The following is a 57671-nucleotide window of genomic DNA, read 5'->3' as shown; positions in this document are numbered from 1 at the left end:
AGCACGTCGTCACGGGCGATCGCAACGCCTACGACCGGTGCATCTTCCATGTCCTCGACCACGAGGGCCGCGCGCTCCTCGTCGCGGGCCTGGGCGTCTACCCCAACGCCGGGATCATCGACGCCCACGCCACCGTCCGCATCGGCGACCAGCTGCACGCCGTACGGGCGTCCGACGCGCTCGGCGACGACCGGATGCGCCTGTCGGTCGGACCGCTGCACATCACGGTCGACGAACCGCTGCGGCGGATCCGGCTGCGCTGCGAGGCCGATCCCGGCGACCCCGGGTCGTTCTCGTACGACATCGTCTGGCAGGCCGACTTCCCGGCCGTATGGGAACCCCACCACGTCCAGCGGCGCGGCGAGCGGCTGATCCTCGAAGGACGCCGCTTCGTGCAGGCCGGTCACTGCACCGGCACGATCCGGGCGGGCGGCGAGGAGTTCACCGTGACGGCGGGGGAGTGGACCGGCACGCGCGACCGCAGCTGGGGGGTGCGGCCCATACCCGGCGAAGAGCCGGGCCGCGCCGACGAGTTCCGCCCGGAGGGCTTCCACTGGCTCTGGGTGCCCGTCCGCTTCGACGACCGCTTCCTGATGGTCATCGCCCAGGAGGACGCCGACGGCCACCGCACCCTCAACGAGGCCGTGCTCGTACGCGCCGGCGCGCGCGACGTCCAGCTCGGCTGGCCCCACACCGACATCACCTACCGGCCTGGCACACGCCACCCCGAGCGTGCGGTCATCCATCTGACCGACCCGGCCCGCAAGCCTCTGGAGCTGGGTGTGGAGACCCTCTGCTCGTCCCCGCTCGCCGTCGGCGCCGGCTACCCGCCCGCCGGCGACTGGCAGCACGGCACGTGGCGGGGCCGCGACTGGACCGACCGCCGGACGTACCACCTCTCGGACCCCGCGGCCCACTCCATGGCCGCCTACGGGGTCACCGACCATGCCGCGCGCTTCACCCTCGAAGGCCGCACCGGCTACGGGATCTTCGAGCACGGCACCTTCGGCCGCCACGACCCGAGCGGCTTCACGGGCTACGACTCGGTCGCGTAGGGGGTGTGCGGTGAGGGCGACGCCCACCCGTGCCCCAGCCCGAACAACCCACCCACCACCCCGCGAGGAGCATCCGCCATGCCCACGGCACCCCGCCCCCGCACCACCACCCGTGACCCGCAGTCGCTCGCTCTCCGGCTGACCGCCTGGCTGGACGCCCGGCTGCCCGGGGCCAAGGTCGCGAACATCCGCGTACCCGAGTCCAACGGCATGTCCAGCGAGACGCTGCTCTTCGACATCGACCACCCTGAACCGCCCCTGCGCGCCTGCGCGTTGCGTCTCGCCGCCGACCCGGACGCGTACACGATCTTCCCCGTCTACGACCTGCGCGCGCAGTACGAGATCATGCGCGGCGTCGCCCGGCACACCGATGTGCCCGTGCCGCGCGTGCTGTGGCTGGAGGAGGATCCGGTGCCGCTGGGCGCACCGTTCTTCGTCATGGAGCGGGTCGACGGCCGCGTGCCGCCGGACGTCATGCCCTATACATACGAGGGCAATTGGCTGCACGCGGCGACCGACGCCGAACGCGCCGACTTGGAGGAGGCCACCGTCTCCCTCATCGCCCGGCTCCACGACCAGTACCCGGTCGCGGCCACGGCCACCGAGGGCAGCGCCCTGAGACGCCACGTGGACGTCCAACGCGACTACTACGGCTGGGTCGTGGACGGGCTGCCGCGCTCACCGCTCATCGAGCGGGCCTTCGACCGGCTGGAGGCGCTCTGGCCCGCCGACGAGGGCCCCGCCGTACAGAACTGGGGCGACGCGCGCATCGGCAACATCATCTACGACGGCTTCGTCCCCGCCGCGGTCCTCGACTGGGAGATGGCCGCGCTCGCCCCGCGCGAGGTCGACCTCGGCTGGACGGTCTACCTGCACCGCTTCTTCCAGGATCTGACCGTCGGCTTCGGCCAGGCCGGACTGCCGGACTTCCTGCGCCGCGACCGCATCGAGCGGCGCTACGCCGAACTCACCGGCCACACACCGCGCGACATGGACTTCTACACCCTCTACGCCGCCCTGCGGCACGCCGTCGTGATGCTGCGCGTGGCGTACCGCCAGGTGCACTTCAAGGAGGTGGAGGTGCCGGAGAACCCGGACCGGATGATCCTGCACCACGACAGCCTCGCCGCCATGGTGCAGGGCACGTACGGGTAGAGCGGACCGGCGGGTGGACCTCAGGCGGCCCGCCGCATCCGGGGCACCTTCATGGGGCGCGAGCCCGGACCGCCGACGTGCGAGAAGGGCTGCGTCCGCCAGTCGAGCCCCTGGGGGAGCGTCAACAGGAGCGCGGTGTCCTGCTCCTGGACCTCGAGGGACTCGTCGGCGGGCCGTGCGTCGACGGACGGCCGGCCGGTCCCGGCACACACCGACAGTACGAACGGATTCCACGGCGTCGGGCACAGTGCGTGCTCCGGCAGCGCGTCCTCGTCGGCGAGCAGCGCGATCGGCTGCGCGCAGTCCGGGCAGATCACCCGGTACATCTCGAACGTGTCGTAGGCGTCGAGCTCGTCGTCCTCGTGGGATGCGACGGATTCAAGAGGCTCCGGTTCGGTACGTCCGGTGCGCTTCACACTCTGCATGGAGATTCTCCCCCTCGGGTGGGCCGACCAGGCACTTGCGGCCTCGACCACACCAAGCACTTCCCTCCGGGCCCCTCGGGTAACCGTGAGGTCTCGACGGACACGGCCCTCGGCCTGTGGTGTTCGTCACATGCCTGCCGCAGGTGCCCGTCCACGACGCATCCGACTGTGCCGGAAGCGACCTGGGGCAATAGGTTGATCCGCATGGAGGAGCTGGATCGTCAGATCGTCGAGTTGCTCGTCAAGGACGGGCGCATGAGCTACACCGACCTGGGCAAGGCCACGGGCCTGTCCACCTCGGCGGTGCATCAGCGCGTCCGGCGGCTCGAGCAGCGCGGCGTCATCCGCGGGTACGCCGCCGTCGTGGACTCGGAGGGGGTCGGGCTGCCGCTCACCGCGTTCATCTCGGTGAAACCCTTCGACCCCAGCGCCCCCGACGACATCGCCGAGCGGCTCGCCGGCGTGCCCGAGATCGAGGCCTGCCACAGCGTCGCCGGCGACGAGAACTACATCCTCAAGGTCCGCGTCGCCACTCCGCTGGAGCTGGAGGAGCTACTGGGGCAGATCCGCTCGCTGGCCGGCGTGTCCACCCGTACGACCGTGGTGCTCTCCACCCCGTACGAGGCACGGCCGCCGCGAATCTAGGCTGTTCCCCATGAGTGAGAGCGCGCCCCCGGCCGAACACCGCACCGTACTGCTGCGCGGTGGTGACGTACACAGCCCCGCCGATCCCTTCGCCACCGCCATGGTCGTGGAGCGCGGGCACATCGCCTGGGTGGGCTCCGAGGGGGCGGCGGACGCCTTCGCGTCCGGCGTCGACGAGGTCATCGACCTGGAGGGCGCCCTCGTCACCCCCGCGTTCGTGGACGCACACGTGCACACCACGGCCACCGGGCTCTCGCTCACCGGCCTCGACCTGTCCGGCGCCGCCTCGCTCGCCGAGTCCGCGGACCGCATCCGCGCGTACGCGGCGGCGCGGCCCACCGACCGCATCCTCATCGGGCACGGCTGGGACGCCTCGCGCTGGCCCGAGCGGCGGCCGCCCCGGCGCGACGAGCTGGACGAGCTCACCGGCGGCCGCCCGCTCTATCTCACCCGTATCGACGTCCATTCGGCCGTCGTCACCACCGCACTGCTGGACCTGGTGCCGGGGGTCCGGAGCATGCCGGGCTTCCGTGACGGTGAGCCGCTGACCGGGGACGCCCACCACGCCGTGCGCTCCGCCGCGTACGCCGCCGTCTCCCCCGAGCAGCGGGCAGCGGCCCAGCGTGCCGCGCTCCGGCACGCCGCATCCCTGGGCATCGGCACCGTCCACGAGTGCGCGGGGCCGGACATCTCGTCCGAGGACGACTTCGTCGGCCTCCTCAAGGCGGCCTCCGACGAGCCGGGTCCGCGCGTCGTCGGCTACTGGGCCGACACGGACGTGGAGCGGGCGCGCGCCCTCGGGGCCGTCGGCGCGGCCGGCGACCTCTTCGCCGACGGCTCGCTCGGCTCGCACACGGCCTGCCTCCACGAGCCCTACGCCGACGCCCCGCACTCCGGAGTCGCCCATCTCGACGCGGCGGCCGTCGCCGCCCATGTCACGGCCTGCACCGAGGCGGGGATCCAGGCCGGCTTCCACGCCATCGGCGACCATGCGATCAGCAATGTCGTCGAGGGAATGCGGGCGGCCGCGGACGCCCTGGGCCTCGCCCGGATCCGGGCCGCCAGGCACCGCGTCGAGCACGCCGAGATGCTCACCCCCGAGACCGTCGCCGCCTTCGCCGAGTACGGACTGACCGCCTCCGTGCAGCCCGCCTTCGACGCGGCCTGGGGCGGTGACACGGGAATGTACGCCCAGCGCCTGGGCATCGAGCGCGCCCGCACCCTCAACCCGTACGCCGCGCTGCTACGCGCCGGTGTCCCGCTCGCCTTCGGCTCGGACAGCCCGGTGACCCCGCTCGACCCCTGGGGCACGGTCCGCGCCGCGGCCTTCCACCGCACGCCCGAGCACCGGATCTCCGTGCGCGCCGCGTTCACCGCCCACACCCGGGGCGGCTGGCGGGCGATCGGCCGGGACGACGCGGGCACCCTGGTGCCCGGCGCGCCCGCCGACTACGCGATCTGGCGCACCGGCGAACTCGTCGTCCAGGCCCCCGACGACCGGGTCGCCCGCTGGTCGACGGACCCCCGTTCCGGCACCCCTGGCCTGCCCGATCTCACCCCCGGCACGGCGCTCCCGGTCTGCCTGCGAACCGTGGTCTTCGGACAAACGGTCTACGTACGACCGAACGAGTGACATCGGGATATTTCGCACCGTCGATCGACGCGCCGAAGGTTCGGTCGCGACCTGCGGATCTTCGTCACTGACCAGCCGATTCGGTCAATCGCCGCAGATCACACGACTGTTGACAGACCGCGGCCGGGGGCCGGTAGGTTCGGCCGAGTCCACCACAGGACGTCCGACCGGTCGAACCTCCACGCAGTCGTCGAACGCCGCTGGGTCATGGGGTGGTGCGCCGCACCGGCGCCCCACCACTGGGAGCCAGGTTCAGCGCTCGCGCCTCGGGGGCGAGGGAAGGTTCCGGCCGGTGGGGGTCCCCCCTGCTCCGCAGGAGCTCGGGGGAAGGTGCGACCCGGGTGGGGCCCGGCGTTCAGTAGACAACGGCTCTCGGTCGACCCGCAGCCAGCGGGTCCCAGGCCGGCCCGAAGGACGCCGGGCCCCGATCCGAAGGACGCCGGACCCGGACCCTGACCCGTTCTCCCATTCGTCCGTGCCGCTTCGTCCGTGCCGCCGTGGTGTCACCACCGGCGCTCGCTATGGTGGGGCTCTGCGTACGGACGTTAGGGGCAGCAGTGAACGACGGTGGTCAGAGGCGGTACGGCCCGCTCGGCAGAGCCTTGGTGATCATCCCCACCTACAACGAGGCGGAGAACATCGAGCCGATCGTCTCGCGGGTGCGCGCAGCGGTGCCGGAGGCCGACATCCTGGTCGCCGACGACAACAGCCCCGACGGCACCGGCAAGATCGCCGACGAGATCGCCGGCGAGGATGCACAGGTGCACGTCCTGCACCGCAAGGGCAAGGAAGGGCTCGGCGCCGCCTATCTCGCGGGGTTCCGCTGGGGCATCGAGCACGGCTACGGCGTCCTCGTCGAGATGGACGCCGACGGCTCCCACCAGCCCGAGGAGCTGCCCCGGCTGCTCACCGCGCTCAAGGGCGCCGACCTCGTCCTCGGTTCCCGCTGGGTCCCCGGCGGCCGGATCGTCAACTGGCCCAAGTCCCGCGAGTTCATCTCCCGGGGCGGCAGCCTCTACTCCCGCGTCCTCCTTGACGTCCCCATCCGCGATGTCACCGGAGGCTTCCGCGCCTTCCGCAAGGAGACCCTGGAAGGCCTCGGCCTGGACGACGTGGCCTCCGCGGGCTACTGCTTCCAGGTCGATCTGGCCCGCCGCGCCGTCGGCGCCGGCTTCCACGTCGTGGAGGTCCCGATCACGTTCGTCGAGCGGGAGCGGGGCGACTCCAAGATGAGCAAGGACATCCTCGTCGAGGCGCTGTGGCGGGTCACCGCCTGGGGCATCGGCTCGCGGGCCAACCGCCTGCTGGGCCGGGGCTCGTCCAAGCGCCCGTCCTGATCTCACCTTTACGCCACTCCGGCCGGCGCCCAGGCACACTGGGGGGCATGACGACCGGCGCACCCACACCGACCGCCCCCAGGCGCTCACGCGCCCGTACCCTCCTTCCCCTCGGCATCGCCGCCTGGCTGGTGCTGGAGATCTGGCTGCTGACGGTCGTGGCCGGAGCGGCCGGCGGGCTCACCGTGTTCGCCCTGCTCGTGGGCGGCGCAGTGCTCGGGGCCGTGGTCATCAAGCGGGCCGGCCGCCGCGCCTTCCGCAATCTCACGGAGACCCTTCAGCGGCAGCAGCCGGGCGTCGCGCCCGCGGCCGCCCCTGGGGACCGCCCGAGCAGCGGCAACGGTCTGCTGATGCTGGGCGGGCTGCTGCTGATGCTGCCCGGTCTGATCTCCGACGCCGTGGGACTGCTGCTGCTCGTGCCGCCGGTCCGTGCGGCTCTGGGGCGTTACGCTGAGAAGTCGCTGGAACGCAGGATGCGGCAGGCCACTCCCGGTTCCCTCGGCGATGCCTTCCGGCAGGCCCGCATTCACCGCCCGGACGGAAAGATCGTGCAGGGTGAGGTCATCCGCGAGGACGTGCCGCCCACGCCGCGCCGCCAGGACGAGAGCACCCGCCCTCCACTGACCCCGTAGTCCGGCCGGTGCGGTGCCGCCTCCCCCGTATCGCACAGGCGGCACCGTGCCGCGCACGCGTACCCGGCGGCGCGTCCGAGGTGCCGCGGGACGTCCGTGCCGAGACGAGAAAAGCCGCGGGCTGCGGCACACCTTCCGTGTGCGGCAGCCCGCGGCTCTTTGTTCTCTATGGGTGGTGCCTCGTTACGCGGACTTCCGGCTGTCGCGCGGGTGCACCGCAATGTTCATGGCGCCGGAGCGCAGGACCGCCAGCCGCTCGGCCAGCACTTCCTCCAGCTCCTCGCGGGTGCGCCGCTCCATGAGCATGTCCCAGTGCGTACGCGCGGGCTTGCCCTTCTTCTCCTCGGGGCCGTCCCCGTCCACCAGGAGTGCCTGGGCGCCGCACGCCTTGCACTCCCACTCCGGCGGAATCTCCGCCTCTACCGAGAACGGCATCTCGAAACGATGTCCGTTCTGGCATGCGTACTCCACCGCCTGGCGCGGGGCCAGATCGATGCCGCGGTCGGTCTCGTAGCTGGTCACCACGAGGCGCGTGCCGCGAAGAGCTCGCTCACTCATGAATCGTGCCTCCCGGGCTTGTCGCCCACAGGACAGGTGTCGCTGTCGTCGTCATCCGGTCAACGTCCGGTCGGCGGTAAAGATTCCCGTTGCATTCCCGTTGCGGGTCATGCGTCGTTGCCCGTCGTGCCGCCCCTTGTTGTACCCACCAGTGCCCGGTTTGTCACATCTGGCAGAAAGTGTCACCCAGCGTTTTGACGTTTTCAGCACGCAGTAACGGTCCGCCTGGCAGGCCAAAGGCGTACACTACCGGCCTTTCACTTCAACGTCTAAATCCGTTCCGGTACGGGGTTCCCCGCAGCCGCCACCGCACGCCGCACCGGGACCCGCGCGAGCAGCACGAATCCCAGTCCGAAGAAGATCACCAACGAGATGATGGCATCCCGGTAGCTTCCCGTCAGCTGGAATGCCAGACCGAACACCAGTGGGCCCAGCCAGCTCAGCCCGCGGTCGCTCATCTCGTACGCGGAGAAGTACTCGGCCTCCTTGCCGCGCGGCACCAGATGCGAGAACAGCGACCGCGACAGCGCCTGGCTGCCGCCGAGCACCAGCCCGATCGCGCCGGCGAGTGCGTAGAACCACACCGGCGTCCGCGCCGGCAGGAAGTACCCGGCCGCCAGGATGAGCGTCCACACCGCGAGCGAGCCGAGGATCGTCCGCTTCGCGCCGTACACCCCGGCCAGCCGTCCCATCCCCAGCGCACCGACCACCGCCAGCACCTGCACCAGCAGCACCGCCGTGATCAGCGTCGTCTGATCCAGCCCCAGCTCCTCCGAGCCGTACACCGACGCCTGCGAAATCACCGTCTGCACCCCGTCGTTGTAGACCAGGTACGCGAGCAGGAACGACAGCGTCAGCGGATACCGGCGCATGTCCCGCAGCGTCGCGACGAGCTGCCGCCAGCCCGCCCCGACCGCACCCTCGCCCGGCGGGAGCCCGTCGCCCGCCGCCAGGCGCCGGTCGCGCAGCCGCCGCAGCGGTACGAGCGTGAACGCACCCCACCACACTCCGGCCGACGCGAGACAGATGCGCACCGCCTCCGACTCGGACAGCCCGAAGGACTCGTGCCCCGTGTACAGCACCAGGTCGAGCACGAGCACGAACGCCCCAGACGTGTAGCCGAAGGCCCAGCCCCGAGAGGACACCGCGTCCCGCTCGTCGGGCTCGGCGATCTGCGGCAGGTACGCGTTGTAGAGCACCATCGATACGGACAGCGACGCGTTCGCGACGATCAGCAGGAACGCGCCCAGCAGATAGCGGTCGCCGTCCAGGAAGAACATGCCCGCCGTGGCGGTGGCCCCCAGATACGCCGAGAGGGCGAGCAGCGGCTTCTTCCGGCCCGTGCGGTCCGCCACGGCGCCCGCGAGCGGCATCACCAGCACCGCCAGCACCACCGAGACGGACACCGCGTACGCGAAGACCGAACCGGCCCGGACCGGGACGCCGAGCGGATGGACGAAGCCCTCCGCGTCCGCCGCGGCCTTGGCGACCGACGTCAGATAGGGACCGAGGAAGACGGTGAGCACGCTCGTGGAATACACGGAGCAGGCAAAGTCGTAGAAGTACCACCCGCGTTGCTGCCCCCGGCGTTCGCCGTCGTCCGGCTCGGCGGTCCGGTCCGCGGTCTCAGCGGTCATGCGGCGCCCCCTCGATCGTCCCCATGGAGAAGAGGCGCGGCGCCCGGACCGTACGGACCGCTCAGACCCAGACTCCCCGGTCGGTCAGTACCGTGCGCAGCGTCTCCAGATGATCGGTCATGATGCCATCGACTCCCAGGTCCAGGAGGGTGGCCATCCGATCCGCGTCGTTCACCGTCCACACGTGCACCTGGAGACCGCGGGCGTGGGCCTCCCGCACGAAGCGCCGGTCCACGACCTTGATGCCACTCTGCGACTCGGGGACCTGCGCGCAGACCGCGCCCGCACGCAGCGCCGCCGGAATGCCGAAGGAGCGCAGCCGCAGCCCCAGCACCCCGCGCACGCCGAACGAGGTCGCCAGCCGCGGGCCCGCGAGCCGGTGCGCCCGCGACACCCGGCTCTCCGAGAACGAGCCGATGCACACCCGGTCCCAGGCCGCCGTGCGCCGCACCAGGTCGACGAGCGGCTCGATCGCGCCCTCGGCCTTGATGTCCACGTTCCAGCGGGCCTCGGGGAACTCCTCCAGCAGCTCCTCGAAGAGCGGCAGCGGCTCCTTGCCCGCGACCCTGGCCCGGCTCACCTCGCTCCACGGCAGGTCCGCGATCCGGCCGCGGGCGTCCGTGACCCGGTCCAGCGTCGAGTCGTGGAAGGCGACCAGCTGCCCGTCGGCTGTGGTGTGCACATCCGTCTCGAAGTAGCGGTAGCCGGTCGCCGCCGCGCGACGGAAGGCGGCGGCCGTGTTCTCCAGCCCGTCGGCCGTGCCGCCGCGGTGCGCGAACGGTATGGGGGAGGGGTGGTCGAGATACGGATGCCGGGGGGGCGATTCGCGGGTCACTTCGGAAGTATGACTCGCTCCGGTGACGCCCCGGCGACCACCCGGCTTCCTTCGTCCGCAGACGGGATGGCGAAAACGCGCAGGAAGAGCTGGGCCAGCGGGCCGATGGACAGGGCGTACACCACCGTGCCGACGCCGACCGATCCGCCCAGGACGAAACCGGTGGCCACGACCGCGACCTCGATCGCAGTGCGGACCAGGCGGATCGAGCGGCCCGTGAGGCGGTGGAGGCCCGTCATCAGGCCGTCGCGCGGGCCCGGGCCGAAGCGGGCGGAGATGTAGAGGCCCGTCGCCACGCCGTTGAGGAGGATCCCGGCGGCCATCACCGGGATCTGGGCGGCGAGACCGTGCGCGTCGGGCACCAGCGCGAGGGTGGCGTCCATCGCGACACCGATGACGAAGACGTTGGAGACCGTGCCGAGGCCCGGCTTCTGGCGGATCGGGATCCACAGGAGCAGGACGGCCGCGCCGACGATGATCGAGACCACGCCGATGGTCAGTCCGGTCCGCTCGGCGAGGCCCTGGTGCAGCACGCCCCACGGTTCGAGGCCGAGCCCGCCACGGACGAGGAGGGCGGAGCTCGCGCCGTACAGCGCGAGGCCGAGATAGAGCTGCAGCAGCCGACGGAACAGCGTGGACAAAATTCTGCCCCCCAGTGGTGAGAGTGGACTGATGCGTGACACTCTGTGGCTGGGAAAGACATGTCAACCATGGCCAATCCGAGGAAGGTGGACTGACTTCCATGGCGCAGTGGACTTCAGCGGTGGGGGCAGCCCAGCTCGCTCGCCAGCTCAACGGGCAGCAACCCCGCCCGGCCGGCCCCGGCACACGCAAGCCGCCCGCCTACCGCGCGCTCGCCGATGGCATCCGGCTCCTCGTCCTCGAGGGCCGGGTGCCGGTCGCCGCGCGGCTGCCCGCCGAGCGCGAACTCGCCGTGGCCCTCGCCGTGAGCCGTACGACGGTGGCGGCGGCGTACGAGGCCCTGCGCGCGGAAGGGTTCCTCGAGTCGCGCAGGGGCGCGGGCAGCTGGACCGCGGTCCCCGCCGGGAACCCCCTGCCCGCGCGAGGTCTGGAGCCCCTGCCGCCGGAGTCGCTCGGCTCCATGATCGACCTCGGCTGCGCGGCCCTGCCGGCCCCCGAGCCGTGGCTGACCCGCGGTGTCCAGGGTGCGCTGGAGGAGCTGCCGCCTTACGCGCACACCCACGGCGACTACCCGGCGGGCCTGCCAGCGCTGCGCCAGATGCTCGCGGACCGGTACACCGAGCGCGGGATCCCGACGATGCCCGAGCAGATCATGGTCACCACGGGTGCGATGGGCGCGATGGACGCGATCTGCCATCTCTTCGCGGGGCGCGGTGAACGCATAGCGGTCGAGTCGCCCTCGTACGCGAACATCCTCCAGCTCATGCGGGAGGCCGGGGCCAGGCTCGTGCCCGTGGCCATGGCCGAGGGGCTCGCGGGCTGGGACCTGCCGCGCTGGCGCCAGGTCCTGCGCGACGCTGCGCCCCGTCTCGCGTACGTGGTCGCCGATTTCCACAACCCCACCGGCGCGCTGGCCGACGAGGAGCAGCGCCGGTCGCTCGTGGACGCCGCGCGGTCGGCGGGGACCGTGCTCGTCGTCGACGAGACGATGTCCGAACTCTGCCTCGATCCGGACCTGGAGATGCCCCGGCCCGTCTGTTCCTTCGACGCGGCGGGCTCGACCGTCATCACGGTCGGCTCGGCCAGCAAGGCGTTCTGGGCGGGCATGCGCATCGGCTGGGTCCGGGCCGCCCCGGACGTCATCCGCTCGCTGGTCGCGGCCCGTGCGTACGCCGACCTCGGCACCCCGGTCCTGGAGCAGTTGGCCGTCAATTGGCTGATGAGCACGGGCGGCTGGGAGAAGGCGGTCGCGGTCCGCCGGGCCCAGGCCCGCGAGAACCGCGACGCCCTGGTCGCGGCCGTCCGCCGGGAACTGCCCGACTGGGAGTTCGACGTCCCGCAGGGCGGCCTGACCCTCTGGGTCCGCGCCGGCGGTCTGTCGGGCTCCCGCCTCGCCGAGGTGGGCGAACGCGTCGGCGTCCGCGTCCCCTCGGGCCCGCGCTTCGGGGTCGACGGGGCGTTCGAGGGTTACGTCCGCCTTCCCTTCACGGTCGGTGGCCCGGTCGCCGAGGAGGCTGCGGTGCGGCTTGCGGCGGCGGCGCGGCTGGTGGAGACGGGGGCGACGACGGGCACGGAGGCGCCGAGGACGTTCGTGGCCTGACGGCCCCGCCGTCCGCGGCGCGGGTGGTTGGGGGTGCGGGGGGCATGGGGCGTGCCCGGTGGCGGAGAGTGAGGGCCGCCCGGAGTGACTGGGCTGCCGGGCGTGCCCGGTGCCGTGGGTGCGGGTCCGGGGCCCTCCGGGCTCGACTCCTCGGGGGCGGCGGCACACAGGTCGCACGGCTTGTTGCCCGGTACTCGCCGCCGCCCCCTGCGGGGCCGACCCTGCACGGCCCCTCCTCGGCCCGGGGGGCGGGTGGTGCCGGTCCGTCGTCGCGGTGCGCGCCACTGCGCGTCGCGACCGCCGTCAGCCCTCGGCCGGGACCGGGGTTCCCGTGGCTTCGGGGGCCGGGGTCGGGTCCGGGATGTCCTCGGCGGACGGAGCCGAGCGTTCCGGGAGGAGGGCGAGGACCGCCTGGCGGTGGGGCTCGCTCGTGGTCTCGTCGTACGGGTCCGGGGTCGCCGGGACCTGGAGGCGCAGGACCGCGGCGGTGCCGAGGCGCACGTACCCGCGGCCCGGCGGGACGTCGGACGTCGGAGTCGTGTGCGGCGGAACGCCCAGCACCGTCTCGACCTGGCCGAGGGTGCTCGGGCCCAGGACGACGCGGGCACGCGTGTGGGTCCGTACCGTCTCGGACAGGAACTCCAGGCTGTCGTACTGGTCGGTCACGACCACCGTCACCGACGCCGCCCGCCCGTGCCTCAGCGGGACCTGGAGCAGTTGCTGCGGGTCGGTGCGCCCGTCCGCCGCGGCGAGGTGGCTGAACACACTGGGCCGGTCGACGAGGATCCACAGCGGACGGCGGGTGTCCTCAGGCGCGGGGTGCCCCGCCTGCCGGGCCCGGTTCGCCGCGATGAGCCGCCGCTCCGTCTCGTGCGCCGCCCACTCCAGGCTCGCCAGTGCCCCGGCGAGCCCGCACTCGACGGCCAGTACGCCCGTCCGCCCCGTCAGGCACGCGTACTCACCGGTGCCGCTGCCCTCCACGATCAGCACATCGCCGTGCGCCAGCGCCTGGAGGGCGATCGAGCGCAGCAGCGTGGTCGTACCGCTCCCGGGCTGGCCGACCGCCAGCAGATGCGGCTCCGTCGAGCGGGGACCGGTGCGCCACACCACCGGCGGGGCGTCCTTGGTCTCGCCGCCGATGACGACCGGCACGGTCCGCTGCACGGCGCCCGCGTCGGTGAAGCCCAGCACCGTCTCCCCGGGAGCGGTGACGAACGGCTGGGCGGCGATCGTGGTGGGGAGCGCGGGCAGCACGCTCATGACCAGCTCGTTGCTCTCCTCGTCCCAGTCGAAGCGGTACTCGCGGCCCCGCCCCGACTTCGCGTGCAGCAGCTGCTCGATGCGGGCGCGCGCGTCGGCCTCGCCGTCGGTGAAGTACGCCGGGTAGCGCACCCGCAGCCGCGTCAGCCGGCCGGAGCCGTCGAACTGGTGGTCGCTGAACGCCTTCGCCCACTCCCCACCGTGGGCGAACAGCGGACTCGGGTCCTCCGGTACGGAGAAGTACGGCACGAGTGCCTCGTAGAGCGCCTTCAGCCGCGCCACCTCCGCCTCGTTGGGCCCGGTCCGCACAGGCGTACGCTCCCGCCCCATCCACCCCGCCAGTCCCATCGTCGCGATCAGGCCGAGCAGCGGCCCGTACGGGACGAGCGTGACCACCAGCACGCAGGCCGCCGCCAGGAAGAGCGTGGGGCCACGTCGGTCCTTCGGCGTGTCGGCCCATTTGCGCCGTCCGGCGGCGGCCAGCAGCCGCAGTCCGCGGCTGATCGTGATGAGTGGTTGGAGGACGTCCGTGGCGTTGTCGGCGGCTGTCCGCGCGAGCTCTCGGCTGCGGGCGATCCGTTCGGTGCCGTTGCTCAGAATGCGGGGGAGTGGTCGCCGGGCCACGTGGTTCTCCTGCTCCTTGAGTTGTGGAAGGGGTGGTGCGGGGGCGTCAGAACTTGATCCCGCCCAGCAGGCTGGCGAGGCTGGCGCCGCCTGCTGTGATGCTCGGGGCGATGGCCGTGCCGGCGAGGTAGAAGCCGAAGAGGGCGCTGACCAGGGCGTGCGACGCCTTCAGCCCGTCCTTCTTGAAGAACAGGAAGACGATGATTCCCAGCAGCACGACGCCTGAGATGGACAGGATCATGAGTTGTTCTCCTGGTTGAGGGGACAGTCACCATGAGTACTTCCAGCCTCACAGGAAGTATCTATGCGATAAAAGGTGCAAACGGGTGAATATCAGCACTTTTCACTCGGATGGCGCACGCCGGTTGGTTGCCTGGGGCGCGTTGATCTTTGCCGTGGACGGGCGCGGTCATGTCGCGCCACGGGCAGTACCCTGTCGATTCACTCGTACGTGCTGCCCGACCGCACTCGGCACCCGTACCCAGACCACCCAGCACCAGGTCAACGCAGCGGAAGGTAGTCCGTCCCATGAGTGAAACCCCGGACCCCGAGGTGATCGAGCTCGCGTCCAGGATTTTCGACCTGGCGCGTCAGGGCGACGCCGAGGCGCTCGCCGCCTACGTCGACGCCGGTGTGCCGGCGAACCTCACCAATGACAAGGGCGACTCGCTGGTCATGCTCGCCGCCTACCACGGCCACGACCGGGCGGTACGGGCCCTCCTCGACCGAGGAGCCGACGCGGACCGGGCCAACGACCGGGGCCAGACCCCGCTCGCCGGTGCCGTCTTCAAGGGCGAGGACGCCGTGATCCGCACCCTCCTCGACGGCGGAGCGGATCCGGAAGCAGGAACTCCGTCCGCGGTGGATACCGCGCGGATGTTTGGGAAGACAGAGCTCCTGGAGCTGTTCGGCAAGCAGTGAACGGGTGTTGAACGCCAGGTGAGAGCGGCGCCGTAAATGTGGTCGCGGCGACGAAACGGCTGGGTCATCATGACGTCGGGCCCGCAACGGGCCACCGACGAGAGGCAGAGGAAGATGGTTTACACCAAGCGGAAGACGACGGGCAGCCGATCATGTTGCTGCGCGGCCTAGGCGAACACACCCCCGGTTGCGTCGACAGCTTGATGTGAGGCATTTTCCATGTTCGAACCAGTCATAGCGCCGAGCGGCACCTTGCTCGGCCTGCTGCAGAGGGGCCGCGGCGACGGCACGCTCCACGCGCTCGCCGCGCCCCGCGCCGAAGCCCTCGCGGCCCTCAACCACTGCGTGCTGAGCGACCCCCGCCACGACTGGCAGGTGGAGAACCGCTCCCTCTACTACGCACGCCTCTACCTGGATCTCCACGGTGGGCTCGACGAGATCGAGGCCCATCTCTTCGGGGCCGACGACCACATCGACACGGACGAGACGAGGACCGGGCTCGCGCTCGCGGTGCTCGGGCACCTCGCCTCGTACGGACGCGACGACGCCCTCTCCCTGCTGCGGCGCTACGCCGCGTCCGGAGCCAACTGGGCCTGGGCCCTCGACGAACTCGCCCTGCGCGACGACGACAGCGGGCTGCGCCTGCTCGCCGGACCCGTACTCGCCCGCTTCCCGGCCACCCCGGAGGGCGACGCCGAGCTGGCCGCCGCCGTACGGGACGCCTTCGAGCCGCGGCCGTGGCGGCTGTGGGCCGAGGACCAGCGGGAAGCGGTGGGCGCGCGGGTGCGGGCCGCCCGGGAACGCGGCTCCTTCGACCGGTGGCAGCGACAGCTGCGGCCCAGCGGGCCCCGGCCGGGCTGGAGCGTGCAGGCCGTCTTCGAGTGGGCCCAGCAGGGGCACGAGCGCGGCAGCGTGCTGCATGTGCCGGCCGCCCGCTGTCTCACCGCCGTCGCCGGACCCGACGACCGAATGACGATCATCGAGGCGGCGCGCAGCGGACCCGACGGTGCCAGGTGCGCAGCCCTGCACTACCTGGCCCAGTCACAGGACCCCGCCGCGCCGGACCTCATCGAGGCCGCCCTGCTCGACGGGTCCCGCGTGGTCGCCGATGCCGCCGTGTCGGCCTTCGAGCGGATGTGCGGCGAGGCCGCCGTCGACCGGGCCCGCGGCTGGGTCCACCGGCCCGACGCCCTCGGCGCCTCCGCCGCCGGCGTCCTCGCCTGCCGAGGCGGTGCCCAGGACACCCAGCTGGTCCTCGGCGCCCTCCGCGAGACCGTCCGTGCGGACGGGCCCGACGCCCCGCTCCTGTGGACCCTCGTCGACGGCGCGGGCAGGCTCGGCATCGAGAACGCGGCGCCCGTGCTGCGCCACATCTACCGCGAGACCGCGTCCTCGCACCTGCGGGGCCGCACGGCACGCGCCCTCGCCGCGACCGACCCCTCCTTCGCCACGGGCTTCGCCGTCGAATGCCTGTGGGACTGCGAGGAGACCACGAGAGAAGTCGCCGCGCTCCACGCCGAAACCGGCGACGCGCGCGTCGCCGATCGCCTCCGCCGCCTCGCCGCCGACCCGGCCGAGGAGGCCGAGGTCCAGACGGCGGCCCACAGCCGCATCGGCCCGGACGCGCCTCCACATTGATCCGCAGCAGCATCGATCTGCTGCGCGGCGGTCGCGCGAGCGCTTGAGCCCGGCCGTGCGGGCGGGCGCGCTCCTGACCCGTCCCGCGTTTGAGGACGGACAGGTCGCATTCAGCCTGTCCGGCGTATAACGGACACACGGGTCCACTCGCTGGTGGGGGCGCTGCGGGCGCGCATCGTGCCCGCCCGCCGGTGACGGGCGTCAGTGGTCGGGGGGCTGCCCCCAGTCGCCCCCCGGCGCGGCCGAAACGCCGTCGGTGCATGGCCGAAACGGGCAGGGTAGGACATCGTGGGGCAGGCCCGGGCCGGAAAAGACGTCCAAGCGGGGGCGTGGGTCAAACGCTCATAGGACGTTCCCCGCACGGAAAGATCCACGTTGGCCGCACCACCCCCGGCACGACGACAACACCCCTATGCGTGTCGTCATCGTCACCGAATCCTTCCCGCCAGACGTCAATGGTGTGGCGCACTGCGCCCTGCAGACCGCCCGGCACCTCGCCGACCGCGGTCATGATCCGCTGGTCATCGCCCCGGCCGTCGCCGGGCCCGACATCGAAGCGCCGTGCCCCGTGGTGCGCGTGCCGTCCCTTCCGCTGCCCGGCTATCCGCAGGTCCGCGTGGCCCTGCCCAGCCGGCGGCTGGCCGCCGCGCTCACCGCGCACCGGGCGGACGTCGTCCACCTCGCCAGCCCCTTCGTGCTCGGGGTGCGCGGGATGGGCGTGGCGGCGAAGCTCGGGCTGCCCGCCGTCGCCGTCTACCAGACCGACCTCGCCGGTTACGCCCGTACGTACATGGGCGCCGGCGAGGGCACGGCGTGGCGCCGCATCCGTACCGTGCACACCGCGGCCGACCGGACCCTCGCTCCGTCCAGCGCAGCGCTGCGCGACCTCGAGGAGCACGGAGTGCCCCGGGTGCGGCTGTGGCCGCGTGGCGTGGACACCGTGCGGTTCCGGCCCGAGCTGCGGGACGAGGCGCTGCGCCGCGAACTCGCCCCGAACGGCGAGACGATCGTCGGATACGTCGGCCGCCTCGCCCCGGAGAAGTGTGTCGAACTGCTCGCCGGCGCCTGCGGGCTGCCGGGGGTGAAGGTCGTGGTCGTCGGGGACGGGCCGAGCGGAGCGTCCCTGCGCGACGCGCTGCCCGGTGCCGTGTTCATGGGCCGCCGCACCGGCGACGACCTCGCGCGGATCTTCGCCTCGCTCGACGTGTTCGCGCACACGGGCCCGTACGAAACCTTCTGCCAGACCGTGCAGGAGGCCATGGCCAGCGGCGTACCCGTGATCGCACCGGCCGCCGGCGGGCCGCTGGACCTCGTCGACCACGGGCGCACGGGACTGCTCGTCCCACCCCGAGACACCGCGGCCGTGACGCAGGCGGTCGCTGCCCTCGTCGCGGACCCCGCGCGCCGGGAGGCGTACGGGCACGCAGGGCGCGAAACGGTCGAGGGCCGCACGTGGGCCGCGGTCGGCGACCAGCTCCTCGGGCACTACGCCGAGGTGCTGCGGGAGCGGACGGCGGTGGCGGCATGACCGGTACGAACGGTACTCGCGGAACGAGCGGCACCAACGGGCTGCGCATCGTCCGGCTCGCGAACTTCGTGACACCCGCGTCGGGCGGGCTGCGGACCGCGCTCCGCGAGCTGGGCCGCGGCTACCTCGCGGCCGGGCACGAGCCGGTTCTGGTCATGCCCGGAGACACGGAGACCGACACCATGACCCCCCAGGGGAGGGTCATCATCCTTCCCGGCCCCGAACTGCCCGGCACCGGCGGCTACCGCGTCCTCGCCGGCCGCACGCGGCTGCGGCAGGTCCTGGAGGAGCTCGCCCCCGACCGGCTCGAGGTCTCCGACCGCACCACGCTGCGCTGGACGGGCGAGTGGGCACGGCGGCACCGGATACCGTCCGTGATGGTCTCCCACGAGACGGCGGACGGCGTACTGCGCACGTGGGGCGTGCCGAGCGCGTTCGCCGAACGCACCGCGGACCGGCTCAACCGGCGCAGCGCCTGGTCGTACTCGCGGATCGTGTGCACCACGGAGTGGGCGGAACGGGAGTTCATCCGGATAGGCGCGAGCAACGTGGTCCGCGCGCCACTGGGTGTGGAGCTGGACCGGTGCCGGCCGGGGCGGCGCAGCAAGGTGCTGCGGGCACGCTACGCCGAGGGCGCCGAGGTCCTGCTGCTGATGTGCTCCCGGCTGTCCGTGGAGAAGCGCCCGGGCATGGCGCTGGACGCGCTCGCCACGCTGCGCGGGGCCGGCGTGCGTGCGGCGCTCGTCGTCGCCGGTGAGGGTCCGCTGCGCAGCGGGCTGACCCGGCGTGCACAGGACGCGCGGCTGCCCGTTCACTTCCTGGGGCACGTCGCCGACCGCGAGGCGCTCGCGGACCTGCAGGCGGCGGCGGACATCTGCCTGGCGCCGGGACCGGCCGAGACCTTCGGGCTGTCCGCACTGGAGGCCCTGGCCTGCGGCACCCCGGTCGTCGCCAGCGCGTCGTCCGCCCTCCCGGAGGTGATCGGCGACGCCGGCATCGCGGCCCCCGACACCCCGGAAGCCTTCGCGGACGCCGTACGGGAGCTCCTTTCGCGCCCCGAATCCGCACGCCGCGAGGCCGCCCGCGCCCGCGCGGAGCTCTTCAGCTGGGACCGCGCGGTCTCCGCCTTCCTCTCCGCCCATGACGCCCCCGCCCGCGTACCCGGCCACCCGGAGGTCGCAGCATGACCACGGACCTGAGCCCGCCGGGCTCCGCGTCCGGCGCGGTTGCCGAACTGGTCGGGCCCGCCTCCCAGCGCACCCCGTGTCGCACCCCGCGGCCCACGGCCGGAGGTCCGGGCCACCCGGGCACCGTGCCGGCCGGGCAGTCCGCATCGACCGGTCCGTCTCCCGCGGGCTCCGCGTCCGGCGCGGTTGCCGAACTGGTCGGGCCCGCCTCCCAGCGCACCCCGTGTCGTACCCCGCGGCCCACGGCCGGAGGTCCGGGCCACCCGGGGGCCGTGCCGGCCGGGCAGTCCGCATCGACCGGTCCGTCTTCCGCGGGCTCCGCGTCCGGTGCGGTGGCAGCGTCCGCCCCGGGCAGCCGCGGACTCCCATCGGATGCCCTGCGGGCGCTGTCCAGGACCCTCGCCGCTGCTCCCGCCGACGGAGCGGGAGGCGGACCGGTCGGCTCCACCGCTGCGGTGGCCCACGTGGAGGCGCCGGCCGCGCCGGCCACCGCCCGGAGCGGCGACCCGTCCGGCGTCGCATCCGGGCAGCCGCCGGAAGCGACCGCCGATCCCGCGCGTATCCGGATCCCGACGGTCTCGGCGTCGAGACCGTCGCCGCCGACTCCGACCGCGCCGACCGCGACGGCATCGCCGGCCTCCGGCGCGCCGTCCGCGGCGGGACCGGCCGGGACCGAGGCCGGAAGCCCCGCCGGCCTCACCGCCCCCGCGCCGGCGCCCGACGCCGTGTCGCGCGCGACCGTGCCCGCGCCGATGCCCGGGGCCCCGGAGCCCGCCGCGCACGGCAGCACGATGGCCGGGCTCGGCGCCGGACCCGCAACCACCGACGCACCCCCGCGCACGCCGCGTCCGTCACGCCCCCTGCGCTTCGCGGCGCTCGGCGACTCCCTCACCGAAGGTGTCGGCGACCGCGTCGACGGAGCCTGGCGCGGCTGGGCCGCGTTGCTCGCACAGGGCCTGGGCGAGCCCGCGCGACCCGCGGAGTTCCGGAACCTCGCCGTCAGCGGGGCGCTCACGCGCGACGTCCACGAGGACCAGACGCCCGAGGCCCTCGCGTACGCCCCAGACATCGCCTCCGTCGTCGTCGGCGTGAACGACACACTGCGCCACACCTTCGACATCCACGACCTCGCCTTCCGGCTCGACAAGGTCTGCGGCGCGCTCAGCGAACAGGGCACCAGGATCCTGACCGCGTGTCTGCCCGACCCGGGCACGATGCTGGCGCTGCCCGTACCGCTCGCCCGCCCGCTCGCCCGTCGGCAGCGGGCCGTCAACGCCGTCGTCCATGCGCTCTCCGCCCGCTACGGGGCCGTCCATCTGCACATCGCCGACGCGACCTGGGTCGAGGACCGCACCATGTGGAGCGCGGACCGGCTCCACCCGGGCGAGCGCGGGCACCGCATGATCGCCCGTCGCTTCCACGAACTGCTCGCCGCGGAGGGCCTCGTCCTCGGAACCGCCCCCGGGGCCGAACCCGAACAGCCCGCGCCGAGCCGTGCCGCCAAGGCGCTCTGGCTGGCCACCGCCGGCACCGCCTGGGTCGCGCGCCGGTGCACCGATCTCCTGCCCCAGCTGGTGGGTCTCGCCGGCGCCGAGGTACGCCACTGGGCCCGCGGCACCAGCGCCCGCCTCGACCACGTCGCAGAAAACGCCCTCTCCTCCGCGCTCGCCTCACTGTCCCTCGACGCCCCCCTTGCCAGAATGGGGGAATGAGCGGGCGCTGGGAATTCTGGATCGACCGTGGCGGGACGTTCACCGACGTCGTCGGGCGACGCCCCGACGGACACCTCGTCACCCGCAAACTGCTCTCCCACAACCCCGAGCACTACCGCGACGCGGCCGTCGCCGGCATCAGGCTGCTCCTCGGGCTCGGGCCCGACGACACCGTCCCGGCGGAGCGGATCGCCGTCGTCAAGATGGGCACGACCGTCGCCACCAACGCCCTCCTGGAGCGGCGCGGTGAGCCGACCGTCCTCGTGATCACCCAGGGCTTCCGGGACGCGCTGCGCATCGCGTACCAGAACCGCCCCCGCCTCTTCGACCGCCACATCGTCCTGCCCGAAGCCGTGTACGACCGCGTCATCGAGGTCCCCGAGCGCGTCGACGCACACGGCGACATCGTCCAGCCGCTCGACCTGGACACGGCCACGCAGCAGCTCGAAGCCGCCCGCCGCGACGGCTTCTCCAGCGCCGCCGTCGTCCTGCTGCACGGCTACCGCCACCCCGCCCACGAGTCGGCCGTCGCCGACGCCGCCCGCGAGCTCGGCTTCACCCAGGTCAGCTGCTCCCACGAGGTCAGCCCGTTGATCAAGGTCGTACCGCGCGGGGACACCACCGTCGTGGACGCGTACCTCTCGCCGATCCTGCGGCGCTACGTCGACGAGGTCGCCGGGGAACTCCGCTCCATCCGCCTGATGTTCATGCAGTCCAACGGCGGTCTGCGGGAAGCCGCCCATTTCCGCGGCAAGGACGCCGTCCTGTCCGGCCCGGCCGGAGGCGTCGTCGGCATGGCCCGCACCTCCGAACAGGCGGGCCACGACCGCGTCATCGGCTTCGACATGGGCGGTACGTCCACCGATGTGTCGCACTACGCGGGGGAGTTCGAGCGCGAGCTCGGCACCCAGGTCGCCGGCGTACGGATGCGCGCGCCGATGATGAACATCCACACCGTCGCAGCCGGCGGCGGCTCGATCCTCCACTTCGACGGTCAGCGCTACCGCGTGGGGCCCGACTCGGCCGGCGCCGTGCCCGGCCCCGCCTGCTACCGGCGCGGCGGCCCGCTCACGGTCACCGACGCCAATGTGATGCTCGGCCGCGTCCAGCCCGCCCACTTCCCCGCCGTCTTCGGGCCGGAGGGCGACCAGCCGCTCGACGCCGACGTCGTACGGGAACGCTTCACCGAGCTCGCCGAGGAGATCCGTAAGGCCACGGGCACCGAACGCAGCCCCGAGGAAGTCGCCGCCGGCTTCCTGGAGATCGCCGTCCTCAACATGGCCAACGCGGTCAAGAAGATCTCCGTCCAGCGCGGCCACGACGTCACCCGCTACGCCTTGACCAGCTTCGGCGGCGCGGGCGGCCAGCACGCCTGCGCCGTGGCCGACGCCCTGGGCGTCGACACCGTCATCGTTCCGCCGCTCGCCGGGGTCCTCTCCGCCTACGGCATCGGCCTCGCCGACGCCACCGCCATGCGTGAGCAGTCCGTCGAGGCCGAGCTGAGCGACAGCACCCTGCGCCGCGTCCAGGACCTGTGCGGCGAACTGGCCGAACGCACCCGCGGGGAACTCCGCGACGACGCCGTCCCCGACGACGCGATCACCACCCGTGCCCGCGTACTGATCCGCTACGCCGGTACGGACGCCGGCCTGCCCGTGGCACTGGACACGCTCGACGGGATGCGGGAGGCGTTCGAGTCGGCGCATCGCGCGCGGTACGCGTTCACGATGGACAAACCGCTGGTCGTGGAGGCGGTGTCGGTCGAAGCGGTGGGGGCGGCAGGACCGCACGGGTCGGTGGTCGTCGAGGAGGCTGCCGAGGGCGCCGGGCTCCGGGTGCGGGCGACGGTGCAGATGTTCGTGGACGGCAGCCCGACGGACACACCGCTCTACCGGCGCGAGGACCTGTCCCCGGGGGACAGCGTCGAAGGCCCGGCGATCATCGCCGAGGCCGACGCGACGACCGTCGTGGAACCGGGCTGGCGGGCGACCGTGGGGGAGGGCGGGCATCTGCTCCTCGCACGCGTCACCCCGCGGCCCGGCCGTGCCGCCGTCGGTACGGACGTCGATCCCGTGCTGCTGGAGGTCTTCAACAACCTCTTCATGGCGATCGCCGAGCAGATGGGCGTGCGCCTGGAGAACACCGCCCACTCCGTCAACATCAAGGAGCGACTGGACTTCTCCTGCGCCCTCTTCGACGCCGAAGGCAATCTCATCGCCAATGCCCCTCACATCCCCGTGCACCTCGGCTCGATGGGGGAGTCCATCAAGGAGGTGCTGCGGCGGAACGCCGGTGATCTGCGACCGGGCGATGTGTACGCCATCAACGACCCCTACCACGGTGGTACGCATCTGCCCGATGTGACCGTCGTGACGCCCGTTTTCGACGAGGGCGGCGGCGAACTGCGTTTCCTGGTGGCCTCACGCGGCCACCACGCCGAGATCGGCGGTATCACCCCCGGCTCCATGCCCGCCTTCAGCCGGACGATCCACGAGGAAGGCGTTCTCTTCGACAACTGGCTGCTCGTACGGGACGGCCGGCTGCGCGAGGCCGAGACCAGGGAGCTCCTCACGGGCGCGCCCCACCCGTCGCGCGATCCCGACACCAATCTGGCCGACCTGCGCGCCCAGATCGCCGCCAACGAGAAAGGCATCAGCGAACTCGGCCGCATGGTGGAGGAGTTCGGCCTCGACGTCGTCCAGGCATACATGCGCCACGTACGGAACAACGCCGAGGAGTCCGTACGCCGCATCCTCACCGACCTGAGTGACGGCTCGTACCGCTACGAGACCGACGGCGGCGCGACCATCGAGGTCGCGCTGAGCGTGGACCGGGAGGCGCGGAGCGCGGTCCTCGACTTCAGCGGTACGTCGCCGCAGCAGCCCGGGAACTTCAACGCCCCCAAGTCGGTGGTGATGGCAGCCGTCCTGTACGTCTTCCGGACGCTCGTCGCCGACGACATCCCCCTGAACAGCGGCTGCCTGGAACCGCTGGAGGTGCGGGTACCGGAAGGGTCGATGCTCGCGCCGACCTACCCGGCCGCGACGGTGGCCGGCAATGTGGAGACCTCGCAGGCCGTCACCGGCGCGCTGTACGCCGCGTTGGGCGTACAGGCCGAGGGCTCGGGCACGATGAACAACGTCACCTTCGGCAACGACCGCGTGCAGTACTACGAGACGGTGGCGAGCGGCTCCGGCGCGGGCGACGGCTTCCACGGCGCCGATGCCGTGCAGACCCATATGACCAACTCGCGGCTGACCGACCCGGAGGTGCTGGAGTGGCGCTATCCGGTGCGGGTGGACGCCTTCTCCGTACGCGACGGCAGCGGGGGCGGGGGAAAGTGGCAGGGCGGGTGCGGCGTGGTGCGGCGGATCCGTTTCCTGGAGCCGATGACCGTGGCCCTGCTCACCGGCCACCGGCGCGTCCAGCCGTACGGGATGGCCGGTGGCGATCCGGGCGCACTGGGCGCGAACGCCGTCGAGCGGGCGGACGGGACCGTCGAGGAACTGCAGGGCGTGGACTCGGTGGACGTCGCCGCCGGTGACGTCCTGGTGGTCCGCACCCCGGGCGGCGGCGGCTACGGCAAGCCGGAGGACTGACCGGGCGCCCCGGCCGGGACGAAGCGCACCGGCGTACCCGGCACCGCCTGCGCCGCCGCTGCGAGGTCCGCCTCCCGGACCACGGCGATCACCGGGTATCCGCCGGTCGTCGGGTGATCGGCGAGGAACACCACGGGCCGCCCGTCCGGCGGAACCTGCACCGCGCCCAGCACCATGCCCTCGCTGGGCAGTTCGGCCCGGACGGCCCGCTCCAGGGGTGGGCCGTCGGTACGCAGGCCGATACGGTTGCCGGCCGCCGACACCCGGTAGGCGTCGGTGGCCAGGGTGCGCAGGGCCGCTGCCGTGAACCAGTCGTCGCGCGGCCCGAACCGCACCCTCAGCACCAGCTCCGACGGCGGGCCCGGCCACGGCGGGCCGTCCACCCGCCCGGGCGGCCCGGCGGGAACACCCAGCGGCACCACCGCGCCGTCGACCAGCGGCGCGGGCCCGAGCCCGGAGAGCAGGTCCGTCGAGCGGCTGCCCAGCACCGGCTCGGCGGCGATGCCCCCGGCGAACGCCACATAGCTCCGGACCCCGCGCACGGTCGCACCCACCTCCAGCAGCGCCCCCGCCCCGACCCGCACCGGCGCCCCCCAGGCCACCGCACGGCCGTCGACGCGCACGGGACACGGCGCCCCGCCGACGGCCACGGTCACCGTGGAACGGGGCCGCACTGCGCACCCGGTGAGCGTGGTCTCCAGCACCGCCGACTGCTCCGGATTGCCGACGAGCCGGTTGACCAGCCGCAGCGCTCGCGGATCGAGGGCTCCGGAGCGCGGCACACCGAGGTGCGCGTGCCCGGGGCGCCCCAGGTCCTGGACCGTGGTCAGCGCCCCCGCCCGCACGACCACAAGGGCCCGGTCGCTCATGCACGCTCTCCCGCGTGCGGCACCAGCGCGTCCGGCACGACCGCGTGCGGTTCGACCGCATGGGACGGGAAGGCCTCGGACGCGAATGCCTCAGGGAGCGCCTCGGGCACGAAGCGCACCCGGACACCTGGCGACAGCAGCGCGGCGGGCTCGCGCACGGGATCCCACAGAGTGGCGTCCGTCGTCCCGATGAGCTGCCAGCCGCCGGGGGAGGAGCGCGGGTACACGCCCGTGTACGGTCCGGCCAGCGCGACCGAGCCCGCCGGCACGGACGTCCGGGGCGTGGCCCTGCGTGGGACCGCGAACCGTTCGCCGAGCCCGGTCAGATAGCCGAACCCGGGCGCGAACCCGCAGAAGGCGACGCGGAATTCGGCCGTCGAGTGGATCCCCGCGACCTCGTCCACCCCGACTCCCCACAGCGCCGCGACGTCCGCCAGATCGGGCCCGTCGTACCGCACGGGTATCTCGATCACCGCTCCGGTGTCCGCCGCACGCGGAGGTATGACCCAGCCGGGCAGCTCGGCGGCCAGCCGTCCCGGCTCCGCCGCCCCGTCGAGCAGCACCGTCCGCGCCGCGGGCACGATCTCGCGCACCGCGGGCAGCGACCCGGCGGCGCGGCGCCGCAGCAGCTCGGCGTGGAGCGACTCCACCTCCTCACCACTGCCCAGCTCCACCAGGAGCGCCCGGTCACCGACGGGCAAGAGCCTCATACGAAGGCCTCCACACGGACACCCGACGCCTCCAACCGCGCCCGGACCCGGCCAGCCAGACCGACGGCTCCCGGCGTGTCGCCGTGCAGACAGAGCGAGCGCGCCCGGACACCGACCGCCTGGCCGCACCGGGAGGTGACGACCCCGAACCTGGCCATCGACACCGACCGTTCCACCACGGCCCCCGGGTCGGTGACGACGGCGCCCTCCTGCCCCCGTGGCACGAGGGTGCCGTCCGCCGTATAGGCCCGGTCCGCGAACGCTTCGGTGACGACGGGGAGTCCGGCCTTCTCCGCCATGGTGTGCAGCCGCGAGCCGGGCAGCCCCAGCACCGGCAGCCGCTCGCCGGTGAGCATGACACCCTCGACGACGGCTTCCGCCTGCTCCTCGTCGTGGACGACGCGGTTGTAGAGCGCCCCGTGCGGCTTGACGTACGAGACTCGCGAACCGGCCGCGCGGGCGAACACCTCCAGCGCACCTATCTGGTAGGCGACTTCGGCGGCCAGCTCGTCGGAAGGGACGTCCATCGAGCGCCGGCCGAACCCGGCCAGATCGCGGTACGAGACCTGGGCACCGATCCGCACCTTCCGCTCGGCGGCCATGTCGCAGACCCGCCGCATGGTCGCCGCGTCCCCGGCGTGGAAGCCACAGGCCACATTGGCGCTGGTGACGACGGACAGCAGCTGTTCGTCGTCGGTCAGCCGCCAGCGGCCGAAGCCTTCGCCGAGGTCGGCGTTGAGGTCGATCGAAGCCCAGGTCATGAGGATGGTCCTTTCACAGAGCTGCCCGTGTCACACGAGCTCCCGGCCACGTGTCTCCGGCAGACCAAGAAGAGCCACGACGGCGAGGCCGTAGCCGACGGCGCCGAAGACCAGGGCGCCCCCGACGCCCCAGCTGTCCGCCAGGAATCCGACGAGCGTGGGGAAGAACGCCCCTACTGCCCGCCCCGTGTTGTAGGTGAAACCCTGCCCCGTGCCGCGCACCGCCGTCGGGTACAGCTCGGCGAGGAACGAGCCGAAGCCGCTGAATATCGCCGACATACAGAACCCGAGCGGGAATCCGAGCACGAGCAGCAGCCCGTCCGCTCCCGACGGGATGTTCGTGTACGCCAGAATGCAGGCGGCGGAGAGCACGGCGAACAGGGCGATGTTCTTCTTCCGGCCGAGCACATCGGTCAGATAGCCGCCCGTGAGATAGCCGATGAAGGCGCCGGATATGAGGAACGTCAGGTAGCCGCCCGTGCCGACGACCGTGAGTCCGCGCTCCGTCTTGAGATAGGTCGGCACCCATGTCGCGAGCGTGTAGTAGCCGCCCTGGACGCCCGTGGAGAGCAGCACCGCGAAGAGCGTCGTGCGCGCCAGGTCCTGCCTGAATATCGCCGAGAACGAGCCGCGGTCGCTGCTCGCCCGGCGCCGCTCGGCCGCCTCCGGCGCGTCCGACACGTTTCGCCGGACGTAGATGACGAGCAGGGCGGGCAGTGCGCCGGTCCAGAACATGACCCGCCACGCGGTGTCCGCGTCGAGGAACTGGAACACCAGTGTGTAGACGATGACCGCGAGTGCCCAGCCCGCGGCCCAGGCGCTCTGGATCGCGCCGAGCGTGCGGCCGCGGTGCCTGGCCGTGGCGTACTCCGCGACCAGAATCGCGCCGACCGCCCACTCCCCGCCGAAGCCGAGGCCCTGCAGGGCGCGGAAGACCAGCAGGGTCTCGTAGTTGGGCGCGAAGCCGCACAGCACCGTGAACAGCGCGTACGTGATCACCGTGATCATCAGCGCCCGGACCCGGCCGATGCGGTCCGCGAGTACCCCGGCGAGCGCGCCGCCGACTGCCGACACGACGAGGGTGACTGTCGTCAGGAGCCCGGTCCGGCCACTGTCGAGGCTGAAGAACGCGGCGATGGCCACCATGCTCAGCGGCAGTGTGAAGAAGTCGTAGGAGTCCAGGGCGTAGCCACCGAACGCGCCGGCGAAGGCGCGGCGCCCACGTGGGCCGAGCGCGCGAAGAAAGGCGAACGCGCCGGTGTCCTCGGGCCGTTCGCCCTGCTTCGGCTGGGTCTGGGTCGTACTCATCTGCACCTCGCAGGAGGGGAGGGGTGCTGCTGAGACCTGCGGAAGGCGTGCCGCGGTCGTGCGGAAGGCGTGCGGCAGCCATGCGTCGGTCGCGCGGCACGAGTGCCTCGCTGTGACGCCGACCACACGCAGCGTAGAGGATCGTTGAACGATCCGACAAGAGTCATGTTGTCTCGTCCCTGCTTCTAGGATTGAATCCGGACGGCGCCGCCGGTGGGCCCGGCGGCCATGGAGACCGAATAGAGGGCGCTGTGGGGACGACGGGGTCCGAGCTGGGCCAACTGGCGGACGACCGCCAGCTGCTGGGCCGCACGAGCACGGCCGAACGGGTCGCGGACATCCTGCGGTCGCGGATCGCGGAAGGCTTCTTCCCGCCCGGGGCGCGGCTCTCGGAGGACAGCATCGGCAACGCGCTGGGCGTCTCGCGCAACACGCTGCGCGAGGCGTTCCGGCTGCTGACCCATGAGCGGCTGCTGGTCCATCAGCTCAACCGCGGTGTGTTCGTCAGGGTCCTGGCGGTCGAGGACGTCGAGGACATCTACCGCACCCGCCGGCTCGTCGAATGCGCGGTCGTCCGCGGCCTCGGCAAGCCGCCGTTCACGCTCGACGGCCTGCGCGACGCCGTCATCGCCGGAGAGCAGGCCGCACGCGAGGAGAACTGGAAAGGCGTCTCCACCGCCAACATCCACTTCCACCGGGAACTCGTCGCACTCGCCCACAGCGTGCGCACGGACGAGCTGATGCGCGGCGTCCTCGCCGAACTCCGCCTCGCCTTCCACGTCGTGGACGACCTCCGCGGACTCCACGAGCCCTATCTCGTACGAAACCGGGAGATCCTGGAAGCGCTCAAGGCCGGAGAGCGGGACGGCGCGGAACGCCTGCTCGCCGCGTATCTGGACGACTCGCGCCACCGGCTCGTGCAGGTGTACGCGGGGCTGGTGCAGGACGGCGACGCGGCGGAGCGCTGACGGGACGCGGCGGAGCGCTGACGCGGCGGCGACCGCCGGCAGGGCACGGCAGCGGAGCGCTGAGGGATCGCGGCGCCGCTCAGTGGGAGGCGGGCTGTCTGGGGGTGCGGGGCCGGCCGATCTCGAGGCGCGGGGGTTTCTGCGCCGTTTCGACCGTTGTCAGTGCGAGGACCTAGTCTGTGCACCGTGACTTCGCCTGCCTCGACGGAATTCGTTCCGCCCCAGCTCAGCGCGGGGCCGCGTCCCGCTCAGGGCCCGGCCGCCGACGAAGGGCTGGCGCGGCGGCTCCGTGCGCTCGCGTGCACCGCGCCGTTGCACGATCTGGACACCCGCAAGGCGAATCTGGCCGGGGAGTACTCGATCTACGCGATGGCCGAAGTCGCCCTCGCCGCCATCGATCTCGTCACGCTCAACATGGACTTCGACACCGGCGCCGACCATGAGCAGATAGTGACGAGACTGCTGCCGCGCATCGCGGCGCAGGCCCCGCGGCGCCCGGTCGCGGAGCACGAGCGCGTCGCCCGCTGGGTGCTCGAGAACCTGATCAATGTGGGCAGCGTCGATCGCGGCTTCCGTGCGGTTTACGGCACTTTTGGCCCCGATGGGGCGTATGTCCGGCGGGACTACGACTTCAAACTCATCGAGGAAGTGCCGGGTTACGGCGGCAGCGTCTATCTGCGCACGACGGACGAAGCGGTCAACGTCCTCGTCGGCGCCCTCGACACGGACGTCACCAGCGCGCAGATTGCGGCCGAGGTGAAGCTGGAGGTCCTGATCAGCCGCGGCCGGCTCGCCGACGCCCAGCTCGCCGCCGAGCAGGCCCGCTACCGGACCGTGCAGTACGCGGAGACCCTCCGCAGGACCCTCGAGGCGACCCGGCGCAACGTCCGCGCCGTCGACTGGCTCAACGCCGTGCCCGACATGATCGCCGAGGCGCTCGACCACGTGGCCGACCGCTACCGCCACGAGAACGCGATCCTGACGAACATCCGCAAGGCCCGCGACGAGGCCGAGGACCCCGAGCACAAGCGGCGCGCCGCCGAGCTCGTCGACATCGTCAAGGACTGCATCCGCCGCCACACCCAGCTCCAGTCCCGCCTCCTGGAGGCAGGCCCGCTGTTCCGCGCGGAGCAGGACCGGCAGGCCTTCGCCGCGCCCGCCGCCCGCTCCGGGATCGACCTGTACGGGCACCTCGTCGCACCGCTGCTGCCGCTGCCCGTCGGGCAGGCCATCCATGTCACGGACGCGTTCTTCGCGCACGGCACCGGCCTGCGCACCCCCGCGTCCGTGCGCGTCGGCGACCTCGTCGACATGCTGCTGACCCCGCCGGTCGAGCGTGAACACCTGGGCGCGGAAATGCCCGAGCCCGACCTGATCGCGACCCCCGACGACAGCCGCTTCAGCGAGGAACAGCTCGCGAGCGCCATGGAACTGCTCGACCTCGAGCACGACGCGCCCCGCCGCCTCTCCGGCCTCCTCGCCGAGGCCCGCCGCCGCGACCCGGACCTTCCCTACCTGGTCGCGCTCCTCGCCGTCCACGCGGCGAGCCCCCCGGTCGGCACGGCCTACCGTCAGGGCGAACAGCGCCTGCTCTTCGCCGTCGACGACGGCACCGAACTGGACGACCCCGAGTTCGGCGGCGCCGACCTGATCGTCGGCACGGCCCTGCTGGACGCGGCGGGCATGGCCGCGGACCGTACGGAGGCGGCATGAGCGGGCGCCAGGGTGCCGGTGCCGCCGACGGCCGCACCGCGCCGACGTCCCGCCACACACAGCGGCCTGCCCTCGCCCCGGCGGCCACCTGTCGACGGACAGCCGAGTCGGCTGTGACAGGGCCGGGCCGTCGCAGCACGTGTGGCCGGCGACCGAGGCCCGCCTGCGGCAGCCGCCGCGCGCCGAAGTACGGCGCCACGGTCGAGGGCCCGGTGCAGGCACGCCCCTCGGCCGCCGCGCCCGTGCCCGCCGCCGAGCCGGTGCCCGGCGGCACGCCTCGGCCAGGGACCGCAGCGCGCCGTCCCGGTGGCAGCGCGCGCCCCCGGGGATCCCGCCGCGCGACGGTGCCGACCGCCACATCCCTGTCCGCCCCCGCATCCGCATCCGTACGCGCATCCGAAGAGAACCACCGCAAGGAGCCGCAGCCGTGAGCGACCAGCACGCAGAGCACGCCGGGGCGTGGAGCGAGCCGGGCGCGCCGCAGGGCCCGCCTGCCGGCCCGATGTCCGCGTCCGCCGGGGTCACCCCCGCGGACGCCGCCGACGCCGCACGGCTCGTCTCCTTCGGACTGCAGCCCAAGCTGCTGCCCGCGCGGGACGCCGAATACGCCGACCTCCTGCGGCGCTACCGGGAGGAGCCCGCCTTCGCGCGGCTCGCCGACGCCGTGGCCACCGGCCTCGGACTCGTCGTCCTCGAGGTCTCCCCGCGCGCGGGCATGGCCGTCACCGCAGGCGAGGACTCGGTCTTCGCCGTACGCATGGGCGACTACGCCCGCCGCGCCTCAGCCGACTCCGCGGACCGGTTCCTGCACGGTCTCGCCCATCTCGCCGTCGCCGCCATGGCGTTCCCGCGCCCCGAGGACCTCGCCGACGACGGCTACATCGGCCGCATCACCGTCAACGGAGTCGACGCGTTCGTACGCCAGGCCTGCCGCCGCCTCGAGGAGCGGGCCGAGGAGCAGGGTGACAACACCGACCCGGCATCCGACGCCCCCGGACTGGAGGCCGCCTGGCGGATCTACGCGCGCCGCAGTGCCACGGGCGCGACGAAGGACGCCCGCAGGCTCGCCGGCTCCACCACCGGAATCGTCGGCAAGGCCGTCGCCTTCCTCACCGACTCCGGCTTCCTGCAGCGCACCGGCGACGATGCGGGAGGCGCGTACCGCACCACCGCCCGCTACCAGCTGCAGGTACGTGACATGGCGGGCAGTGCCGCCATGGCCGAGCTGCTGGAACTCGGCGTCGTCCCCGTCACCGACGGCACCGCCACGCTCGTGCCCGCGCCCGACGCCGACGACCTGGAGCTGGCCGCCGACGCCGGCCTGCCCTTCCACGCCTGACCCGCCTGACCGCCGAACCCAGCCGAACCCTGCCGAGAACGACGAGAGCCCCCCGCCATGTACGAGCTGTCCCGGGTCCGCCTCTACTCCATCGGGCCTGCCGGTGCGCGTTACGCCGACACCGTGCTGGACCTGCGCGGAGTCGGCGAGCCCGTGCCCAACCCGGCCCCGATGCAGGCCGAGTTCTTCGAGGAGGAGCCGGTCGGTCCGCCGCGGCGCCCTGCTCCCGCGGGCGTGCTCTTCCTGGAGAACGGCGGCGGCAAGTCCGTCCTGCTCAAGCTGATCTTCTCGGTGATGCTGCCCGGTCACCGCAACACCCTGGGCGGCGCCAGCTCCGGTGTCCTGCGCAAGTTCCTGCTCGCCGAGGACTGTGGCCATGTCGCCCTGGAGTGGCAGCACACCCTCACCGGCGAGCTCGTCGTCGTCGGCAAGGTCAGCGAGTGGCGGGGACGGCAGGTCTCCAACGACCCGCGGAAGTTCGCCGAAGCCTGGTACTCCTTCCGGCCGGGACCGGGGCTGAGCCTCGACTCGCTGCCGGTCGCCGAGTCCACCGCCGTGCGCCCACCGGTCGAGGGCGCATCCGGTGCCCAGGGCCGCCGGCGAACGATGAAGGGCTTCCGGGACGCGATCACCGAGGCGGGCAAGGCGTACCCGCACCTCGAGGTGTACTGGGAGGAGATCCACGACCGCTGGAACGAGCACCTCGGCGACCTCGGGCTCGATCCCGAACTCTTCCGCTACCAGCGCGAGATGAACGCCGACGAGGGCGAGGCCGCCGGTCTCTTCGCCGTCAAGAAGGACTCCGACTTCACCGATCTGCTGCTTCGGGCCGTCACCGACACCCGGGACACGGACGGGCTCGCGGACCTCGTCAGCGGCTTCGGCCACAAGCTGGGCCGCCGCGCCGAACTCATCGCGGAGCGGGACTTCACGGCGGGCTCCGTGGACCTGCTCGGCCGCATCGTGGAAGCGGCCGAGGCGCGGGCACGGGCGCGCGACATCCACGCCGGCGCCGAGCGGCGGACACGTACGCTCGCCCGCAGGCTCTCCGCCCGCGCGGGTGAGGAGCGCGGCCGGGCCGCGGAGCTCGCGCGGCAAGTGACGGCCGCGGCCCGCACCGTGACCGAGGCCGAACAGGCCCGCAGCCGCAGCTCGCTCATCGCCGCCGAACTCGCCTACCGGCACGCGTCGCTGGCGCTCACCGTCGCCGAGAAGGGCGCCGCGGCGCAGCGCCGCGAGCTGACCGACGCGCGCACGCTGCACTCCGCGTGGCAGGCCGCCGAGGCGGTGCTCCGGCACCGCGCGGCCGCCGACCGTTCGGCGCGGGTCGCCGCCGCCATCCGCGAGGCCGAACGGGACGCAGCGCCCGCGCTCGCGGCCCGCGCGAAGGCCGCGGCCGACCTGGTGCGGGCGCTGCACTCCGCCGCCGAGGACGGCGAGCGCGTCGCCAATGAGGAGGAGGAGCGCTCCGCCGCGCTCCAGGCAGCCGGTGAGTCCGCCCACCGCGACGCCACCGCCGCCGCAACAGAGGCCCAGCGCGCCCGCAGCGAGGCCGGGCACCTGCGCCAGCGCCTCGCCGAGGTCGAACAGGAGACCTCGGAGGCCGTCCGAGCGGGCTGGCTCGACGACACCGCGCCCGACGCCGATCCGGCACGCGCCGCCCTCGCCGCGAGCGACGCCGAGAAGACCGCGGTCGCCGCCTGGGACGCGGCCCGCGACAGTGCCCGCACAGCCGCGGACCGCGCCCGCGAGGCCGCTGCCGCGGAGACCCGCGCCGAACTGGCCGCGGCCCGCGCCGCGGACGCCGCCCGGGCCGCGGACCTCGCCTACGAGGCGGAACGCCGCGCCGCCGCCTCCATCGCCGAGTCGGAACGCCTCGCGGAACTCCTGAGCCTCCCCGCGGCCCCTGCCCCTGCCGCGGGTGCGGCCGCCGTCCCGGGCCCGCGCCGGGGCGCCGCTTCCCCGGCGGCCCCGGCCCCGCGCGGCGGCGTCCACGTATCGCTGCCCGGCCCCGCGACCGCCCGCGACTCGGCCCCGCAGGAGGAACCCCGCTCCGCCGGACCCGAGGATCCCCCGGGCGTGGCCGGTGCCCCCGGCGTGGCGGAAGGCCCCGACGGGGGCTCGGGCTCGGTGCCTCCGGGCACTTCGGCTCCGACTGCGGACGCCGCCGGATCCGCCGGGCCTGAGCGCTCACCGGCAGGTACGGAGGTCGCCGCCCCCGGAGCGGCGGGCACTTCCGCCGTGACCCCGGGCGCCGGGGAGCTGGACCACGGCTCGGCCCCGGACGCCGTCCCGACGGAGGCCGCGTCCGGAGACACGCGCGCGGTTGCGGAAGACCCCGCGTCGGCCTCACGGACCCCCGTGTCCGACGCGGACGGCCCCTCCGGCACGGTGGCCGAGGAGGCGCGCGCCGCGGCGTCCGGTGCCGCGGCAGCCCCGCACGCTGCCGCCGGAGGCACCGTGCCCGCCGGGCACCCCGCCCCCGGCCCCGGCGCCGCACCCGCACGCACGGTCGACGGCCCCCTCACCGCCGAGGAACTCGACCGGTACGCCGACGAGTTGCGCGAGCTGCTCGAGCAAGGCGTTGCCGCCGCCGAGCGGCAGCTCTTCGAGCTCAGGACGGCCGCCGCCGACGACGCCCGCATCCTCGGGGCGCTCGGTGACGGCGGGCTGCTGCCGCCAGGGCCCGACGTGCTCGCAACCGTCGAGTACCTGGGTGAGCACGGCATCCCCGCGCTGCCCGGCTGGCGCTATCTCGCCCAGGCCGTCGACCCCGCCGACCACGCCGCCGTCCTCGCCGCGCGGCCGGAGCTCGTGGACGGTGTCGTGATCACCGACCCCGTCTCCTATGCGCGCGCCCGCGACGTGCTGGCAGGGGCCGCGCTGCTGCCGCGTTCCGCGGTCGCCGTCGGTACGGCCGCGGCGCTGCTCGCACCCGTACCCGGGCCGGGCACCGGAAGCGGCGGCGATGTGTTCCTCGTACCGCCGAACCCGGCGATGCACGACGAGCACGCCGCGGACGAGGAACGGCAGGCACTCCGCGCCCGGGCCGCCGCGCGGGACGAGGAGATCAGGATCCTCGCGGACCGGCTCGCGGGCGACCGCTCCCTTGCCGCGCGCATCGGATCCTGGCGCGCCGACTGCCCGCCGGGCATGCTCGCCGAGCTCGCAGACGCGGCGCGCACCGCACAGCACACCGCAGAGGCCGCAGAAGAAGCGCTCGCCGAGGCCCGTGCGGTACGGGCCGAGGCCGACGAGGCCGCGGCCGACACCGCATGCGTGCGCGACGAGCGGCAGGAGGCCGCCCAGCGCGCCCGCCGCGCCGCCGACGCGCTCGCCGGACTGGCCTTCCGCCTCCGGGAGCGGGCCGGCTGGCAGGCGAAACTGCGCGAACTCGCCGACGAGGCGGCCGAGTCCGAGGCCCGCGCGACCTCCTGCCTGGAGCGCGCGCGAGCCGCCGACGAGGACCGCCGCGCCGCCCAGCGCGCCGCCGACGACGCCCGCCGCACCGCCCGCGCGCTCCGCGCCGAACGGGCCGAGATCGCGGGCGCCCCGGAACAGCTGCCGGAGCCCGACGGCGCAGCCCCCGCGGCACCGCGCGCCTCGCTGCCCGCCCTGCGCGAGGCGTACCGGGCCGCGTCCCAGCTGTACGAGAAGGTCGGCGTCGGCGCCGACCTGCGCGCCGAACAGGCCCGCGCCGAGAGCGACGAGAGCGCCGCCCTGGGCGAGCTCGACCGCCTCACCAACAAGGTCCGCACCCGCGCGGCCCAGCTCCTCGAAGGCACCGACGGCGCCGACGGCCCGTCCCGCCAGGCCGCCGCCGCCCGCGCCGAGTCACTGGTGCAGCTGCTGGAGTCCCGCGCTTCCGAGGCCAGCGAGAAGCTCGGCCGCCTCCGCGGCGAGGCCGAGCGCCTCGCCCCCGTCGACGGCGACGCCCACACCGAGCTCCCCGAGGAGCTGGTCCCCACCGACGCCGAGCACGCCCAGGTCCGCCTGCGCACGGCGACGGCCGAACTCGCCGCCCGCACCGAGGCGTTGGACACCGCCCGCGCTACCCATGCCGAGCTGCTCCGCGCCCACCGCGCTGCCGAGGACGCGGCAGGCGGCTTCGACGAGACGGCGGCGCTGCTGCGTGACCTGCTCAGGGACCACGCGGAGGAGGAGCAGGAGGCCCCGGAGCCTTATCCGGGCACCCTGGAGGAGGCCCGGCACTTGGCGGCCGAGGCCCGCCGTTCGCTGCGCGGCTGCGCATCCGACCTGTCCGCGGCCGAAGCCGCCGTGCGCGAGGCGAGCGACGTGCTCGTACGCCACGCCAACGCCACCCGCTACGAGGCGGTACGCACCCCTGCCCGCCAGCAGATCCGCGAACTCCCCGCGGCCGCCCTGCCCGAGCACGCCGCGAAGTGGGCCGAGGCGTTCGCGCCCCGGCTGCGCGTCCTCACCGACGAGCTGGCCCAGCTGGAGCGCAACCGCGACTCCATCGTCGACCGGCTCCGCGGACTGGTGGAGTCCGCGCTCACCACGCTCCGTTCGGCACAGCGGCTGTCCCGGCTGCCCGAGGGGCTCGGCGAGTGGTCAGGACAGGAGTTCCTGCGCATCCGCTTCGAGGAACCGGACCAGGCGAGCCTCGCCGAACGACTCGGAGAGGTCATCGACGAGGCCACCCGCGCCGCCGTGAAGAAGAACTCCGACCTGCGCAGGGACGGCATGTCCCTGCTGCTGCGCGGCGTCCAGGCGGCGCTCCAGCCGAAGGGCGTCGCCGTCGAGATCCTCAAGCCGGACGCGGTGCTGCGCGCCGAGCGCGTCCCGGTCGGGCAGATGGGGGACGTCTTCTCCGGCGGCCAGCTCCTCACCGCCGCGATCGCGCTCTACTGCACGATGGCGGCCCTGCGCAGCAACGACCGCGGCCGCGACAAGCACCGCCACGCCGGCACGCTGTTCCTGGACAACCCCATCGGCCGCGCCAACGCCACGTATCTGCTGGAGCTGCAGCGCGCGGTTTCGGACGCGCTCGGCGTCCAGCTGCTCTACACCACGGGGCTGTTCGACACGACCGCCCTTGCCGAGTTCCCGCTGGTCATCAGGCTGCGCAACGACGCGGACCTGCGGGCGGGCCTGAAGTACATCAGCGTCGAGGAGCATCTGCGCCCCGGGCTGCCCCAGCAGCGTACGGACGGTGAGACCGTGCACGGAGAGATCACCGCGACCCGGATGTTCAGGCGGAGCCCCGACCCGTCGCTCGCGCAGGACCGCCCCGACCCGTCGCTCGCGCAGGACCGCCCCGACCCGTCGGCCGCGGCCCAGTAGGCCAGGGGCACGGGACTTCAGGCCTCCGACAGCCTGCCGCCCGTGCCCCGCCTCCGTATGCGCGCGGCCTCCCGCGCCGCCGCCCGGGCCGTGCGACGGGCCCGCCGCCGCTCGCGCCGCAGCTGCCGCGCCGTACTGCTCGGGACCGAGACCACACCGTGCCGCTGGTTCCACACCTGCCGGGTCACCCAGACGTCCAGCACCGCCCACGTCGCCACGACCGTGCTGCCCACGCTGCTCAGGACCAGCGGGAACGCCAGCCACGAGCCCGTGACGCTGAACAGGAACGCCGTCATCGCCTGAATCAGCGTCACCGCCGTCACGATCACCGCACGCACGGCCGCCGTGCGCACCGGATCTGGCATCCGCCGCCGAACCGCCGGCTCCTCCACCCAGAGCCGCCGCGGCACACCCGTCTCATTCGCCGTACCCATGGTCCGCGTTCACTCCCCACCGCTGTCCGACTGCAGGGTGGCTGCCCGGATTCGGCCCCTTTACGCCGACGCCCGCGCATCACGCACCACGTCAATGCCCCCGGAACCCCTGAAACCCCCGCAACCCCCGGCAGCTCCTGCTCCCCGACTGCTGGTCCCAACTCTTGCTCCCCGTACAGAAAGACGAACAACACGTGTCGAAGATTCCCGCGGAACGAAGAATTCCAGCCATCCGTTCGCCAACGGATCGCCGCCTCCTGCCTGGTGTCCTCTGACACAGGCCGGTGGTCCAACTCCCCGAATACCAGGACAACTCATGATCAACGCAACCTCGCGCGGCCGAAAAACGTCCGGACGTGCCTTCGAGTTGTCAGTGCGTCAGTAGTAGGCTCGCGCCGTTTGTTGACGGAGACCACAAGCGGAATCACCGCCCGCCCACCGCGGGCGCCGATCAGGGGGAGGCCATGCGCTTTCGCGGGAAGTCCATCCGCAGGAAGATCGTGGCGTTGCTGCTCGTGCCGCTGGTGTCCCTCACCGCGCTGTGGGGATTCGCGACCGCGATCACCGGCCAGGAGGCCAAACAGCTCCTGGACGTCGGCTACATCATCGACCGGGTCGGCTATCCCCTGGAGGACACCGTCCGTGTCATCCAGAAGGAACGCCGCCAGACGATGGTCTATCTCGCGGACCCGCGTGCCTCCGACGCCCTGACCACCCTGCGCCGCCACCGCGCGGCCACCGACGCCGCCGTGGCCGAAATCCGAAGGAACGCCGAGGACCCCGGCGTCCGCGACTCCATACGCCCGGACGTCTCGCAGCGGATGAACTCGATCCTCGACGCCCTCGACGGACTCGGCTCGCTGCGCCGCAACGTCGAGCAGAGCGCCATCACCCGCGCCCAGGCCCTCGACTTCTACAACCGGCTCGTCGACCCCTGCTACAGCTTCCTCAACTCCCTCCACGCACTCGAGGACGTGGAACTCGAGAAGCAGGGCCGCGCCCTCGTCGGCGTCGTACGCGCCCGTGAGCTGCTCTCCCGCGAGGACGCGCTCGTGATCTCCGCCCTGATCACGCGCAGGATCACCGCCGAGGAGATCCGCGCGGTCTCCGACCTCGCCGCCAACCGTAAACTCCTGTACGAGACCAGCCTCGAGGTCCTGCCCTCGTCCGAGCGCGACACCCTCGAGAAGTACTGGCGCAGCCCGGACACGCAGCCCCTGCGCGAGGCCGAGGAGAAGCTGATCACCGCGGGCCCCGGCAAGAACCCCCGCGCCGTCGACGCCGGGCGATGGGAGGAACTGGCCACACCGGTCCTGGACGACCTCGCCCGCCAGAGCACCGAGGCGGGCAACCGCTACAAGGACCGCGTCGAGCCCGCCGCGTACGACGTCCTCGTCAAGGCGGGCATCGCCGGCGTCCTCGGCTTCCTCGCCCTGCTGATCTCCCTCGTCGTCTCCGTACACATCGGCCGTGATCTGGCCCGCGCCCTGTCCCGGCTGCGCAAGGAGGCCCACGAGGTCTCCGGGGTCCGCCTGCCCAGCGTCATGCGCCGGCTCGCCGCCGGTGAGACCGTCGACGTCGAGACCGAGGCGCCGCACCTGGAATACGAGAAGGACGAGATCGGCCAGGTCGGCCAGGCCCTCAACACCCTCCAGCGCGCGGCCGTCGAGGCCGCCGTCAAGCAGGCCGACGTGCGCCGCGGCGTGTCCGAGGTCTTCGTGAACCTCGCGCGCCGCAACCAGGTGCTGCTCCACCGCCAGCTCACGCTGCTCGACACGATGGAACGGCGCACGGAGGACACCGAGGAGCTCGCGGACCTGTTCCGGCTCGACCACCTCACCACCCGTATGCGCCGACACGCCGAGGGCCTGGTGATCCTCTCCGGCGCCGCCCCGTCCCGCCAGTGGCGCAAGCCGATCCAGCTGATGGACGTCGTACGGGCCGCGGTCGCCGAGGTCGAGGACTACGAGCGCATCGAGGTCCGCCGCCTGCCGCGCATCGGCGTGGGCGGGCCCGCCGTCGCCGACCTCACCCACCTCATCGCCGAACTGCTGGAGAACGCCACCGTCTTCTCGCCCCCGCACACCGCCGTCCAGGTCCATGGCGAGCGGGTGGCCAACGGCTTCACCCTGGAGATCCACGACCGGGGCCTCGGCATGGCACCCGAGGCGCTCCTCGACGCCAACCTCCGCCTCGCCGAGACCCCCGAGTTCGAGCTCTCCGACACCGACCGGCTCGGCCTGTTCGTGGTCAGCCGGCTCGCCCAGCGGCAGAACGTCCGGGTCTCGCTTCAGCCGTCCCCGTACGGAGGGACCACCGCGGTCGTCTTCATCCCGGCGGCGCTGCTCACCGACGCCCCCGAGACCGAGGGCACCGGCTTCCGGCTCGACCGCAAGAGCGGCCGCGGCGACTGGGACAGGGACCGCGACCGGCGGCGCACCGAGGGCGGCAGGCTCGCCGCGCTGTCGCAGGTCCCCACGGGACTCGGCAGCTCCACCGTGCTCGACGGACCCGTCGAACTGGAGCCCCCGGTCGGCACGCCGGACTTCGACGACCGCCCGGCCATCGTCGCCATCGACACGATCGACTCCATCGGCGCGCTCGACACCACTGCCGACATCGAGGACACGGAGAGCGAGCGGGGCGGACTCTTCCGCGCCCGGGACTTCCTGCGCACGCCCGCCGACGAGCAGCACCCGCAGGCCAACGACCGGGTGCGCGAGCATCCGCGCGACGGCCGGCGCCCGGCGGGGCCCGTTCCGCTGCCCCGCCGGAAGCAGCCGACGCTGGTCAGCGACAACGGCCGCAGGGTGGACGAGCAGGGCCGCGCCCATCCGTCGTCCGGGCGGACCACGGAGGCGCAGCCGGACACCGCGTCTGCATCCGCATCCGCATCCGCATCCGCATCGGCCCGGCCATCGGACCGGATACCGGACGGCCTGCGCCCGGCACCGTCCACGGACCGCGCACTGGGCCCGGCTTCAGGCACGAACACGACCCGGGGCACGGGCACCAACACGACCGCGGCCACCGGCACGAGCCCGACGCCGGGCACGGCCTCGGGCCCGGGCGCAGTGTCCGCCACGGACGGCACGAGCCCCGCCCCCGCCGCGCTCGGCGGCCTGCCGCGGCGCGTGCGCCAGGCCAGCCTGGCCCCACAGCTGCGCGCGGACGCGCCCGGCACCCGCGCCGCCGGCACCCCCGGGGCACCGGCCGGCGAGCCGGACATCGAACGTGACGCGGAAGAAGTACGCGACCGCATGGCCTCGCTGCAACGCGGCTGGCAGCGCGGACGTCTGCAGAACGCCGAGGACACCACCGGCCCCGGCGAAACGGCACAAGGAACCACACCGGAGGGGAACGGTCGATGACCGCACCGAACGCCGCAGCACACGACGCCACCACGAGCGGCGAGCTCAACTGGCTTCTCGACGAGCTGGTCGAGCGGGTCGGCTCCATCCGCAAGGCACTCGTGCTCTCCAGCGACGGCCTCGCGACCGGCTCGTCCAAGGACCTCACCCGGGAGGACGGAGAACATCTCGCCGCCGTCGCCTCCGGGTTCCACAGCCTGGCCAAGGGCGTGGGCCGCCACTTCGACGCGGGACGCGTGCGGCAGACCGTCGTCGAGCTCGACGACGCCTTCCTCTTCGTCACCGCGGCGGGCGACGGGAGCTGCCTCGCCGTACTGTCCGACGCCGACTCCGACGTCGGACAGGTCGCGTACGAGATGACGCTGATGGTCAAGCGGGTGGGCGTCCACCTCGCCACGGCACCACGGACCGGGCTGACCTCCGGAGGGTGAGTGGAATGGCATGAACGACCCCGGACAGCATCAACGGCAGGCCCGGGAAGCCCAGCAGGCCGAGCAGGCGCACCACTGGTTCGACGACGAAGCGGGACCGGTGGTCCGTCCGTATGCGATGACCCGCGGCCGTACCAGCAGTGCGACCCGGCACCGGCTCGACCTGATCGCGCTCGTCGTCCCCGAACCGGCGGCCGACGACCCGGGCAGGGACCAGACGCTCTCGCCCGAACACGTCGAGATCGTCGAACGCTGCAGCACGATCCCCCAGTCGATCGCCGAGCTCGCGGCCGGACTCGACCTCCCCGTCGGGGTGGTCCGGGTCCTGGTGGGCGATCTCGTCGACGACGACCTGGTCCACGTAACCCGTCCCGTTCCGCCGGCCGAGCTGCCGGACGTGAGCATTCTCCGCGAGGTGATCAATGGTCTTCGGGCGCTCTAGCCGCACGGGCTCACCACGGCCGGTCGAGCCGGTGACGCTGAAGATCCTGGTGGCGGGTGGCTTCGGGGTCGGCAAGACGACGCTCGTCGGCGCGGTCAGCGAGATCAGACCGCTGCGCACCGAGGAGACCCTGAGCGAGGCCGGCCGGCCCGTCGACGACCTCGACGGCGTCGAGGCCAAGAGCACCACCACCGTCGCCATGGACTTCGGCCGGATCACCCTCCGCGACGACCTCGTGCTCTACCTCTTCGGTACGCCGGGCCAGGACCGCTTCTGGTTCCTCTGGGACGAGCTGGCCCAGGGGGCGCTCGGCGCGGTCGTCCTGGCCGACACGCGCCGCCTGGAGGACTCGTTCGCGGCCGTCGACTACTTCGAACGCCGCGGGATCCCGTTCACCGTCGGTGTGAACTGCTTCGAGGGCGCCGACCGTTTCGCGGCGGAGACGGTACGGGCCGCGCTCGACCTCGACCCCGAGGTGCCGCTGATGATGTGCGACGCGCGGGACCGGGAGTCGGTCAAGTCGGTACTGGTGTCGGTGGTGGAACACGCCCTCGTGCGCTCCACCCGGGAGCGCGAGCCCGCCACGACCTGACCCGGGGCGACCGGGGAACAACACGGCCCGTACCCCCACCGACAGGGGTACGGGCCGTGGCTCACGGGGTCCTTGGGAACGCCGGGCTACGGGGCGTTGAGGCCACGGGGCCATGGGGCCGTGGGGCGTGTCCCGTGGATCGGTCGGACCGGCCCTAGGCGTGTTCCTCCCAGCCGAAGCTGCGCTCCACGGCCTTGCGCCAGTTGTCGTACTCCCGCTCCCTCATCTCCGCGGCCATCCGCGGCGACCACTCCACATCGCGCTGCCAGTGCGCCTTCAGCTCGTCCAGGCCGCCCCACACCCCCGTGGCGAGACCGGCCGCGTACGCCGCGCCCAGGCACGTCGTCTCGGACACCTTCGGCCGGATCACGGGCACGCCCAGCACATCGGCCTGATGCTGCATCAGCAGCTGGTTGGCGGTCATTCCGCCGTCGACCTTCAGTGTCGTGATCGGCACGCCCGAGTCCTGGTACATGGCGTCCACGACCTCGCGCGTCTGCCAGCTCGTCGCCTCCAGCACCGCCCGCGCCAGATGCGCCTTGGTCACATAGCGGGTCAGTCCGGTGATGACACCGCGGGCGTCGGCCCGCCAGTAGGGCGCGTACAGGCCGGAGAAGGCCGGCACGATGTAGGCCCCGCCGTTGTCGTCCACGCTCGACGCCAGCGTCTCGATCTCGTCCGCGCTGCGGATGATCCCGAGCTGGTCGCGGAACCACTGCACCAGAGCGCCGGTGATCGCGATCGAGCCCTCCAGGCAGTAGACGGGAGCCTCGTCGCCGATCTTGTAGCCGAGCGTGGTGATCAGCCCGCTCTTCGAAGGAACGGGCCGGTTGCCGGTGTTGAGCAGCAGGAAGCTTCCCGTGCCGTACGTGTTCTTCGCCGTTCCCGTGTCGTAGCAGGCCTGGCCGAAGATCGCGGCCTGCTGGTCGCCGAGTGCCGAGGCGACCGGCACCCCGTCGAGCTGCCCGACGGCCGTCCCGTACACCTCGGCCGACGACCTGATCTCCGGGAGCACCGCCTCGGGCACCCGCATCGCCGCGAGGATCGATGCGTCCCACTGGAGGGTCTCCAGGTTCATCAGCATGGTGCGCGAGGCATTGGTGACGTCCGTGACGTGCACACCGCCGTTCGTGCCGCCGGTGAGATTCCAGATCAGCCAGGAGTCGACGGTGCCGAACGCGATCTCGCCGCGCTCCGCCCTGCCCCGCAGTCCGGGCACGTTGTCCAGCAGCCAGGCGGCCTTCGGACCCGAGAAGTAGCTGGCGAGCGGAAGCCCGGTGGCATCACGGAAGCGGTCCTGCCCGTCCGTGCCGCCGAGTTCGGTGCACAGTGCCGCGGTCCGCGTGTCCTGCCACACGATGGCATTGTGCACGGGTTTGCCCGTGGATCGGTCCCACAGCACCGTCGTCTCGCGCTGGTTGGTGATGCCGAGCGCGCTGAGCTGTTCGGCACGCAGCCCCGCCTTGGCCAGCGCCCCGGCCACGACGGCCTGGACCTTCGACCAGATCTCGGTCGCGTCGTGCTCGACCCAGCCCGGCTTGGGGAAGATCTGACGGTGTTCGCGCTGGTCGACGGCGACGATGGCGCCGTCCTGGCCGAAGATGATGCAGCGGCTCGACGTGGTGCCCTGGTCGATCGCCGCGACGAATTTCTGGGAGGTGTCCGTCATGACGTCCCCTTCTCGGAGGTGCTGCTCCGGGAGGGCTGCTCCCGGGAGGCTGTTTGCGCGGTCGGAACACGGCTGTTGAATCGGAGCGCTGCGTCGAATCGCAACGCGGGGTCTGGTCCGGACACGGTGTCGGGTCCGAACGCGGGGGCGGGTCCGAACGCGGGGGCGGGTCCGAACGCGGCGTCGCGTCAGAACGCGGCGTTGAAGACGAGGCCCGCGAGGAGACCCCCCACCAGCGGTCCCACGACGGGAATCCAGGCGTACCTCCAGTCGGACGTCCCCTTGTGGGGAATGGGCAGCACCGCGTGCGTGATCCTTGGGCCCAGATCGCGCGCCGGATTGATGGCGTAACCGGTCGGCCCGCCCAGCGACAGACCGATCCCGACGACCAGCAGCGACACCAGCAGGATCGAGATACCCGAGCCGTAGATCCCGGCGGCCCCGCCGGGGATCGGGCCGATGCCGATCCCGGCGTTCCGCCCGAAGGCAAGAACCGGCAGGACCAGCCCGGTCGTCGCGATGATCTCGGTGACGAGATTCGCGACGGGCTTGCGTATCTCCGGAACCGTAGCGAAGATCCCCAACGTGGGCTGGGCGTTCGCCCCGGAATTGGCCTGGAACTGCGCGTAGTAGACCAGCCAGGCCAGCACGGCGCCGACGACCGCGCCGGTCATCTGCGCGGCGATGTACAGCGGCACTTCGCCCCACTCGCCGGTGTCGACGGCGACGCCCACGGTCACGGCCGGATTGAGATGCCCGCCGGACAGCGGTGCCGCGGTGTACGCGCCCGCGAGCACACCGAATCCCCAGCCGAAGGTGATCACGATCCAGCCGGAGGCTCTCGCCTTGGAGTGGTGCAACGTGACCGCGGCGCACACGCCTGCGCCGAAGAGGATGAGTATCGCGGTCCCGATGACCTCACCGAGGAAGATGTCTGCGTTGCTCATGGAGGCTCCTGGGCTGGGTTGGTTCCCATGGCTACGGAGCCGGAGTCAGCGGGCACAGGCGTCCGTCCCGAGCCTCGCCCGGCGTCCGTGACGAGCGTGGTGAGCGTGCGCGTGCATGGCCGTACGCATGCACGGCCGTACGCGTGCATGGGCGCGCGCGCATGCACGTCGAACTGCGGCGACGGAGACATGTGGCGCCGACGAAGACGCAGTTTTCTCCCCTGCTACTGCACCGTCAAGGATCCCGACAGCAGCCGCAGTTCACGACCCACCCATCCGCGGGGAACGCCGAGCCGCGAGCCGTACGCCCTGCCGCTCGCCCGCGGCCTCAGCGGACCGCGACGATCGCCGAACCGTGGCCGAACAGCCCCTGGTTCGCGGTGATTCCCGCCCGCGCACCCGTCACCTGCCGTGCCCCGGCCACACCCCGCAACTGCCAGGTCAGTTCGCACACCTGGGCGATCGCCTGCGCCGGCACGGCCTCCCCGAACGAGGCGAGGCCCCCGCTCGCATTGACCGGCACGCGCCCGCCGAGCGCCGTCACGCCCTCCCGCACCAGCTTCGCGCCCTCACCCGCCGCGCACAGCCCGATGTCCTCGTACCACTCCAGCTCCAGCGCCGTGGACAGGTCGTACACCTCGGCGAGCGAGAGATCCATGGGCCCGAGCCCGGCCTCCTCGTACGCGGCCCGCGCGATCGACGCCCGGAAGCCGAGCGCGGGCGGCTCCACCGCGGCGGCCGAGTCCGTGGCGATGTCCGGCAGGTCGAGGACGGTCCTCGGGAAGGCGGGGGTGACGGTCGAGACGGCGCGGATACGGACCGGATCGGCCGCCCCGTGCCGCCGCGCGTACTCCATGCTCGACAGGACGAGCGCGGCGGCGCCGTCGGACGTGGCGCAGATGTCGAGCAGCCGCAGCGGATCTGCGACGACCGCGGACGCGGCGACGTCACCGGCGGTCACCGCCTTGCGGTAGCGGGCGTACGGGTTCAGCGCCCCGGCCGCCGCGTTCTTCACCTTCACCTGCGCGAAGTCGTCCTGCGTGTCGCCGTGCAGAGCCATGCGACGCCGCGCGTACAGCGCGAAGTACGCGGGATTCGTCGCCCCGAGCACCCGGAAGCGCAGCCAGTCGGGATCGTCGGGACGGTCGCCGCCCGCGGGTGCGAAGAACCCCTTGGGCGCGGAGTCGGCGCCCACGACGAGCACGACGTCCGCCAGCCCGGCCAGGATCTGTGCCCGGGCGGCGCCGACCGCCTGGGCGCCGGACGCGCACGCCGCGTACACGCTGGTGACCCTTGCCCCCTGCCAGCCCAGCGCCCGGGCGAACGTGGCACCCGCCACGTATCCGGGATAGCCGCCCCGGACGGTGTCCGCGCCGACGACCGACTGGACGTCCCGCCAGCCGATGCCGGCGTCGGCGAGCGCGGCACGGGCCGCGACCGTTCCGTACTCGACGAAGCTCTTGCCCCATTTGCCCCACGGATGCATTCCCGCCCCAAGGACGGCGATGTCGCCGGTCATCGGCCACCCCCCACCGGACGCCAGTGCCAGGTCGTCCACGTGGTGTCAGCGTCCTCGATGAGGATCCCCGGCACCACCTCGACCTCCATGCCGACCGCGAGATCCCCGACAGTCACCCCCGGCGCCGCCTGCCCGAGGACCACCATCCGCTCCTCCGCGAGCTCGACCGCGACCAGCGTGTACGGCTCCCACCGCGCATCCGGGTCCGAGACGTACGGCGCCGGCGGCCGGTACCTCCCGTCCGTGTACGACCACACGCGCCCCCGCTTCGACAGGGCCACCTCCGCCGGCTCACCGCCGCCCACGCAGCCCGGATTGCGGCAGTACGCGTCCTCGCGCGGGAAGAACACCACGGAGCAGGCGGTGCAGCGGGTGCCCAGGAGCCTGAACTCCCTTTCGTCCTCACCGTCGGTGAACCATCCGGCCACCACGGGCGTACGTGTGCGCGCCACGGCCTGTCCCTCCCACCTCGATCTGACGGATCGTCAGGCATCGTCAGGAGTGTGCCACGGAGAGAACGCGGCCGGAAGCCGGAAGAGTTGGTTCCGGCCCTGGAGGCACGGGGCGCCGATCCGGTGGCCACGGAGGGCCGGCCCGTGGCCGCGGGGTGGTTCCGGCCACCCGTTCCTGATAGACAACGGTGCGCATGAGAGGACTCGCTTCCGCATTCCGCGCCCTGACCCTCACCGCCGCCGCCCTCCTGGCCGTCACGACCACGTCCCCCGCCGCCCGGGCCGCGACCGAACCGAAAGCCCCGGACGAATTCGTCGCCCTGCGCACCGTCGCCCCGACGATCATCCAGGAGATGCGCTACACCACCCCGCACAACTTCATCGGCGAACCGATCGACGGCTACGAGCAGCCCGTATGCATCCTCACCCGGCCCGCCGCCCAGGCCCTCCAGCGCGCCCAGCGCCAACTCCTGCGCCAGGGCTACTCCCTCAAGGTCTACGACTGCTACCGGCCGCAGCGCGCGGTCGACCACTTCGTCCGCTGGGCCAAGGACCTGTCCGACGAGCGCATGAAGGCCGAGTTCTATCCCCATGTCGACAAGTCGAGGCTGTTCGAGGACGGTTACATCGCGGAGAAGTCGGGACACAGCCGCGGCAGCACCGTCGACCTGACCATCGTCCAGCTCCCCGCCAAGAGGACCCGCCCGTACCGCCCCGGCGAGGAACTGGTCCCCTGCTACGCACCCCGGAGCGAGAGGTTCCCGGACAACTCCCTCGACATGGGCACCGGATTCGACTGCTTCGACACCCTCTCGCACACCGACGACCCCCGCATCCAGGGTGAGCAGCGCGCCAACCGCCAACTCCTCAAGAACACCCTCGCCGACGCAGGCTTCGTCAACCTCCCCGAGGAGTGGTGGCACTTCACCCACAAGCCGGAGCTCTTCCCCGACACCTACTTCGACTTCCCGGTGTCCTGGAGGTCGCCGGCGCGGCCGTGACGCGCTGACCGGGCGCGGCCACCTCACGTACAGTCCGCGTGTGACCGAGCCCAACGCCCCCGCCCCCGCACCGACCCCCGCACCGACCCCCGCACCGACCCCCGCACCGACCCCCGCACCGACCCCCGCACCGACCCCCGCACCGACCCCCGCACCGACCCCCGCACCCACCCCTGTCAGGGACTCCCACTGCTCCAGCTGCGGGGCCCGCTACCCGGACGGCACCACCGGCTGGCCCCGCACCTGCGTCGTCTGCAGCGACACGGCCTACCGCAATCCCCTGCCCGTCGCCGTCGCGCTCCTCCCCGCCACCACCCCGCGCGGCACCGGACTCGTCGTCATCACCCGCACCATCGAGCCCCAGCGCGGCGGCATCGCGCTGCCCGGCGGATTCATCGACCACTCCGAGGACTGGCAGCACGCGGTCGTACGCGAACTCCGTGAAGAGACCGGCATCGAGGCCGCCCACCAGGACGTCCGGCTGGCCGACGCCCTCAGCTCACCCGGTGGCCACCTGCTCCTGTTCGGCCTGCTCCCCGAGCGCCCGGCGGCGGAACTCCCGCACACCGCCCCGACCGACGAGACCGAGGGCTGGCATCTCCTCCACGAGCCGGCCGAGCTGGCGTTCCCGCTGCACACGATCGCGGTACGGCGCTGGTTCGCCGGAACGTACGCGTAGCGGCTACACCGCCGGCCCCGCAGGCCCCCGGACCGGTCACGCCGGACCCCGGACGCATACGGGCCGGCCCCGCACCCGCACGGGCCGTCACGCCAGCCCGCGCACCCGCACCGGCCGCGACACCTTCGCCGCACCGCCTTCCGTCACCCGCTCCACGACCACCCGACCGCCCACCAGCCGGGACGCGTACCGCTCCACCTCCGGCCGCGCCGGTGCACCGCCCACCGGCACACCCTCCGCCGACTCCTCGCGGGGCTCCTCGACGACCAGCCCACTGCCCGTGCGCCCCGCCGCCGGCGCCCACACCTCCAGCTCGACCGAGCCGTCATCGCCCCGCACCGGAATCACCGCACCCGCCCGCACCAGCACCGGAATCCGCGACAGCGGCGCGTCCAGCAGCACCTGCCCCGGCCCCTCGTACGCCTCACCCGTCACCATGTCGTACCACCGCCCCCGCGGCAGCCGCACCGCACGCCGGTCCGTCCCCCGCTCCAGCACCGGCGCCACCAGCAGCGCATCGCCCAGCAGAAAGGCGTCCTCGCAGTTCCGCAACGCCCGGTCGTCCGGCGCACCCCACCACAGAGGCCGCACGTACGGCGCCCCGGTGAGCCGCGCCAGATGCGCCAGCGTCACGAAGTACGGGCGCAGCCGCTCCCGTTCGAGCATCGCCGCCTTCGCATGGCCGAGGACCTGCGGACCGAACTCCCACGGCTCCCTGCGCCCCGCGTCGATCGCCGCATGCGTACGGAACAGCGGCAGATACGCGCCGAGCTGGAACCACCGCAGATACAGCTCGGGCGACGGACTGCCGTCGAAACCGCCCACGTCCGGACCCGAGTAGGGCACCCCGCACAGCCCCAGCCCCAGCACGAGCGAGAGCGACGCCCGCAGCCCCGGCCAGCCCGTCGACACATCGCCGGACCAGGTCCCGCCGTACCGCTGCATCCCCGCCCACCCGGAGCGCGAGAACAGGAACGGCCGCTCCTGCGGACGCAGCCGCCGCAAACCCTCGTACCCCGCCCGCGCCATCCCGAGCGCATACACATTGTGGGCCTCGCGATGATCGCCGCCGCGCCCCTCCAGCGCATGCCGGGCCGACCGCGGCAACGTCATGTCGCCGAACGGCGTGAACGACACCGGCTCGTTCATGTCGTGCCACACCCCCGCGAAACCCTGCGCGAGCCGCTCCTCGTACAGCCCGCCCCACCAGGCACGCACCGGCGGATCGGTGAAGTCCGGATACACGCACTCACCCGGCCACACCACACCGCGCACCTCCCGCCCCCGCGCATCCCGCACGAACGCCCCGGCATCCCCGACCGCCGAACCGCTCTCGTACACGGCGTCGCCCGGCTCCGCCTTCACCGCAGGGTCGACGATCGACACCAGCCGCACACCGTCCGCTCGCAGCTCCTTCGCCAGCCCCGGCAGATCGGGAAAGCGCGCACGGTCGACCGAGAAGACCCGGTGGCCGTCGTAGTGGTCGATGTCCAAGTGCAGGGCCGACAGCGGCAGCCCCCGCTCCCGGTAGCCCGCCACCACCCGCCGCACCTCACGCTCACTGCCGAAGCCCCAGCGCGCGTGCTGCGGCCCGAGCGCCCACGACGGGGGGAGCGCGGGCACACCGGTGAGCGCCGTCCAACCGCGCAGCACGCGCGCCGGAGTGCCCGCGATCACCCAGCAGCGCAACGGACCGCCGGCCATCCGCACCTCACTCGTGCCCGGCCTGTCGTGCCCGGAGCCGGCGCCCTCCTCGCCCTCCCGCAGCGACACACGGCCATCCCATGGATTGTCATGAAACGCCAGATGCGTCCCCGCGTCCGACACCACCAGTTGCACCGGCATCGTGATGTACAGCGGATCGTCGCCCGGACCGAAACTGCCCCGCGGATCGGTGTTCCACAGCCGGTACGTCCCGTTCCGCAACCGCGGCCCCGACGACCGCCCACCCAGCCCGAAGAACCGGGCGTCGGCAGGCACTTCGGAGCGCTGCAGCCAGCGCGCCGGCCCCCCGCCCACCGGCTCCCACCAGCGCGGCGGCAGATCCCGGCGCAGCACCACCCCGCCCGGAGTCCGCACCTCCACCGCGCCGTGCCGCGACACCGCCACCGTCACCCGCTCCGACACGACCCGCCAGCCGCCGTCCTTGTCGGGCTCCAGCTCGGCGCGCGGATCGACCTCGGGCGGAGCGCCCGCCAGCGCGTACGACGGCTCGGGCCCGGCCCCGTCCCACCCCCAGAAGACGCTCCCGCCCACCGCCACCCGCACCCGAAGCTCCGAGCGCGCAAAACGCACGACCCCGCCGCCGGGCAACGGCTCGGCATCCACCACCGCCCCCGGCACCCGGGCCCGCTCAGCCCCCCGCGCCGGCAGCCCCCACGCATCCGTACGCCTCCGACGCCACGCCGCACGCACCGCACGCAGCCCCTGCACCGTGCCGAACACCTTCACCGAGCGCACCAGCCCACGACCGTTCATGCTGCTCACCCTGCCATCCACCAGCGGTTTGGCGGGGTCCGTTCAACTTCCGTTCACCCGTGGTGCGAGCACACAAACAGCCACCCGACCATGGGCGGGGAACCCTGGTGCACAAGACGATCACATGACATCGTCCTGTCAGCGACAGCCGCGTCACGCGCACACCCACGCCCGTGCGCGGGACACACGCCCACCACGCGTACAGCACACAGCCGCCCGGGAGCCGCCCCATGACCTCAGCAGCGAACCCTGCCCCCCTCTGGCAGCCGGACGCCGCCCGCATCGCCTCCGCCCGCATCACCCGCTTCCAGGCCTGGGCGGCGGAACGGTACGGCGCCCCCGCCGACGGCGGCTACCCCGCGCTGCACCGCTGGTCCGTCGACGAGCTGGAGACCTTCTGGCAGGCCGTCGCCGACTGGTTCGACGTACGGTTCTCCACCCCGTACGAGCAGGTACTGGGCGACCGGACCATGCCCGGAGCCCAATGGTTCACCAGCGCCACCCTCAACTACGCCGAGCACGCCCTTCGCACCGCCGAAGACAGCACGCGCGCCCATGAGCCCGCCCTCATTCATGTGGACGAGACACACGAACCGGCGCCCATCAGCTGGTCCGAGCTCCGCCGCCAGGTCGGGTCCCTCGCGGCCGAACTCCGCGCCCTCGGCGTACGCCCCGGCGACCGCGTCAGCGGCTACCTCCCCAACATCCCGCAGGCCGTCACCGCCCTCCTCGCCACCGCCGCAGTGGGCGCCGTCTGGACCTCCTGCGCCCCCGACTTCGGCGCCCGCAGCGTCCTCGACCGCTTCCAGCAGGTCGAACCCGTCGTCCTCTTCACCGTCGACGGCTACCGCTACGGCGGCAAGGAACACGACCGCCGCGACACCGTCGCCGAACTCCGCCGCGAACTCCCCACCCTGCGCGCCGTCGTCCACATCCCGCTGCTCGGCACCCCCGCCCCCGAAGGCGCCCTCGACTGGTCCGAGCTGACCGCCGGCGACACCGAGCCCGTCTTCGAGCAGGTCCCCTTCGACCACCCGCTGTGGGTCCTCTACTCCTCCGGCACCACCGGTCTCCCCAAGGCCATCGTCCAGTCCCAGGGCGGCATCCTCCTCGAACACTTCAAGCAGCTCGGCCTCCACTGCGACCTCGGCCCCGGAGACCGCTTCTTCTGGTACACCTCCACCGGCTGGATGATGTGGAACTTCCTCGTCTCCGGCCTCCTCACCGGCACCACCGTCATCCTGTACGACGGCAGCCCCGGCTACCCCGAGACCGGCGCCCAGTGGGCCATCGCCGAACGCACCGGCGCCACCCTCTTCGGCACCTCCGCCGCATACGTGATGGCCTGCCGCAAGGCCGACGTGCACCCCGGACGCGACCACGACCTCTCCCGCGTCCAGTGCGTCGCCACCACCGGCTCACCCCTCCCGCCCGACGGCTTCCGCTGGCTCCACGACGAGGTCCGCGACGACCTCTGGATCGCCTCCGTCAGCGGCGGAACAGACGTCTGCAGCTGCTTCGCCGGCGCCGTCCCCACCCTCCCCGTCCACATCGGCGAACTCCAGGCACCCTGCCTCGGCACCGACCTCCAGGCCTGGGACCCGCACGGCAAACCCCTCACCGGCGAGGTCGGCGAACTCGTCGTCACCAACCCCATGCCGTCCATGCCCATCCACTTCTGGAACGACCCCGACGGCAGCCGCTACCGCGACAGCTACTTCGAGATGTTCCCCGGGGTCTGGCGCCACGGCGACTGGATCACCATCACCGACCACGGCTCGGTCATCATCCACGGCCGCTCCGACTCCACGCTCAACCGCCAGGGCGTACGCATGGGCTCCGCCGACATCTACGAAGCCGTCGAACGCCTCCCGGAAATCCGCGAGTCCCTCGTCATCGGCCTCGAAGAACCCGACGGCGGCTACTGGATGCCCCTCTTCGTCCACCTCGCCCCCGGCGCCACCCTCGGCGACGACCTGCGCGACCGGATCAAGCGCACCATCCGCGAACAGCTCTCCCCGCGCCACGTCCCCGACGACATCATCGAGGTCCCCGGCGTTCCCCACACCCTCACCGGCAAGCGCATCGAAGTCCCCGTCAAGCGCCTCCTCCAGGGCACGGCCCTCGCCAAGGCCGTCAACCCCGGCTCGGTCGACAACCTCGACCTGCTGCGCTTCTACGAGGAGCTGGCACGCAAGCGCGCCTGACCCCGGGCCGCCGCCGGAACGCGTTGTCAGTGCTCACGATTACGGTGAGTGAGCACTGATCAACAGCGCCCAGGGGGAACCAGGGGGATTCATGGCGCACACCAAGAACCAGCAGCAGTCCATGCGGCGCGCCCTGCGCCGCGACGTCCCGGCCACCGTCGGCCTGCTCGTCGACGAGCAGGACTTCGCCGCCATGTGCCGGTACCGCAGCTTCACCTTCACCGACCATCCCGGCTACCTCCACCAGGTCGAAGGCCTGCTCAGAGCACTCTCCTCCCAGAGCGGACACACCACCGTCGCCCTCTTCGACCCGGAGGACTTCGCCCGCTTCTGCACCGAAACAGGACTCGACCCGGACAGCTCCACCAGCCGCAGCCGGTACACCGCGGAGATCGCCGCAGCAGGCCCCACCGTCGCGTACACCGGCCAGCCCATCGACCACCTGGTGCCGCTGCTCATCAACAGATCGGTCCGCCAGGCCACCTGGGAGTACGCGACCTGGCTGCTCGGCGACCTCGGAGCCTGCGCGGACTGCGGCGAGGACATCGGCCGCGCCGCCTTCGACCGCGCCTCCCAACTGCTCCTCACCCTGCTCGAAACCGCCGGCCCCGGCACACACCATCTCGTCTGCAGCGTCCCCGCGGCCGACGAACAACTCCTGGCGGTCCTGCACGCCGTGTGCCGCACCGGAAACCCCGCCGTCCTCGACGCCGGCGAAGGCGCGGAGTTCGCCACCGTCCTCGCCGCCGGCATCGCCCTCGAAGGCCCCGGGGGAGTGGTGCTGCGCACCTCCACCGACGACGCCCCCGACCAGCTCCGCGGCTGGCGCCTCCACGAGGGACGGCTGATCCCGCTCACCGAAGGCGAGGTCTTCAGCGCGTACTGCACGGACGCCGACACAGGGGAGCCACTCTCACCCGAGCCCGGCGTCGAGTACCGCGCGGGCTTCGACCTCGGCGACCCGCCCGGTACGACCCCGCACCACTGAATCGCACCGCCGAATCGCAAGAGGGGGCCTCCCACCCCAGGCGGGAAGCCCCCTCACACCACAACGACTCACCACACGGCGAATCGTCCGGTCACGCGCCGGTCACTCGCCGGACAGCACCGCCTGCGCGGCCAACCGCGCCTCCTCGGCGGTGTCCGCAGCACGCGCCGCGGCAGCAGCGCGCTCGCACTGCGCCAGCGTGTACTTCGCCAGCGTCGCCCGCACATAAGGAATCGACGCCGCCCCCATCGACAGAGAGGTGACACCCAGACCCGTCAGCACACACGCGAGCAGCGGATCCGACGCGGCCTCACCGCACACACCACAGCTCTTGCCCTCGGCCTTCGCCGCCTCCGCCGACAGCGCCACCAGGTCGAGCAGCGCGGGCTGCCACGGATCCTGCAACCGGGACACCGCACCCACCTGCCGGTCCGCCGCGAAGGTGTACTGCGCCAGGTCGTTCGTCCCCAGCGACAGGAACTCCACCTCCTGCAGCACCGAACGCGCCCGCAGAGCCGCCGACGGAATCTCGACCATCGCGCCGAACTTCGCCTTGAGCCCCGCCTCACGGCAGGCGTCCGCGAACGCCTTCGCATCCGTACGGTCCGCCACCATCGGCGCCATGACCTCGAGGTACACCGGAAGCCCCTCGGCCGCCTTCGCCAGCGCGGTCAGCTGCGTCCGCAGCACGTCCGGATGCTCCAGCAGCGTCCGCAGACCCCGGACACCCAGCGCCGGGTTCGGCTCGTCGCCCGGCGTGAGGAAGTCCAGCGGCTTGTCCGCACCCGCATCCAGCACCCGTACGACCACACGGCCCTCGGGAAATGCCTCCAGCACCTTGCGGTACGCCTCGACCTGCTTGGCCTCCGACGGCGCCCGCTTGCTGTCGTCCAGGAACAGGAACTCCGTACGGAACAGACCGACACCCTCGGCCCCGGCCTCCACCGCGGCAGGCACATCCGCGGGACCGCCGACATTGGCCAGCAGCGGCACCTTGTGCCCGTCCGACGTGGCACCCGGGCCGGACGACGCGGCAAGCGCCGCCTTCCGCGCCGCAGCCGCCTCGGCCAACTGCGACTGCTTCTCGAGGCTCGGCTCGACGAACACCTCGCCGGTGCTCCCGTCGACCGCGATGACCGCGCCCTCGGCAAGCTCACACGCACCCGGCAGCGCCACCACGGCCGGCACCCCGAGCGCCCGCGCCAGAATCGCGCTGTGACTCGTCGGCCCGCCCTCCTCGGTCACAAAACCGAGCACCAGCGCCGGGTCGAGCAGCGCCGTGTCCGCGGGGGCGAGATCCCGGGCGATCAGCACATACGGCTCGTCGCTGTCCGGAACACCCGGCATCGGCACACCCAGCAGCCGCGCCACGATCCGGTTCCGCACGTCATCGAGGTCCGCCACACGCCCGGCCAGATACTCCCCGGCACCCGCCAGCAGCGCCCGGTACGCGGCGAACGCGTCGTACACCGCACGCTCGGCCGTGCTGCCCACCGCGATACGTCGCTCGACGTCGGCCATGAGCTCCGGGTCCTGCGCCATCATGGCCTGCGCCTCGAGCACGTGCTGCGCCTCGCCACCTGCCAGATTGCCGCGCGCAATCAGGTCGGCAGCCACAGCCTCGACGGCCTGGCGAGCGCGCCCCTGTTCGCGCTCCGCATCCTCGGCCGGAATCTGCTTGGCCGGCGGCTCGAGCACCGCCGTCCCCATGTGCCTAACCTCGCCGATCGCCACACCGTGGCTCACGCCGACGCCTCGCAGCGTTGTCTCCATTTCACCCGTCTCCGATTGTGCGGCGGTCCCAGCCACCGCGATGGATGTACGACTGCCGTTGGCCGTCATGACGACGGTGACGTCACTGCCAGCTGAACAGCTCGTCGCCCGCCTTCACGTCGCCGTCCTCACGGACGCCTGCCAGCGAGTCGGCCGAGGCCTCGAGCGCCACGACGGGGCAGATGGCGGACTTGCCGGCCGCTTCGACGGCGACCGGGTCCCAGCGCACGATCGCCTGGCCACGCGTCACGGTGTCGCCCTTGTTGATGAGGAGCTCGAAGCCCTCACCGTTGAGCTGCACCGTGTCGATGCCGAGATGGGTGAGCACTCCGTGCCCTTCGGAGTCCACGACGACAAAGGCGTGCGGGTGCAGGGAGACAACGATGCCATCCACGGGAGAGACGGCCTCCGAGGGCTCACGCACCGGGTCGATCGCGGTACCCGGACCGACCATCGCACCGGAGAACACCGGATCGGGCACAGCGGCGAGCCCGATCGCACGGCCGGCCAGCGGCGACGTCACGGCTGTCATGGGGACCTCCCAGGGGTGGAGATTCTTGTGCCGCCATCACTGCTTGTCCCGGACGGCGTACTGTTCAGAAGCGTATGTCATAGGAAGTCCAGGTTCCGCGTGAGAGTTGCTAGTTGGGCGAACCTGGAGGGCACCGGAAACGATTTGCCTCGTCTGCCGGTGACATGTACTGTCGTACCTCTGCCTGGCCACGACGCGACTCTGAGCCGCGGGTCGGCAGCACCTACTGAAGCCGCATCCTAACTGGTTTACACCAGTGGTCTACACCTCTGCGTCCGCGCAGGGTGGGTGGTCAGGAATGCGGGAAAAGGCTGGTAGGGTTTGAAAAGCCGGAAAGGGAAAGCGCGAAAGCGAATACCAATTCGGCAGCCCGGTCCAGCGGGTGGCGGAAACGGAAATCGGATCTGCTAAGCTGGAAACACCGAAGGGAAGCGCCCGGAGGAAAGCCCCAGAGAATGTCACTGAGGGTGAGTACGAAGGAAGCGTCCGTTCCTTGAGAACTCAACAGCGTGCCAAAAATCAACGCCAGATTAGTTGATACCCCGTCCATCTTCGGAT

The 57671-nt window shown here is 72.6% G+C and carries 45 protein-coding genes (1 of these 45 running past the window's edge); 25 read left to right on the top strand and 20 right to left on the bottom strand.

Features of this window, described 5'->3' with window-relative positions; all coding sequences use genetic code 11:
• Positions 1–1055: the 3' portion of a hypothetical protein gene (locus ACFV9O_RS27150; RefSeq protein WP_385422197.1), read on the top strand. 64 nt of this gene lie to the left of the window's left edge; 1055 of the gene's 1119 nt are visible here — the last part of the coding sequence; its start codon lies beyond the left edge, outside the window; its stop codon occupies positions 1053–1055.
• Positions 1056–1133: 78 nt separating this feature from the next.
• Entirely contained in the window at positions 1134–2210 is a 1077-nt protein-coding gene (locus ACFV9O_RS27145) for a phosphotransferase family protein (RefSeq protein WP_385422195.1), read from the top strand.
• 20 nt (positions 2211–2230) lie between these two features.
• Here the strand turns inward: ACFV9O_RS27145 and ACFV9O_RS27140 are convergent, their stop codons facing one another.
• Positions 2231–2635, bottom strand: a complete 405-nt coding sequence (locus tag ACFV9O_RS27140) for a hypothetical protein (RefSeq protein WP_385422193.1) — start codon at positions 2633–2635, stop codon at positions 2231–2233.
• A gap of 204 nt (positions 2636–2839) precedes the next feature.
• Here ACFV9O_RS27140 and ACFV9O_RS27135 point away from each other — a divergent pair, with 204 nt between their 5' ends.
• The 4 genes from ACFV9O_RS27135 to fxsA all read left to right on the top strand — a co-directional run bounded on the left by ACFV9O_RS27135 (position 2840) and on the right by fxsA (position 6882).
• Positions 2840–3280, top strand: coding sequence for an Lrp/AsnC family transcriptional regulator (locus ACFV9O_RS27135; protein WP_385422191.1), 441 nt, complete (start codon positions 2840–2842; stop codon positions 3278–3280).
• 10 nt (positions 3281–3290) lie between these two features.
• On the top strand, positions 3291–4913 hold the full coding sequence (locus ACFV9O_RS27130) for an amidohydrolase (protein WP_385422189.1): 1623 nt from the start codon (positions 3291–3293) through the stop codon (positions 4911–4913).
• A 557-nt stretch (positions 4914–5470) separates the two neighbouring features.
• Entirely contained in the window at positions 5471–6250 is a 780-nt protein-coding gene (locus ACFV9O_RS27125; RefSeq protein WP_385422187.1) for a polyprenol monophosphomannose synthase, read from the top strand.
• A 47-nt stretch (positions 6251–6297) separates the two neighbouring features.
• The gene (gene fxsA / locus ACFV9O_RS27120; RefSeq protein ID WP_385422185.1) at positions 6298–6882 is read left to right on the top strand and encodes an FxsA family membrane protein; all 585 of its coding nucleotides are present in this window, start codon (positions 6298–6300) and stop codon (positions 6880–6882) included.
• Positions 6883–7065: 183 nt separating this feature from the next.
• Here the strand turns inward: fxsA and ACFV9O_RS27115 are convergent, their stop codons facing one another.
• The 4 genes from ACFV9O_RS27115 to ACFV9O_RS27100 all read right to left on the bottom strand — a co-directional run bounded on the left by ACFV9O_RS27115 (position 7066) and on the right by ACFV9O_RS27100 (position 10586).
• The gene (locus ACFV9O_RS27115) at positions 7066–7440 is read right to left on the bottom strand and encodes an RNA polymerase-binding protein RbpA (RefSeq protein WP_003959706.1); all 375 of its coding nucleotides are present in this window, start codon (positions 7438–7440) and stop codon (positions 7066–7068) included.
• 269 nt (positions 7441–7709) lie between these two features.
• Entirely contained in the window at positions 7710–9077 is a 1368-nt protein-coding gene (locus ACFV9O_RS27110; protein WP_385422183.1) for an MFS transporter, read from the bottom strand.
• 61 nt (positions 9078–9138) lie between these two features.
• Complete coding sequence (locus tag ACFV9O_RS27105) at positions 9139–9912, bottom strand: glycerophosphodiester phosphodiesterase family protein (RefSeq protein WP_385422181.1); 774 nt, start codon at positions 9910–9912, stop codon at positions 9139–9141.
• Positions 9909–10586: a YitT family protein gene (locus ACFV9O_RS27100; protein WP_385422207.1), complete on the bottom strand. Its 678-nt coding sequence runs from the start codon at positions 10584–10586 to the stop codon at positions 9909–9911. Before ACFV9O_RS27100 ends, ACFV9O_RS27105 begins: the two co-directional genes overlap by 4 nt.
• A gap of 68 nt (positions 10587–10654) precedes the next feature.
• Here ACFV9O_RS27100 and ACFV9O_RS27095 point away from each other — a divergent pair, with 68 nt between their 5' ends.
• Positions 10655–12154: a PLP-dependent aminotransferase family protein gene (locus tag ACFV9O_RS27095; RefSeq protein WP_385422179.1), complete on the top strand. Its 1500-nt coding sequence runs from the start codon at positions 10655–10657 to the stop codon at positions 12152–12154.
• A gap of 303 nt (positions 12155–12457) precedes the next feature.
• On the opposite strand, the gene ACFV9O_RS27090 is transcribed toward ACFV9O_RS27095, so the two are convergent.
• On the bottom strand, positions 12458–14038 hold the full coding sequence (locus tag ACFV9O_RS27090; protein ID WP_385422177.1) for a hypothetical protein: 1581 nt from the start codon (positions 14036–14038) through the stop codon (positions 12458–12460).
• A gap of 46 nt (positions 14039–14084) precedes the next feature.
• Entirely contained in the window at positions 14085–14279 is a 195-nt protein-coding gene (locus tag ACFV9O_RS27085) for a hypothetical protein (protein ID WP_093658158.1), read from the bottom strand.
• 287 nt (positions 14280–14566) lie between these two features.
• Here ACFV9O_RS27085 and ACFV9O_RS27080 point away from each other — a divergent pair, with 287 nt between their 5' ends.
• The 6 genes from ACFV9O_RS27080 to ACFV9O_RS27055 all read left to right on the top strand — a co-directional run bounded on the left by ACFV9O_RS27080 (position 14567) and on the right by ACFV9O_RS27055 (position 24623).
• Entirely contained in the window at positions 14567–14959 is a 393-nt protein-coding gene (locus ACFV9O_RS27080) for an ankyrin repeat domain-containing protein (protein WP_385422175.1), read from the top strand.
• Positions 14960–15178: 219 nt separating this feature from the next.
• The gene (locus tag ACFV9O_RS27075; protein WP_385422173.1) at positions 15179–16597 is read left to right on the top strand and encodes a HEAT repeat domain-containing protein; all 1419 of its coding nucleotides are present in this window, start codon (positions 15179–15181) and stop codon (positions 16595–16597) included.
• Between the two features lie 412 nt (positions 16598–17009).
• Positions 17010–18125, top strand: coding sequence for a glycosyltransferase family 4 protein (locus tag ACFV9O_RS27070; protein ID WP_385422171.1), 1116 nt, complete (start codon positions 17010–17012; stop codon positions 18123–18125).
• Positions 18122–19312, top strand: a complete 1191-nt coding sequence (locus ACFV9O_RS27065) for a glycosyltransferase (RefSeq protein WP_385422169.1) — start codon at positions 18122–18124, stop codon at positions 19310–19312. The genes ACFV9O_RS27070 and ACFV9O_RS27065 overlap by 4 nt, the downstream gene beginning before the upstream one ends.
• A 791-nt stretch (positions 19313–20103) precedes the next feature.
• On the top strand, positions 20104–21024 hold the full coding sequence (locus ACFV9O_RS27060) for an SGNH/GDSL hydrolase family protein (protein WP_385422205.1): 921 nt from the start codon (positions 20104–20106) through the stop codon (positions 21022–21024).
• Positions 21021–24623 carry a hydantoinase B/oxoprolinase family protein gene (locus ACFV9O_RS27055; RefSeq protein WP_385422167.1) on the top strand — a complete coding sequence of 1201 codons (3603 nt, stop codon included), beginning with the start codon at positions 21021–21023 and terminating at the stop codon, positions 24621–24623. The genes ACFV9O_RS27060 and ACFV9O_RS27055 overlap by 4 nt, the downstream gene beginning before the upstream one ends.
• On the opposite strand, the gene ACFV9O_RS27050 is transcribed toward ACFV9O_RS27055, so the two are convergent.
• The 4 genes from ACFV9O_RS27050 to ACFV9O_RS27035 are packed head-to-tail and all read right to left on the bottom strand — an operon-like array spanning position 24602 to position 28271.
• Positions 24602–25492, bottom strand: coding sequence for a biotin-dependent carboxyltransferase family protein (locus tag ACFV9O_RS27050; RefSeq protein ID WP_385422165.1), 891 nt, complete (start codon positions 25490–25492; stop codon positions 24602–24604). The two genes, ACFV9O_RS27055 and ACFV9O_RS27050, sit on opposite strands and share 22 nt — an antisense overlap.
• Positions 25489–26202, bottom strand: a complete 714-nt coding sequence (gene pxpB, locus ACFV9O_RS27045; RefSeq protein ID WP_385422163.1) for a 5-oxoprolinase subunit PxpB — start codon at positions 26200–26202, stop codon at positions 25489–25491. Before pxpB ends, ACFV9O_RS27050 begins: the two co-directional genes overlap by 4 nt.
• Positions 26199–26963, bottom strand: a complete 765-nt coding sequence (locus ACFV9O_RS27040; protein ID WP_385422161.1) for a LamB/YcsF family protein — start codon at positions 26961–26963, stop codon at positions 26199–26201. Before ACFV9O_RS27040 ends, pxpB begins: the two co-directional genes overlap by 4 nt.
• Positions 26964–26993: 30 nt before the next feature.
• A complete protein-coding gene (locus ACFV9O_RS27035) occupies positions 26994–28271 on the bottom strand; it encodes an MFS transporter (protein WP_385422160.1) in 1278 nt (425 codons plus the stop codon).
• A 251-nt stretch (positions 28272–28522) separates the two neighbouring features.
• Here ACFV9O_RS27035 and ACFV9O_RS27030 point away from each other — a divergent pair, with 251 nt between their 5' ends.
• The 4 genes from ACFV9O_RS27030 to ACFV9O_RS27015 all read left to right on the top strand — a co-directional run bounded on the left by ACFV9O_RS27030 (position 28523) and on the right by ACFV9O_RS27015 (position 37598).
• Positions 28523–29239 (top strand): GntR family transcriptional regulator, encoded by a 717-nt coding sequence (locus tag ACFV9O_RS27030; protein ID WP_385422158.1) that lies wholly within the window; start codon positions 28523–28525, stop codon positions 29237–29239.
• Positions 29240–29425: 186 nt separating this feature from the next.
• On the top strand, positions 29426–30952 hold the full coding sequence (locus ACFV9O_RS27025) for a hypothetical protein (protein ID WP_385422156.1): 1527 nt from the start codon (positions 29426–29428) through the stop codon (positions 30950–30952).
• Between the two features lie 427 nt (positions 30953–31379).
• Positions 31380–32291: a hypothetical protein gene (locus tag ACFV9O_RS27020; RefSeq protein ID WP_385422154.1), complete on the top strand. Its 912-nt coding sequence runs from the start codon at positions 31380–31382 to the stop codon at positions 32289–32291.
• A gap of 57 nt (positions 32292–32348) precedes the next feature.
• On the top strand, positions 32349–37598 hold the full coding sequence (locus tag ACFV9O_RS27015; protein ID WP_385422152.1) for a hypothetical protein: 5250 nt from the start codon (positions 32349–32351) through the stop codon (positions 37596–37598).
• Positions 37599–37615: 17 nt separating this feature from the next.
• Here ACFV9O_RS27015 and ACFV9O_RS27010 read toward each other — a convergent pair whose 3' ends face one another.
• Positions 37616–38032, bottom strand: a complete 417-nt coding sequence (locus ACFV9O_RS27010) for a hypothetical protein (protein WP_385422150.1) — start codon at positions 38030–38032, stop codon at positions 37616–37618.
• A 464-nt stretch (positions 38033–38496) separates the two neighbouring features.
• Between ACFV9O_RS27010 and ACFV9O_RS27005 the strand changes: the two genes are divergently transcribed.
• From ACFV9O_RS27005 to ACFV9O_RS26990, 4 genes are read left to right on the top strand one after another with little or no spacing between them, the layout of a single operon-like run.
• Positions 38497–41403 carry a nitrate- and nitrite sensing domain-containing protein gene (locus ACFV9O_RS27005; protein ID WP_385422148.1) on the top strand — a complete coding sequence of 969 codons (2907 nt, stop codon included), beginning with the start codon at positions 38497–38499 and terminating at the stop codon, positions 41401–41403.
• The gene (locus tag ACFV9O_RS27000) at positions 41400–41834 is read left to right on the top strand and encodes a roadblock/LC7 domain-containing protein (RefSeq protein ID WP_385422146.1); all 435 of its coding nucleotides are present in this window, start codon (positions 41400–41402) and stop codon (positions 41832–41834) included. The genes ACFV9O_RS27005 and ACFV9O_RS27000 overlap by 4 nt, the downstream gene beginning before the upstream one ends.
• A 10-nt stretch (positions 41835–41844) precedes the next feature.
• Positions 41845–42276 (top strand): DUF742 domain-containing protein, encoded by a 432-nt coding sequence (locus ACFV9O_RS26995; protein ID WP_385422144.1) that lies wholly within the window; start codon positions 41845–41847, stop codon positions 42274–42276.
• The gene (locus tag ACFV9O_RS26990) at positions 42257–42868 is read left to right on the top strand and encodes an ATP/GTP-binding protein (RefSeq protein ID WP_385422142.1); all 612 of its coding nucleotides are present in this window, start codon (positions 42257–42259) and stop codon (positions 42866–42868) included. The genes ACFV9O_RS26995 and ACFV9O_RS26990 overlap by 20 nt, the downstream gene beginning before the upstream one ends.
• A 154-nt stretch (positions 42869–43022) precedes the next feature.
• Here the strand turns inward: ACFV9O_RS26990 and glpK are convergent, their stop codons facing one another.
• From glpK to ACFV9O_RS26970, 4 genes are all read right to left on the bottom strand, one after another.
• Positions 43023–44537, bottom strand: a complete 1515-nt coding sequence (glpK, locus tag ACFV9O_RS26985; RefSeq protein ID WP_385422140.1) for a glycerol kinase GlpK — start codon at positions 44535–44537, stop codon at positions 43023–43025.
• A 188-nt stretch (positions 44538–44725) separates the two neighbouring features.
• Positions 44726–45484 carry an MIP/aquaporin family protein gene (locus ACFV9O_RS26980; RefSeq protein ID WP_385422138.1) on the bottom strand — a complete coding sequence of 253 codons (759 nt, stop codon included), beginning with the start codon at positions 45482–45484 and terminating at the stop codon, positions 44726–44728.
• 328 nt (positions 45485–45812) lie between these two features.
• Positions 45813–47003 (bottom strand): lipid-transfer protein, encoded by a 1191-nt coding sequence (locus tag ACFV9O_RS26975; RefSeq protein WP_385422203.1) that lies wholly within the window; start codon positions 47001–47003, stop codon positions 45813–45815.
• Positions 47000–47455, bottom strand: a complete 456-nt coding sequence (locus tag ACFV9O_RS26970) for a Zn-ribbon domain-containing OB-fold protein (protein WP_385422136.1) — start codon at positions 47453–47455, stop codon at positions 47000–47002. Before ACFV9O_RS26970 ends, ACFV9O_RS26975 begins: the two co-directional genes overlap by 4 nt.
• A gap of 194 nt (positions 47456–47649) precedes the next feature.
• On the opposite strand from ACFV9O_RS26970, the gene ACFV9O_RS26965 reads away from it, so the two are divergent.
• Together ACFV9O_RS26965 and ACFV9O_RS26960 are read left to right on the top strand one after the other, a co-directional pair.
• Positions 47650–48456, top strand: a complete 807-nt coding sequence (locus ACFV9O_RS26965; protein WP_385422134.1) for a M15 family metallopeptidase — start codon at positions 47650–47652, stop codon at positions 48454–48456.
• A 40-nt stretch (positions 48457–48496) separates the two neighbouring features.
• Positions 48497–49135, top strand: coding sequence for an NUDIX domain-containing protein (locus ACFV9O_RS26960; protein WP_385422132.1), 639 nt, complete (start codon positions 48497–48499; stop codon positions 49133–49135).
• An 87-nt stretch (positions 49136–49222) separates the two neighbouring features.
• On the opposite strand, the gene ACFV9O_RS26955 is transcribed toward ACFV9O_RS26960, so the two are convergent.
• On the bottom strand, positions 49223–51613 hold the full coding sequence (locus ACFV9O_RS26955; protein WP_385422201.1) for a glycoside hydrolase family 31 protein: 2391 nt from the start codon (positions 51611–51613) through the stop codon (positions 49223–49225).
• 230 nt (positions 51614–51843) lie between these two features.
• On the opposite strand from ACFV9O_RS26955, the gene ACFV9O_RS26950 reads away from it, so the two are divergent.
• Together ACFV9O_RS26950 and ACFV9O_RS26945 are read left to right on the top strand one after the other, a co-directional pair.
• Positions 51844–53820 (top strand): acetoacetate--CoA ligase, encoded by a 1977-nt coding sequence (locus tag ACFV9O_RS26950; RefSeq protein ID WP_385422130.1) that lies wholly within the window; start codon positions 51844–51846, stop codon positions 53818–53820.
• A gap of 91 nt (positions 53821–53911) precedes the next feature.
• Complete coding sequence (locus tag ACFV9O_RS26945) at positions 53912–54808, top strand: hypothetical protein (RefSeq protein WP_385422128.1); 897 nt, start codon at positions 53912–53914, stop codon at positions 54806–54808.
• A gap of 102 nt (positions 54809–54910) precedes the next feature.
• Here the strand turns inward: ACFV9O_RS26945 and ptsP are convergent, their stop codons facing one another.
• The 3 genes from ptsP to ACFV9O_RS26930 all read right to left on the bottom strand — a co-directional run.
• Entirely contained in the window at positions 54911–56581 is a 1671-nt protein-coding gene (gene ptsP, locus ACFV9O_RS26940; protein ID WP_385422126.1) for a phosphoenolpyruvate--protein phosphotransferase, read from the bottom strand.
• Positions 56582–56663: 82 nt separating this feature from the next.
• Positions 56664–57113: a PTS glucose transporter subunit IIA gene (locus tag ACFV9O_RS26935; RefSeq protein WP_385422124.1), complete on the bottom strand. Its 450-nt coding sequence runs from the start codon at positions 57111–57113 to the stop codon at positions 56664–56666.
• A gap of 292 nt (positions 57114–57405) precedes the next feature.
• Positions 57406–57671 (bottom strand): hypothetical protein (locus tag ACFV9O_RS26930; protein ID WP_385422123.1); only part of this gene is annotated, 266 nt, incomplete at its 5' end.

It is taken from the genome of Streptomyces sp. NPDC059909, from assembly GCF_042730885.1.
GTDB lineage: Bacteria > Actinomycetota > Actinomycetes > Streptomycetales > Streptomycetaceae > Streptomyces.
The sequence above is the reverse complement of the archived record's forward strand: the minus strand, read 5'-3'. Positions and strand labels throughout refer to the sequence as shown.

Coding starts and splice junctions, on each gene's coding strand:
- ACFV9O_RS27145 (WP_385422195.1), top strand. CDS start 1,134: ATGCCCACGGCACCCCGCCCCCGCACCACCACCCGTGACCCGCAGTCG.
- ACFV9O_RS27140 (WP_385422193.1), bottom strand. CDS start 2,635: ATGCAGAGTGTGAAGCGCACCGGACGTACCGAACCGGAGCCTCTTGAA.
- ACFV9O_RS27135 (WP_385422191.1), top strand. CDS start 2,840: ATGGAGGAGCTGGATCGTCAGATCGTCGAGTTGCTCGTCAAGGACGGG.
- ACFV9O_RS27130 (WP_385422189.1), top strand. CDS start 3,291: ATGAGTGAGAGCGCGCCCCCGGCCGAACACCGCACCGTACTGCTGCGC.
- fxsA (WP_385422185.1), top strand. CDS start 6,298: ATGACGACCGGCGCACCCACACCGACCGCCCCCAGGCGCTCACGCGCC.
- ACFV9O_RS27115 (WP_003959706.1), bottom strand. CDS start 7,440: ATGAGTGAGCGAGCTCTTCGCGGCACGCGCCTCGTGGTGACCAGCTAC.
- ACFV9O_RS27110 (WP_385422183.1), bottom strand. CDS start 9,077: ATGACCGCTGAGACCGCGGACCGGACCGCCGAGCCGGACGACGGCGAA.
- ACFV9O_RS27095 (WP_385422179.1), top strand. CDS start 10,655: ATGGCGCAGTGGACTTCAGCGGTGGGGGCAGCCCAGCTCGCTCGCCAG.
- ACFV9O_RS27085 (WP_093658158.1), bottom strand. CDS start 14,279: ATGATCCTGTCCATCTCAGGCGTCGTGCTGCTGGGAATCATCGTCTTC.
- ACFV9O_RS27080 (WP_385422175.1), top strand. CDS start 14,567: ATGAGTGAAACCCCGGACCCCGAGGTGATCGAGCTCGCGTCCAGGATT.
- ACFV9O_RS27075 (WP_385422173.1), top strand. CDS start 15,179: ATGTTCGAACCAGTCATAGCGCCGAGCGGCACCTTGCTCGGCCTGCTG.
- ACFV9O_RS27070 (WP_385422171.1), top strand. CDS start 17,010: ATGCGTGTCGTCATCGTCACCGAATCCTTCCCGCCAGACGTCAATGGT.
- ACFV9O_RS27065 (WP_385422169.1), top strand. CDS start 18,122: ATGACCGGTACGAACGGTACTCGCGGAACGAGCGGCACCAACGGGCTG.
- ACFV9O_RS27060 (WP_385422205.1), top strand. CDS start 20,104: ATGGCCGGGCTCGGCGCCGGACCCGCAACCACCGACGCACCCCCGCGC.
- ACFV9O_RS27055 (WP_385422167.1), top strand. CDS start 21,021: ATGAGCGGGCGCTGGGAATTCTGGATCGACCGTGGCGGGACGTTCACC.
- ACFV9O_RS27050 (WP_385422165.1), bottom strand. CDS start 25,492: ATGAGCGACCGGGCCCTTGTGGTCGTGCGGGCGGGGGCGCTGACCACG.
- pxpB (WP_385422163.1), bottom strand. CDS start 26,202: ATGAGGCTCTTGCCCGTCGGTGACCGGGCGCTCCTGGTGGAGCTGGGC.
- ACFV9O_RS27040 (WP_385422161.1), bottom strand. CDS start 26,963: ATGACCTGGGCTTCGATCGACCTCAACGCCGACCTCGGCGAAGGCTTC.
- ACFV9O_RS27035 (WP_385422160.1), bottom strand. CDS start 28,271: ATGAGTACGACCCAGACCCAGCCGAAGCAGGGCGAACGGCCCGAGGAC.
- ACFV9O_RS27015 (WP_385422152.1), top strand. CDS start 32,349: ATGTACGAGCTGTCCCGGGTCCGCCTCTACTCCATCGGGCCTGCCGGT.
- ACFV9O_RS27010 (WP_385422150.1), bottom strand. CDS start 38,032: ATGGGTACGGCGAATGAGACGGGTGTGCCGCGGCGGCTCTGGGTGGAG.
- ACFV9O_RS27005 (WP_385422148.1), top strand. CDS start 38,497: ATGCGCTTTCGCGGGAAGTCCATCCGCAGGAAGATCGTGGCGTTGCTG.
- ACFV9O_RS27000 (WP_385422146.1), top strand. CDS start 41,400: ATGACCGCACCGAACGCCGCAGCACACGACGCCACCACGAGCGGCGAG.
- ACFV9O_RS26995 (WP_385422144.1), top strand. CDS start 41,845: ATGAACGACCCCGGACAGCATCAACGGCAGGCCCGGGAAGCCCAGCAG.
- ACFV9O_RS26990 (WP_385422142.1), top strand. CDS start 42,257: ATGGTCTTCGGGCGCTCTAGCCGCACGGGCTCACCACGGCCGGTCGAG.
- glpK (WP_385422140.1), bottom strand. CDS start 44,537: ATGACGGACACCTCCCAGAAATTCGTCGCGGCGATCGACCAGGGCACC.
- ACFV9O_RS26980 (WP_385422138.1), bottom strand. CDS start 45,484: ATGAGCAACGCAGACATCTTCCTCGGTGAGGTCATCGGGACCGCGATA.
- ACFV9O_RS26975 (WP_385422203.1), bottom strand. CDS start 47,003: ATGACCGGCGACATCGCCGTCCTTGGGGCGGGAATGCATCCGTGGGGC.
- ACFV9O_RS26965 (WP_385422134.1), top strand. CDS start 47,650: ATGAGAGGACTCGCTTCCGCATTCCGCGCCCTGACCCTCACCGCCGCC.
- ACFV9O_RS26955 (WP_385422201.1), bottom strand. CDS start 51,613: ATGAACGGTCGTGGGCTGGTGCGCTCGGTGAAGGTGTTCGGCACGGTG.
- ACFV9O_RS26950 (WP_385422130.1), top strand. CDS start 51,844: ATGACCTCAGCAGCGAACCCTGCCCCCCTCTGGCAGCCGGACGCCGCC.
- ACFV9O_RS26945 (WP_385422128.1), top strand. CDS start 53,912: ATGGCGCACACCAAGAACCAGCAGCAGTCCATGCGGCGCGCCCTGCGC.
- ptsP (WP_385422126.1), bottom strand. CDS start 56,581: ATGGAGACAACGCTGCGAGGCGTCGGCGTGAGCCACGGTGTGGCGATC.
- ACFV9O_RS26935 (WP_385422124.1), bottom strand. CDS start 57,113: ATGACAGCCGTGACGTCGCCGCTGGCCGGCCGTGCGATCGGGCTCGCC.